Annotated in this window: 50 protein-coding genes and 3 tRNA genes (2 of these 53 running past the window's edge); 23 read left to right on the forward strand and 30 right to left on the reverse strand. The window is 50.1% G+C overall.

Going from position 1 to position 57,671, the window contains the following annotated elements:
- Positions 1-304, forward strand: the end of a protein-coding gene (locus BZG77_RS04465; RefSeq protein ID WP_077646352.1) for a Tim44 domain-containing protein. It extends 566 nt beyond the left edge of the window; the window shows 304 of its 870 coding nt (coding positions 567-870); its start codon lies off the left edge, out of view; its stop codon occupies positions 302-304.
- 97 nt (positions 305-401) lie between these two features.
- Here BZG77_RS04465 and BZG77_RS04470 read toward each other — a convergent pair whose 3' ends face one another.
- A complete protein-coding gene (locus BZG77_RS04470) occupies positions 402-668 on the reverse strand; it encodes a YkgJ family cysteine cluster protein (protein WP_077646353.1) in 267 nt (88 codons plus the stop codon).
- Positions 669-832: 164 nt separating this feature from the next.
- On the opposite strand from BZG77_RS04470, the gene BZG77_RS04475 reads away from it, so the two are divergent.
- The 8 genes from BZG77_RS04475 (at position 833) to BZG77_RS04510 (ending at position 7,369) form a co-directional block, all read left to right on the forward strand.
- Complete coding sequence (locus BZG77_RS04475; protein WP_077646354.1) at positions 833-1,273, forward strand: YcgN family cysteine cluster protein; 441 nt, start codon at positions 833-835, stop codon at positions 1,271-1,273.
- A gap of 101 nt (positions 1,274-1,374) precedes the next feature.
- Positions 1,375-1,734 carry a hypothetical protein gene (locus BZG77_RS04480; protein WP_077646355.1) on the forward strand — a complete coding sequence of 120 codons (360 nt, stop codon included), beginning with the start codon at positions 1,375-1,377 and terminating at the stop codon, positions 1,732-1,734.
- Between the two features lie 49 nt (positions 1,735-1,783).
- Complete coding sequence (locus tag BZG77_RS04485; protein ID WP_108743941.1) at positions 1,784-3,907, forward strand: protein-disulfide reductase DsbD family protein; 2,124 nt, start codon at positions 1,784-1,786, stop codon at positions 3,905-3,907.
- A gap of 11 nt (positions 3,908-3,918) precedes the next feature.
- Positions 3,919-4,422, forward strand: coding sequence for a protein disulfide oxidoreductase (locus tag BZG77_RS04490; RefSeq protein WP_158011414.1), 504 nt, complete (start codon positions 3,919-3,921; stop codon positions 4,420-4,422).
- 29 nt (positions 4,423-4,451) lie between these two features.
- The gene (locus BZG77_RS04495; RefSeq protein ID WP_158011415.1) at positions 4,452-5,183 is read left to right on the forward strand and encodes a DsbA family protein; all 732 of its coding nucleotides are present in this window, start codon (positions 4,452-4,454) and stop codon (positions 5,181-5,183) included.
- Between the two features lie 119 nt (positions 5,184-5,302).
- Entirely contained in the window at positions 5,303-6,283 is a 981-nt protein-coding gene (dusC, locus tag BZG77_RS04500; protein WP_021022274.1) for a tRNA dihydrouridine(16) synthase DusC, read from the forward strand.
- Positions 6,284-6,291: 8 nt separating this feature from the next.
- Positions 6,292-6,927, forward strand: a complete 636-nt coding sequence (locus BZG77_RS04505; protein WP_077646358.1) for a YecA family protein — start codon at positions 6,292-6,294, stop codon at positions 6,925-6,927.
- Between the two features lie 4 nt (positions 6,928-6,931).
- Positions 6,932-7,369: a (deoxy)nucleoside triphosphate pyrophosphohydrolase gene (locus BZG77_RS04510; protein WP_077646359.1), complete on the forward strand. Its 438-nt coding sequence runs from the start codon at positions 6,932-6,934 to the stop codon at positions 7,367-7,369.
- 86 nt (positions 7,370-7,455) lie between these two features.
- Here the strand turns inward: BZG77_RS04510 and dsbB are convergent, their stop codons facing one another.
- Entirely contained in the window at positions 7,456-7,995 is a 540-nt protein-coding gene (gene dsbB, locus BZG77_RS04515; protein ID WP_077646360.1) for a disulfide bond formation protein DsbB, read from the reverse strand.
- 88 nt (positions 7,996-8,083) lie between these two features.
- The gene (nhaB, locus tag BZG77_RS04520; RefSeq protein WP_077646361.1) at positions 8,084-9,676 is read right to left on the reverse strand and encodes a Na(+)/H(+) antiporter NhaB; all 1,593 of its coding nucleotides are present in this window, start codon (positions 9,674-9,676) and stop codon (positions 8,084-8,086) included.
- 391 nt (positions 9,677-10,067) lie between these two features.
- Between nhaB and fadR the strand changes: the two genes are divergently transcribed.
- Positions 10,068-10,919 carry a fatty acid metabolism transcriptional regulator FadR gene (gene fadR / locus BZG77_RS04525; protein WP_077646362.1) on the forward strand — a complete coding sequence of 284 codons (852 nt, stop codon included), beginning with the start codon at positions 10,068-10,070 and terminating at the stop codon, positions 10,917-10,919.
- Between the two features lie 136 nt (positions 10,920-11,055).
- On the opposite strand, the gene BZG77_RS04530 is transcribed toward fadR, so the two are convergent.
- Genes BZG77_RS04530 through BZG77_RS04540 form a run of 3 tightly spaced genes read right to left on the reverse strand, consistent with a single transcriptional unit; the run spans position 11,056 to position 15,884 of the window.
- Positions 11,056-12,603 carry a SpoVR family protein gene (locus BZG77_RS04530; RefSeq protein ID WP_077646363.1) on the reverse strand — a complete coding sequence of 516 codons (1,548 nt, stop codon included), beginning with the start codon at positions 12,601-12,603 and terminating at the stop codon, positions 11,056-11,058.
- 41 nt (positions 12,604-12,644) lie between these two features.
- Positions 12,645-13,916, reverse strand: coding sequence for a YeaH/YhbH family protein (locus BZG77_RS04535; protein ID WP_077646364.1), 1,272 nt, complete (start codon positions 13,914-13,916; stop codon positions 12,645-12,647).
- A 33-nt stretch (positions 13,917-13,949) separates the two neighbouring features.
- Positions 13,950-15,884 (reverse strand): PrkA family serine protein kinase, encoded by a 1,935-nt coding sequence (locus BZG77_RS04540; RefSeq protein WP_077646365.1) that lies wholly within the window; start codon positions 15,882-15,884, stop codon positions 13,950-13,952.
- Positions 15,885-16,163: 279 nt separating this feature from the next.
- Between BZG77_RS04540 and BZG77_RS04545 the strand changes: the two genes are divergently transcribed.
- Positions 16,164-16,922, forward strand: a complete 759-nt coding sequence (locus tag BZG77_RS04545) for a MipA/OmpV family protein (protein WP_158011416.1) — start codon at positions 16,164-16,166, stop codon at positions 16,920-16,922.
- Positions 16,923-17,021: 99 nt separating this feature from the next.
- Here BZG77_RS04545 and BZG77_RS04550 read toward each other — a convergent pair whose 3' ends face one another.
- Both BZG77_RS04550 and gap read right to left on the reverse strand, forming a co-directional pair.
- Positions 17,022-17,903 (reverse strand): D-hexose-6-phosphate mutarotase, encoded by an 882-nt coding sequence (locus tag BZG77_RS04550; RefSeq protein ID WP_077646367.1) that lies wholly within the window; start codon positions 17,901-17,903, stop codon positions 17,022-17,024.
- 113 nt (positions 17,904-18,016) lie between these two features.
- Positions 18,017-19,012, reverse strand: a complete 996-nt coding sequence (gap, locus tag BZG77_RS04555; RefSeq protein ID WP_077646368.1) for a type I glyceraldehyde-3-phosphate dehydrogenase — start codon at positions 19,010-19,012, stop codon at positions 18,017-18,019.
- Positions 19,013-19,218: 206 nt separating this feature from the next.
- Between gap and BZG77_RS15125 the strand changes: the two genes are divergently transcribed.
- The gene (locus BZG77_RS15125) at positions 19,219-19,353 is read left to right on the forward strand and encodes a hypothetical protein (RefSeq protein ID WP_274532594.1); all 135 of its coding nucleotides are present in this window, start codon (positions 19,219-19,221) and stop codon (positions 19,351-19,353) included.
- On the opposite strand, the gene BZG77_RS04560 is transcribed toward BZG77_RS15125, so the two are convergent.
- Positions 19,347-20,195, reverse strand: coding sequence for a DUF2989 domain-containing protein (locus BZG77_RS04560; RefSeq protein ID WP_077646369.1), 849 nt, complete (start codon positions 20,193-20,195; stop codon positions 19,347-19,349). The genes BZG77_RS15125 and BZG77_RS04560 overlap by 7 nt on opposite strands.
- A 153-nt stretch (positions 20,196-20,348) precedes the next feature.
- Here BZG77_RS04560 and BZG77_RS04565 point away from each other — a divergent pair, with 153 nt between their 5' ends.
- Positions 20,349-20,630 (forward strand): YeaC family protein, encoded by a 282-nt coding sequence (locus tag BZG77_RS04565; protein ID WP_077646370.1) that lies wholly within the window; start codon positions 20,349-20,351, stop codon positions 20,628-20,630.
- Positions 20,631-20,791: 161 nt separating this feature from the next.
- Here BZG77_RS04565 and ansA read toward each other — a convergent pair whose 3' ends face one another.
- Complete coding sequence (gene ansA, locus BZG77_RS04570; RefSeq protein WP_077646426.1) at positions 20,792-21,805, reverse strand: asparaginase; 1,014 nt, start codon at positions 21,803-21,805, stop codon at positions 20,792-20,794.
- 132 nt (positions 21,806-21,937) lie between these two features.
- Entirely contained in the window at positions 21,938-23,824 is a 1,887-nt protein-coding gene (gene sppA / locus BZG77_RS04575; protein ID WP_077646371.1) for a signal peptide peptidase SppA, read from the reverse strand.
- Between the two features lie 215 nt (positions 23,825-24,039).
- On the opposite strand from sppA, the gene BZG77_RS04580 reads away from it, so the two are divergent.
- From BZG77_RS04580 to BZG77_RS04590, 3 genes are all read left to right on the forward strand, one after another.
- Positions 24,040-26,052, forward strand: a complete 2,013-nt coding sequence (locus BZG77_RS04580; protein WP_077646372.1) for an NADPH-dependent 2,4-dienoyl-CoA reductase — start codon at positions 24,040-24,042, stop codon at positions 26,050-26,052.
- Between the two features lie 71 nt (positions 26,053-26,123).
- A complete protein-coding gene (locus tag BZG77_RS04585; protein ID WP_077646373.1) occupies positions 26,124-26,672 on the forward strand; it encodes an NAD(P)H nitroreductase in 549 nt (182 codons plus the stop codon).
- 115 nt (positions 26,673-26,787) lie between these two features.
- The gene (locus BZG77_RS04590; RefSeq protein ID WP_077646374.1) at positions 26,788-28,740 is read left to right on the forward strand and encodes a DNA topoisomerase III; all 1,953 of its coding nucleotides are present in this window, start codon (positions 26,788-26,790) and stop codon (positions 28,738-28,740) included.
- A gap of 59 nt (positions 28,741-28,799) precedes the next feature.
- On the opposite strand, the gene BZG77_RS04595 is transcribed toward BZG77_RS04590, so the two are convergent.
- Positions 28,800-29,558, reverse strand: coding sequence for a sulfite exporter TauE/SafE family protein (locus BZG77_RS04595; RefSeq protein ID WP_077646375.1), 759 nt, complete (start codon positions 29,556-29,558; stop codon positions 28,800-28,802).
- Between the two features lie 232 nt (positions 29,559-29,790).
- Here BZG77_RS04595 and BZG77_RS04600 point away from each other — a divergent pair, with 232 nt between their 5' ends.
- Together BZG77_RS04600 and BZG77_RS04605 are read left to right on the forward strand one after the other, a co-directional pair.
- Positions 29,791-32,751: a bifunctional diguanylate cyclase/phosphodiesterase gene (locus BZG77_RS04600; protein WP_077646376.1), complete on the forward strand. Its 2,961-nt coding sequence runs from the start codon at positions 29,791-29,793 to the stop codon at positions 32,749-32,751.
- 111 nt (positions 32,752-32,862) lie between these two features.
- Positions 32,863-34,941: an alpha-amylase gene (locus tag BZG77_RS04605; protein ID WP_077646377.1), complete on the forward strand. Its 2,079-nt coding sequence runs from the start codon at positions 32,863-32,865 to the stop codon at positions 34,939-34,941.
- 87 nt (positions 34,942-35,028) lie between these two features.
- Here BZG77_RS04605 and BZG77_RS04610 read toward each other — a convergent pair.
- From BZG77_RS04610 to BZG77_RS04620, 3 genes are all read right to left on the reverse strand, one after another.
- Positions 35,029-35,105, reverse strand: a tRNA-Pro gene (locus tag BZG77_RS04610).
- A 104-nt stretch (positions 35,106-35,209) separates the two neighbouring features.
- Entirely contained in the window at positions 35,210-37,090 is a 1,881-nt protein-coding gene (locus tag BZG77_RS04615; protein ID WP_077646378.1) for a DUF3413 domain-containing protein, read from the reverse strand.
- 39 nt (positions 37,091-37,129) lie between these two features.
- Entirely contained in the window at positions 37,130-37,348 is a 219-nt protein-coding gene (locus BZG77_RS04620; protein ID WP_021022298.1) for a YejL family protein, read from the reverse strand.
- 77 nt (positions 37,349-37,425) lie between these two features.
- Here BZG77_RS04620 and yejK point away from each other — a divergent pair, with 77 nt between their 5' ends.
- Positions 37,426-38,445 carry a nucleoid-associated protein YejK gene (gene yejK, locus BZG77_RS04625; RefSeq protein WP_077646379.1) on the forward strand — a complete coding sequence of 340 codons (1,020 nt, stop codon included), beginning with the start codon at positions 37,426-37,428 and terminating at the stop codon, positions 38,443-38,445.
- A gap of 56 nt (positions 38,446-38,501) precedes the next feature.
- Here the strand turns inward: yejK and nhaC are convergent, their stop codons facing one another.
- A complete protein-coding gene (gene nhaC / locus BZG77_RS04630; RefSeq protein ID WP_077646380.1) occupies positions 38,502-39,944 on the reverse strand; it encodes a Na+/H+ antiporter NhaC in 1,443 nt (480 codons plus the stop codon).
- A 563-nt stretch (positions 39,945-40,507) separates the two neighbouring features.
- Between nhaC and asd the strand changes: the two genes are divergently transcribed.
- Entirely contained in the window at positions 40,508-41,632 is a 1,125-nt protein-coding gene (asd, locus tag BZG77_RS04635; protein WP_077646381.1) for an aspartate-semialdehyde dehydrogenase, read from the forward strand.
- Between the two features lie 228 nt (positions 41,633-41,860).
- Here the strand turns inward: asd and sodB are convergent, their stop codons facing one another.
- Positions 41,861-42,445: a superoxide dismutase [Fe] gene (sodB, locus tag BZG77_RS04640; protein WP_021022302.1), complete on the reverse strand. Its 585-nt coding sequence runs from the start codon at positions 42,443-42,445 to the stop codon at positions 41,861-41,863.
- Between the two features lie 302 nt (positions 42,446-42,747).
- On the opposite strand from sodB, the gene grxD reads away from it, so the two are divergent.
- Positions 42,748-43,086 (forward strand): Grx4 family monothiol glutaredoxin, encoded by a 339-nt coding sequence (gene grxD, locus BZG77_RS04645; RefSeq protein ID WP_021022303.1) that lies wholly within the window; start codon positions 42,748-42,750, stop codon positions 43,084-43,086.
- 127 nt (positions 43,087-43,213) lie between these two features.
- On the opposite strand, the gene BZG77_RS04650 is transcribed toward grxD, so the two are convergent.
- The 3 genes from BZG77_RS04650 to rnt form a co-directional block, all read right to left on the reverse strand.
- Positions 43,214-44,536, reverse strand: coding sequence for a Na+/H+ antiporter family protein (locus BZG77_RS04650; protein ID WP_077646382.1), 1,323 nt, complete (start codon positions 44,534-44,536; stop codon positions 43,214-43,216).
- A gap of 417 nt (positions 44,537-44,953) precedes the next feature.
- Positions 44,954-46,267, reverse strand: coding sequence for an outer membrane protein transport protein (locus BZG77_RS04655; RefSeq protein WP_077646383.1), 1,314 nt, complete (start codon positions 46,265-46,267; stop codon positions 44,954-44,956).
- Positions 46,268-46,703: 436 nt separating this feature from the next.
- Positions 46,704-47,372 carry a ribonuclease T gene (rnt, locus tag BZG77_RS04660; RefSeq protein ID WP_077646384.1) on the reverse strand — a complete coding sequence of 223 codons (669 nt, stop codon included), beginning with the start codon at positions 47,370-47,372 and terminating at the stop codon, positions 46,704-46,706.
- 213 nt (positions 47,373-47,585) lie between these two features.
- Here rnt and motY point away from each other — a divergent pair, with 213 nt between their 5' ends.
- Positions 47,586-48,497: a flagellar protein MotY gene (motY, locus tag BZG77_RS04665; protein ID WP_077646385.1), complete on the forward strand. Its 912-nt coding sequence runs from the start codon at positions 47,586-47,588 to the stop codon at positions 48,495-48,497.
- 190 nt (positions 48,498-48,687) lie between these two features.
- Here motY and gloA read toward each other — a convergent pair whose 3' ends face one another.
- The 10 genes from gloA to BZG77_RS04710 form a co-directional block, all read right to left on the reverse strand.
- Positions 48,688-49,104: a lactoylglutathione lyase gene (gloA, locus tag BZG77_RS04670; protein WP_021022308.1), complete on the reverse strand. Its 417-nt coding sequence runs from the start codon at positions 49,102-49,104 to the stop codon at positions 48,688-48,690.
- 44 nt (positions 49,105-49,148) lie between these two features.
- Positions 49,149-49,790 carry an endonuclease III gene (gene nth / locus BZG77_RS14900; RefSeq protein WP_175993387.1) on the reverse strand — a complete coding sequence of 214 codons (642 nt, stop codon included), beginning with the start codon at positions 49,788-49,790 and terminating at the stop codon, positions 49,149-49,151.
- Between the two features lie 12 nt (positions 49,791-49,802).
- Positions 49,803-50,501, reverse strand: a complete 699-nt coding sequence (locus BZG77_RS14905) for an electron transport complex subunit E (RefSeq protein ID WP_274532595.1) — start codon at positions 50,499-50,501, stop codon at positions 49,803-49,805.
- Positions 50,498-51,136 carry an electron transport complex subunit RsxG gene (gene rsxG / locus BZG77_RS04680; protein WP_077646386.1) on the reverse strand — a complete coding sequence of 213 codons (639 nt, stop codon included), beginning with the start codon at positions 51,134-51,136 and terminating at the stop codon, positions 50,498-50,500. Before rsxG ends, BZG77_RS14905 begins: the two co-directional genes overlap by 4 nt.
- Positions 51,133-52,212 (reverse strand): electron transport complex subunit RsxD, encoded by a 1,080-nt coding sequence (rsxD, locus tag BZG77_RS04685; RefSeq protein WP_077646387.1) that lies wholly within the window; start codon positions 52,210-52,212, stop codon positions 51,133-51,135. Before rsxD ends, rsxG begins: the two co-directional genes overlap by 4 nt.
- Positions 52,213-52,217: 5 nt before the next feature.
- Positions 52,218-54,815, reverse strand: coding sequence for an electron transport complex subunit RsxC (gene rsxC / locus BZG77_RS04690; protein ID WP_077646388.1), 2,598 nt, complete (start codon positions 54,813-54,815; stop codon positions 52,218-52,220).
- A complete protein-coding gene (gene rsxB / locus BZG77_RS04695; protein ID WP_077646389.1) occupies positions 54,815-55,390 on the reverse strand; it encodes an electron transport complex subunit RsxB in 576 nt (191 codons plus the stop codon). Before rsxB ends, rsxC begins: the two co-directional genes overlap by 1 nt.
- Positions 55,387-55,971, reverse strand: coding sequence for an electron transport complex subunit RsxA (gene rsxA, locus BZG77_RS04700; RefSeq protein WP_077646390.1), 585 nt, complete (start codon positions 55,969-55,971; stop codon positions 55,387-55,389). The genes rsxB and rsxA overlap by 4 nt, the downstream gene beginning before the upstream one ends.
- Before the next feature lie 319 nt (positions 55,972-56,290).
- Positions 56,291-56,366, reverse strand: a tRNA-Asn gene (locus tag BZG77_RS04705).
- Positions 56,367-56,402: 36 nt separating this feature from the next.
- Positions 56,403-56,478: transfer RNA gene (locus tag BZG77_RS04710), tRNA-Asn, on the reverse strand.
- Between the two features lie 646 nt (positions 56,479-57,124).
- On the opposite strand from BZG77_RS04710, the gene uvrB reads away from it, so the two are divergent.
- On the forward strand, positions 57,125-57,671 hold the 5' end (the start) of the coding sequence (gene uvrB / locus BZG77_RS04715; RefSeq protein ID WP_077646391.1) for an excinuclease ABC subunit UvrB. 1,481 nt of this gene lie beyond the right edge of the window; the window shows 547 of its 2,028 coding nt (coding positions 1-547); its start codon is at positions 57,125-57,127; its stop codon lies beyond the right edge, outside the window.

Raw genomic sequence — 57,671 nt, forward strand, 5'->3', positions numbered from 1 at the left:
AGGTGCATGGAACCACAATGAATTAGAAAAGATCCAAGAATACGTCACGCCTGAGCTATACAACGACTTAGCGGCAGAACGCGCGCGCTTAGGTACTGAGCAACATACCGAAGTGATGTACGTCGATGCAGAGATTGTCCGTGCTGATCACGACAGCCATCGCGCACAGTTAAGCTTAAAATTCACCGGCCGTTATTGTGACCGTGTGGAGGGTGTTGAAGAGGATATTACCGATATCTGGCATCTTGAGCGTGACTTGTCCCAAGCCAATGCGCCTTGGCTGATTGTGGGTATCCAAAGCTAATTCTGCAGAAAAGCGCCAATAATACAGAAAGGCTAGTACTACGGTAAAAACAAGCCAATATGATGAAAGCGCTAGCTTGTAGTGAGGTAGCGCTTTTTTATGTCGCCGCTTCCAGATATATCAAGTTGTCGAGCGCTTGTTGGTAATGATCGCCACAGACATCCGGGTCGGCGTCAAATGCGGCGCAAACGCCTGGGCGGTCGGGCGTACCGAAAAGCTGGCATAAATTGTTGTCATCGAGCTGCACACAGCGAGTGCCTGCAGGTTTACCATGAGGCATACCCGGAATAGGAGATGAAATACTAGGCGCGATGCAGCAGGCGCCACAGCCTAGACGGCACGAAAATGTCGATGCAGTGGGCATATTGTCGGCTTCCTCAATGTGCAGGGGCGGGCACTTTATCATTCGGCTGCACACTCTCCAACCCATCCCAATGTCTGCTTGCACTTTATCGCTATGATGGTTATAACAGCGGCGCAATGTCTTGCCGCTCCGCGCGGTTTTATTATAAAAAGAGAGCCAGCATCATGAGCACGCCCTTTTGGCAACAAAAAACCTTAGCGCAAATGAGCGATAAGGAGTGGGAGTCGTTATGCGACGGTTGTGGCCGTTGTTGTTTGCATAAGTTGATCGATGAAGAAACTGACGAACTCTACTATACCAACGTTGCCTGCAGTTTGTTGGATGATAAAACCTGCTCATGCAAAGACTATCCTAATCGTTTCTCGTATGAAGAGTCCTGTTTGAAGCTTACCCGCGACAAAATCGACGAGTTTTACTGGCTGCCAGAAACTTGTGCCTATCGTTTGTTGGCAGAAGATAAACCGCTACCTGATTGGCACCCGCTGATCACCGGATCAAAAGCGGCAATGCACAAAGCGGGGATTTCGGTCAAAGACAGCGTGGTGTATGAAATTGATGTGATTGACTGGGAAGATCATATTCAGCTCACCACGCGGCCAAGATAGGGATGCGAACCGTTAGCCTCCCGTTTGCCTGGCATAAAGGCTAATCCATTGTTTATTTTCGAGCGTGGGGCATAATGAGTGCCAACTCGACAGGAGGTGGAATGCAAAGGTACACGTGTCGTTCTAAAGCTGGCTGGGCCCTCGCAATAGCGTTATGGGTTCTGGCAGTGTGTGCCTTGCAAAATCAGCTTAGCCTGCAATCAGGGGCGCAAGCTGCCTGCCAAGTTGGCAACTTGGGAGAGCATGGTGATGAGGTCAATACAGTGGGCAAGAAATGTTCTCTGTCTGAGCAATTGATGCATCCTTCTGTACTGACCCTAGATTGGCTGCCTTCTCCACTTTGGTGGTTGATTGTGTTGCTTGCCGTTATGGCAACCGTCAGCCTCGCGGTGGTATTACCCACGCATGACCCACCCACGTATCGACGGCGGCATCTTTGCTTTTGTGTGTTCCGAGAATAAAGCGCCTTTTCTTTCCATGGCGTATTTATTTTCAACAAGGAACAGATTTATGACTCGAATCAATCACTATTGGCGCAGCGTAACACCAAGTAGCGTATGGCAAGCTTTGGTCTTACTACCGCTTTTGTCTTTATATTTACTGTTACTCAGCCCTTCTGTACTGGCAAATACGCCCGATACAGGTTGGCTGTCTAACCCTGATCACCCCCCCGTTGAGGCACGTTTGGCGCTCACTGGTCAAGGTAATCCAGAGACTCACCACCTCGATGGCTTGCTTTCCGTCCGTTTACAAGGCGATTGGAAAACCTATTGGCGCTCGCCAGGCGAGGGCGGGGTCGCCCCAGAGCTTATTATTAACGATAGCCAAAACTTGGATGATATTATCTGGCATTGGCCGGCACCTGAGCGCCATGAGTTACTTGGCTTGACCATGTTGGGCTACAAAGGGCAAGTGACTTTCCCACTGACCTTCAAGGTTGATACATGGCAACAGCCGGTGTCGCTCGATGCCACCTTGCGCTTGTCCTCGTGCACCAGTGTGTGCGTGATTACTGACTACCCCATCTCGCTCGACGTGACGCCCAGCGCACTGAAGGCTGATGGTGAGCGGATGTATCAGTTCAACCAAGCGATGAGTCAGGTGCCTAAGCCGCTACCCAGTGTGCAGGTTGAGTCTGCGGTCTGGGATGCTAACAAGCAGCAGCTCGCCGTCACTGTCACTGCTAACCAAGCTTGGCAACAGCCAGATATGCTGGTGGATGGCGAGGCGGTTATTGATGACACCTTTGGTGTACCCAGTCTCCACCGTGATGGCGACACCCTGACCGCGACCTTTGATGTCACCAATTGGATAGAAACCCCCAAGCTGACCGATAAACCGATTCAAGTCACTGTTATTGATGAGCAGCTTCTGGCTGAGCATAGCACCACAGTGCGTGCCGGAAGTGTCGCGTCGCAAGCCGGATTATCTGTTTGGGTGATTGGTGGCATTGCCCTCTTGGGGGGGCTGATTTTGAACGTGATGCCCTGTGTGCTCCCTGTACTTGGACTCAAACTTAACAGCATTGTCGCTAACCCGAATGCCACCCGTCGGGCGGTTCGTAGCCAGTTCCTGGCCTCTGCTGCCGGTATTCTGGTGTCGTTTTGGGCGATAGCTGGGCTGCTGATGACATTAAAGCTAACGGGGCAAGCCGTGGGTTGGGGTGTCCAGTTTCAAAGTCCAATCTTTATCGGCGTCATGACGCTGGTCATTTGGCTATTCGCGCTGAGCTTGTTTGATGTGCTGCGTATTGATTTGCCATCAAGCTGGCAAACTTGGCTTGCGACACGCGGTGGCCACACAACAAGCGGCCACTTTGTCCAAGGGGTATTTGCCACCTTACTGGCCACGCCATGCTCGGCACCTTTTTTAGGTACAGCAGTGGCATATGCATTGGGGGGATCCTTGACCGCGCTCTGGCTGATTTTTACCGCGCTGGCGGTCGGGATGGCGCTGCCGTGGTTGCTTGTGGCGGTTTTCCCTGGATTAACTCGCACGCTGCCTAAACCGGGTCCGTGGATGAATCACGTGAAACGGGTATTTGCGCTCTTGCTGGTTGCTACCACGGTGTGGCTATTCTGGCTGTGGATGCCTTATCTGGGCGGTGTTGGCGCTATCGCAGTGGGGGCACTGTTGCTTGCTACCAGTGTGTGGCTGACATATCGTACCCTTGGTAAGCTTGCCGCGATTAAAGGCGCAGCTGGACTATTGGCCGTTATGGTATTAGCGATTGTTGGCGCCTCCTTAACGGCAGACCGTTGGGCAACGCCGATGAACTCGGATCCGGATTGGGTGGCGCTGGATGAAGCTGCGATCGCTCAAGCGGTGGACCAGGGCAAGCTGGTGTTTGTCGATGTCACCGCGGATTGGTGTATTACCTGTCATGCCAACAAAGTGGGTGTGATATTGCAATCGCCCGTTTATGATGCCATTACCGCGTCTAATGTGGTAGCAATGCAAGGTGACTGGACCCGGCCCAGTGAACGTGTGACGCAATATTTACAAAAGTACCAGCGCTATGGTGTGCCGTTTAATATTGTTTATGGTCCGGGGGCACCAAACGGCATTGCACTGCCGGTTATTTTGACCGATAAGGCCGTCATGAGCGCGCTTGAGCAGGCAAAAACACCATGACGAGCAGTAAAATGAAACGATCGTGGCGTGAGCGGGTCAAACGTGGTGCGCGTGACGTGTGCTGGCTCATTGTGTTTGTGCTGATATCTAGCACTGCCGTCGATTGGTGGCGAAGCCGTGATATCGACACCAGTCAGTTTCCTGTGGACACGGTCCGCTTGCTGGATGGCCGCCAACAGGATTTGCTCGCCATGTCGCAGCACGAACCCGTGCTTATTTATGTGTGGGCGAGTTGGTGCAGTGTGTGCCGTTTTGTGACTCCCTCGGTAGACTGGTTGAGTGATCATGCGCAGGTGGTCTCGATCGCGTTACGCTCGGGCTCAACGAAAAAAGTAAATGGATACCTTGCTCATCATGGTTACGATTTTTCGGTCGTCAATGATCCAGATGGACAACTCTCACGTCGATTGTCAGTGAAAGTGACGCCGACGGTAATGGTGGTTGAGCAAGGAAAAATTACCGCGATAACAACAGGTTTTACCTCACCGGTAGGCCTATGGTTAAGAATGTTGTGATGACGATAAACGTTAAAAAAGGAAACCGAATGTCCCTATCTCGTTTTTTTGCACCTTGGCTGGTGCTTCTTATGCTGGCTTTTCCGGTGAGTGCTAATACGCTATCTGATACGGAGCAAACACAGCTGGATGAAATCGTCGATTTGCTCGAAGCGAATCCTGCGCTGATTGCGAATCTTAACCAAAGCTTGCAAAAATATGTTGAGCAGCAAAAGACATTAAAACAAAACCTCGCCGCGCGCCGAGACTGGTTTGAGTCTGAGACTCATAGCTGGATTGGCGCGGAGGATCCGACGGTCACCGTCATTAACTTTATGGACTACAACTGTCCATACTGTAAAAAGCTTGAAGACGAGCTACAGAAACTGGTTGCCGCCCACGACGATGTGAAGGTGATTAATATTGCCGTGCCGCTAAAACAGCAGAATATCGAATCGCTTGATACCAACTCTGCCGTGTATGCGATGAATGTGTGGCTGGAAAAACCTGAGGCCTTTGCGCAGGTTCATGAATTATTGATGAAAAAGCGCGGTATGCATGATGCTCGTTCTTTAGAGAAAATAGCGCAAAAAACCGATACCGAATCACTGCTTGCGGGCAAAGAGCGAACCGGAGAAGCGGTAGCTGACAACTACCGCGCCTTCATGGAGCTTGGGTTGCGTGGTACACCAGCGATGATTATTGGCGATCAAGTTGCACCTGGCTATCTACCCTATTCACAGCTAGAAGCCATGGTTAAGGCGGCCAAACAAGAAGGCTAAGCGTGAGTGATACTCGCTAACCATATGAAAGCCAGTCAAAAGATGACTGGCTTTTTTTGTGTGCTGCGATTTGGAGGAAAAGCTGGCAAAATAGCGCGCCTTAACGGTAAAGGTACGGCATGAGTCAAACAAATTATCAATCACCACGCATTGTATTAGGCCCCATGGAAGGCGTACTTGATCCCTTAATGCGCAAGCTACTGACTGAGATTAATCACTATGATCTCTGCGTGACCGAGTTTGTGCGTGTGGTGGATCAGCGTTTACCGGAAAAAGTCTTTTATCGTTTCTGCCCTGAGTTACATCAAGGTGGCTTTACCGATGCGGGGACGCCGGTTAGGGTCCAACTACTGGGGCAAGATGTTGATGCGATGGCCAGTAACGCGCAGCACGCGATTCAGTTAGGGTCGCAAGGGATCGACATTAACTTTGGTTGCCCCTCTAAAACGGTGAATGGCAACCGCGGCGGCGCAGCGTTATTAAAGACGCCTGAGCATATCTACGAGGTGGTGAAAGCGGTGCGTGAAAGCGTCGCACCTGAACATACGGTGAGTGCAAAAGTGCGTTTAGGATTCAATGATCTGGATGACTATTTAGACATTGCCCAAGCGGTTAATGATGCGGGAGCCGACGAGCTGGTGGTCCATGGCCGTACCAAGCGCGACGGTTACAAGGCAGGGACGATTCGTTGGGATTTAATTGCGGAGATTAACCAACAGTTTGCGATCCCTGTAACGGCAAACGGTGATATTTGGGGACGGGATGACGCGCTTAAGTGCCAAGCACTCACAGGCTGTGACACATTAATGGTCTGCCGTGGCGCGCTAAATATGCCCAACTTGGGTCAACATATTCGTGACAATGTTGAGCCCATGGATTGGCCTGCGGTGTTGGCCTTGTTAGTGCGCTATAGCGCACAGGAGCGCCAAGGAGACAAGGCGGTGTATTTCCCTAACCGTATTAAGCAATGGTTTAAGTATTTGCGTCAGTATTATCCGCAGGCTGACGCGTGCTTTAAGGTTATTCGCGTCCTTAATCGCGCTGATGAGATAGCCAGAGCGCTCGATAACGCGCGTGCGCAAACAGAATTCATAAAATAGGAAACCTTATGTCAACACTTATGACACTCTCTGATGACTGGGACGGCATGCCGGCCAGTTTTGTTGAAGGGGCGCTGCTGGCTGCCAACATTTGTCCTGTGCCGATGGACCCAGATACTTGGTTGTCGGTGTTAGTGACTGCCGGGGTTGAAGACGATGAAGTCGTGGCGCTTAATGACAAGGACAAGCAGGCCATACTCGCGCACCTGGAGCAGCAATATCATGCGTTGATGCGTAATGATTACACCTTGCCTGGCGCGTTAATGATTGCGATGCGCGGCGAGCTCGCACAAGCCTTTTCAGAAGGGTTTCTTGCCGTATGGCCCCATATTGAGCCGCATTGGCATGATGTCACACTCAATGATGGTAGCCGCCGCATGCTTTCCGCATTAGTGACCACTATGCTGCTACTGCATGACGAGGCCGGTACCTTAGCGCAAATGAAAGAGGTAGGGATTGATGTTGAGCCTGGCCAATATGTTGAGCAATTAGATCTTATGATCCAAGAAGTCGCGAAAGCGGCCGATGAAGCACAACAAGGAACGCACGGCGCGCATCAGGTGAATCCGTTTAAATCGGTTGGCCGTAATGATGCCTGCCCGTGCGGTAGTGGCGCTAAGTTTAAAAAATGCTGCGGGCGTTAATCGGATGATATCAGCAGCGCAGACGACTGCAATTCGGGTAGTGGCCGGTGTGGCCACGCACAGTCACCACGTGTTAGTGGCGCAACGACAGCCAGATTCGCAGTTTATCAGCTGGTGGGAATTTCCTGGCGGCAAAGTCGAGCAAGGCGAGACCGACCAGCAGGCACTTAAGCGTGAGTGGCTTGAAGAGTTCGGCGTTGAAATCAACGTCGGCGCACCCATCGTCGAAACCGAATACGATTATGGTGACAAGGTGATTTTACTGTGCAGCTATTGGTGCGAGATCCTGGATACGCCATTAACGTTGAAACAGCATCAGGCCGTGTACTGGAGCGACCCCCAGCGGCTTGACCCCGGGGTATTTAGCGCCGCAGATCGGCCGTTAATACGTCAGTTGTGTCATTCAGTAAGCGACCATCAACTCATGCAAAGCGCCGAGTAAATCGGCGTTTTCTTTTTTTATCCGGTTATCTTGGTGCCTAGTGCCTAGTGCCTAGTGCCTAGTGCTTAGCGCATAGCCGCGTGTTATTAAGAAAAAATCCGACGCGGTGGGCGACCGATAAACTGGGCGATAACCACCAGCCCCCAGATCACGAGCATAGCCGAGAAGATGCCCACCAGCCATTGTGGCATGGACCAACCTAACCATTGCCAGACCACTTTACTGCAATCTCCAGACGCTTCAAACACCTGAGGCAGCCACTGGTTTAAAGGGGCCCAAGAAGGGAAGTTTACCGCCACATCACAGGTCGGGCCAAAGAGTTGGTTAGGATCGGGGAATTGATAACTGACATGCTCTAATGAAAGCTTTAGTCCCCAAGCGGCGGTGATGCCATAGGCCAGCAACCCTAGGGTGCGCCAAAAGGGCTCATCGGGAGCAATCAGTCCGAGTAACGCTGCCGTGCCCACACCAAATAAGGCGACACGTTCATAAATACACATCACACAGGGCGCAAGTCCTTGGCCATGTTGGAAATACAGCGCGGTTGCTTCGAGGCCAACCACACAGAGAAGCAACAACAGCCAGGACGCTCGGCTGCGAGAAAATTGATTTAAGGCGCGCCACATAACTCACTCCTGATAAAAAACAAGGCTCTACACTGAGAGCCTTGCTATTCAATCGTTTGTTGAGCCTCAGGTCAATGGTAGAAGTGCGTTAGTGCGCACTCGGTAAGGCTTGTTGGGTCATATGGATGGTTTCAGATATCCAGCCTTGGTGTAGCATCCACTCGGTTGCCGGCACCAAAAAGAACTCGATACCCATCACGCCTAATAAGCCCATCACAATGGTATAGGGCAGCGCCATATACACCATGCGCCCGTATGACAGGCGTAGCAAGGGAGCCAGCGTCGAAGTAAGCAAGAACAAAAACGCAGCTTGACCATTAGGGGTCGCAACGGACGGCAAGTTAGTCCCTGTATTGATAGCGACCGCCAACATATCAAACTGCTCGCGATCAATGACCCCATTGAGGAGCGCTGTTTTCACCTCATTGATGTAGACGGTCCCCACAAAGACATTATCAGACACCATGGACAGCAAGCCGTTTGCTACATAAAACATGGTAAGTTGCAAATGGCCTTCCAATGACAGCACCAGATCAATCACCGGTGCAAACAAGTGCTGGTCAATAATCACTGCGACTATTGAGAAAAAGACCGCCAATAGCGCAGTGAAAGGGAGTGCCTCTTCAAACGCTTTGCCGATATGGTGTTCATCGATTACCCCGGTAAACGAGGTTGCCAAAATGATAATACTGAGACCAATCAAGCCGACTGCGGCTAAGTGAAGGGCAAGGGCGGCAATCAACCAAACGGCGATCAACGCTTGAACCACGAGTTTGGCCACATCTTGTGGCGTGCGTTTTGCGCGTTGTACTTTATCGTACTCGACCAATATGTTTAGCACGTTATTCGGCAATTTTGCCCCGTATCCAAACCAGCCAAACTTTTCAACGATTATACAGGTTAACAAACCAGCAAAGAAAACGGGCAGGGTCACCGGTGCCATGCGTAGGATAAATTCACCAAAATGCCAGCCAGCTTGATCGGCAATAATCAGGTTTTGCGGCTCACCGACCATCGTCATCACGCCCCCGAGTGCAGTGCCCACCCCGGCATGCATCAATAGACTGCGTAAGAAGGCACGATAATTCTCCAGATCGTTGCGGCTAAGCTCATCACTTAAGCTGTCATCTGAGGTGTGGTCATGGGCGGCACCAAGCTCCTTCCCCGAGGCAACGCGGTGATAAATAGAGTAAAAGCCGACGGCGACACTGATCACCACCGCGATCACGGTTAAGGCATCAAGAAAAGCCGAAAGGGCCGCTGCCGCGCTGCAAAATGCTAATGAAAGGGCAATTTTAGAGCGAATGCCCAATAGTATTTTGGTGAAAATAAAAAGCAATAACTGCTTCATGAAGTAAATGCCGGCGACCATAAAAACGAGCAGCAGCAGAACTTCTACGTTGGCTACCAGCTCGTGTTTGACTTGATCTGGGCTGGTCATCCCTATCGCGACCGCTTCAATCGCCAATAGCCCGCCAGGCTGAAGTGGGTAGCATTTTAACGCCATGGCCAAAGTAAAAATAAACTCGACCACCAGTAGCCAACCGGCAATGAAAGGGTTAACCGAGAAAACGATCGGATTAATAATTAAAAAGCCAACAATGGCCAGCTTGTACCAATCAGGGGCTTTGCCGAGAAAGTTCTTTAAAAACGCGGTGCTGAGCGTAATGGTCTTAGCCATAATGATAGTCTCATTGTTATCTTGTCTCTTAACGCGCACGGATGGGCGAGTTACGTGCTACATCGCTTAGTGTGGTGAACCCATAAGCTCGCACGCGAGAGGGTGACAGTTAAAAGTGACGGTACGGCTACCGGTATGAGTTACCCGTTCAGAGCAACGAAGGATAGCCTTGTTAGACAGTAAGTGTGCGCCAGTTTGCCTTAGACATATTTTGTTACATCTTGTATGGCGTAGTTTTGCGACTTATGCCCAAATTTTCATTGATCTGGTACAAAAAGATAGCAGATGTCACGTGATTGGTGGCGATATCACAGAGCTGTTTCTGCAGCTCATGACTAGTGGTATGATGACTTATTAATCAGAGCAAGAAGCAAATTGGAATTTAGATTCAATGGTTATAAAGGCGGATAGCCCAGCAACATTTGCTGAAAAATATATAATTGAAAGTATTTGGAACAATCACTTCCCAAAGGGCTCTATTTTACCCGCAGAGCGTGAATTGTCTGAACTCATTGGCGTGACGCGCACCACGTTACGGGAGGTGCTTCAGCGCCTCGCCCGCGATGGTTGGTTAACCATTCAACATGGCAAACCTACTCGGGTCAATGATTACATGCGAACGTCGGGGCTCAGTATTCTTGATACGCTGGTGACTCTGGAAGGGCAGGACGTGCATGGGGTTCTCGAGGATTTACTTGCGGCGCGGACAGACATTAGCGGTGTCTATATGCGTTATGCGGCTAAAAATCGCCCGCAAGACTGCTTGGACCTAATTGATTTGGTTATTAAGCGCTGCCAACAAGTGCTTGGGTGCGAGCGTTTTGAACAGTTCTTAGATCTGATTGATGAGAAAAGCGAAGTTCTGAAAGACGTCAAAAAAATCCAGGACAAATACGGTAAGCAGGATCCTGAGCTGTGTGAGCGTATTTGTATGGGCCGCGCGTTTAATCATTTCGATTATCGCTTGTTCCAAGGCATGGCGCACTTCTCTGGCAATAAAGTCTATGTGTTGACGATTAATGGTATGCGCCAAATTTATTCACGCGTGGGGGGGTATTACTTTATGGACCGCCGTGCCTGTGAAAATGCGCTGAGCTTTTATAGTGATCTACGCCAAATGGTGGCCAATAACCAACATCCAGCCATCGGTGACCGGGTAAAACAATACGGACGTGAGTGCGGAGGCTTATGGTTTAGTAATCGTGAGACCATTGCTTCTCACATGGCTGAAGAAGAAGCATAGAGCTTGGCGTAAAGGCATATAAACCTGAGCGTAAAGACGCACAAACCTGAGCGAACATAACAAAAGCCGCCGTGATGAAAGCATCAGGGCGGCTTTTTTAATGGCGGTGGATGTCCCCTCAGGGTGAGGGCTGTTCCTAATGGCTACCCATTAACATATCAGGATCAAACTGGGGACGCTTGGGACAACTACTAAGAATTTTTCCACGTCCTTCGCTGGTTTCTTCTTCCAAAACCACTTCAAACCCCCAGAGTCGGTGAACATGCTTCAACACTTCTTCATGAGAGTTGGCAAGCGGAATACGGTTATGCGGCACATACCTCAGTGTGAGTGAGCGATTACCGCGCAAATCGACATCAAAGACTTGAATGTTTGGCTCGCGATTACTCAGGTTATATTGTGCTGATAAGTCTTCGCGTAGCTGACGATACCCTTGTTCATTATGAATGCTGGTGACTTCAATATAACTTTGCCGATCGTCGTCATTGACGGCGAAAAACTTCATATCCCGCATCACTTTGGGCGATAGAAACTGGCTGATGAAACTTTCATCTTTAAAGTTCGCCATCGCAAAGTGTACGGTTTCGAGCCAGTCTTTGCCGGCAATGTCAGGGAACCAGTATTTATCCTCATCGGTTGGCGCTTCGCACATGCGGCGAATGTCCTGAAACATCGCAAACCCGAGCGCGTAGGGATTAATGCCGGAATAAAACTGACTATTGTAGGGCGGCTGCGCGACCACATTGGTATGGCTATGTAAAAACTCCATAATAAAGCTATCCGTGACCAAACCTTCATCATAAAGGTGGTTAAGAATAGTGTAATGCCAGAAGGTCGCCCAACCTTCGTTCATCACTTGCGTTTGTTTTTGCGGATAAAAATATTGGCTCACTTTACGGACGATCCGCACAATCTCACGCTGCCAAGGCTCTAGGAGTGGGGAATGTTTCTCAAAAAAGTACAGCAGGTTTTCTTGTGGCTCTGATGGAAAACGGCGCGTTTCTGCCTCCTGCTCTTTTTTCCCGCCTGGGATGGTCCGCCACAGTTCGTTAACTTGGGTTTGCAGATAATCTTCTCGTGCTTTCTGGCGTGCTTTTTCCTCGGCAAGTGAGATCTTTTGCGGACGTTTATACCTGTCGACGCCATAGTTCATCAGCGCGTGGCAGGAGTCGATCAGGTTTTCGACTTCCGCGAGGCCGTACTTTTCTTCACACTCGCTAATGTAGTGTTTGGCGAACAGCAGGTAATCAATGATCGAGCCGGCATCGGTCCAGGTTTGGAACAGATAGTTGCCTTTAAAGAAAGAGTTATGACCATAACAGGCATGCGCCATGACTAGCGCTTGCATGGTGATGGTGTTTTCTTCCATAAGGTAGGCAATACACGGGTCCGAGTTGATCACAATCTCGTACGCCAACCCCATGTACCCATGCTTATAGTTGCGCTCGGTTTCAATAAATTTTTTGCCGAATGACCAGTGGTTATAGTTGATGGGCATTCCCACACTGGAGTAAGCATCCATCATCTGCTCGGCGGCGATGATTTCGATTTGATTGGGATAGGTGTCGAGCTTATAGTGTTCGGCAACCCGTTTAATTTCCTTGTGATACTGCTCAAGCAGGTCAAAGGTCCAATCCGGCCCATCGTGGAGTGGAGTCTTGTGTTTACCTTTGGTGACAGCCATACCATGCCTCCCTGATAAAATGCGTCTATGCCGGTATGGCGTCAGGCTTCGACCTGACGCTTAAACAATTCGCGAAATACGGGGAAAATCTCTTCCGCGGAGCGAATGTTCTGCATAGCAAAATTGTCATGGCTTTCGGCGAGTGACTGATACTCACGCCACAGTGTTTGGTGCGCACGACGTGTTATTTCAATATAGGCGTAATAGCGGCTCACCGGTAACAGCGTTTTTTGCAACAACTCGCGACAGCCCGGTGAGTCGTCAGCCCAGTTATCGCCATCTGAGGCTTGAGCGGCGTAAATATTCCATTCTGTCGGGTTGTACCTGTCTTTGATGATGTCATCCATCAGTCGCAGGGCGCTAGACACAATGGTGCCGCCGGTTTCTTGCGAATAAAAGAACTCATGTTCGTCGACTTCTTTCGCCTGTGTGTGATGGCGAATAAATACCACCTCGACATTTTTATAAGTCCGTGAGAGAAACAGATACAGCAGAATATAAAAACGCTTAGCAATATCTTTGGTGGCTTGGTCCATCGAACCAGACACATCCATTAAGCAAAACATCACCGCCCGACTATTTGGCTGAGGTCGCTTCTCGTAGTTTTTGTAGCGTAAATCGAAGGTGTCGATAAACGGCACGGCAGCAAGTTTGTTTTTGAGTGCCGCGATTTCTTCCTCGAGGCGTTTTTCCTCTAACGGTTGAGCAGGCTCAGCACGTTGAATCTGTCCGAGTGCTTGTTCAAGTTCAGCGAGCTCGCGGCGTTTTCCGGCTGACATCGCCGTTCGTCTCGCAAGCGAATTTTGTAAAGAACGGACGATAGCGATATTGGAAGGCACGCCGTTTGAGGTATACCCAGAGCGGTGTGTTTTGTACTCCACCATTTTCGCCATCTGGTTCTTTTTTAGATTCGGTAGTTCGAGATCTTCGAACAACAGATCCAAATATTCGTCTTTCGAAATTTGGAAAACAAACTCGTCTTGTCCCTCACCATCAGGACTGGCTTGCCCTTCACCGGCACCGCCGCCTTCGCCACCCTGTGGGCGAGCGATACGATCGCCAGGACTAAATTGGTCATTACCCGGGTGGACAGCCTCCCGCTGTCCCCCTTTGCCTTGGTGAAACGTGGGTTCACGGATGTCGCGTGATGGAATCGAAATGTCCTCACCACTTTCGATATCGGTGATCGAGCGATTGTTGACGGCGTCGGCAATGGACTCTTTTATCTGCCGCTTGTGGCGGCGTAGAAAGCGCTGCCGGTTGACAGTGCTTTTGTTTTTGCCATTGAGACGACGATCAATAAAATGCGCCATAACTTTCTCCCGTCATCTGCGTCAACCCGTAGGCTACGACGATTTACGCACGCGCAAATACCATTCGGCGAGCAAGCGAACTTGCTTGCGGGTATAGCCTTTTTCCATCATTCGGGCGACAAATTCGTCGTGTTTTTTCTGCTCGTCGCTTGAGGTCTTAGTATTGAACGAAATCACCGGCAGCAGATCTTCCGTATTGGAGAACATCTTTTTCTCAATCACGGTTTTCAGCTTCTCATAACTGGTCCACGCCGGATTCTTGCCTTCATTATTCGCTCGGGCACGGAGCACAAAGTTAACGATTTCGTTACGGAAATCTTTCGGGTTACTGATACCCGCTGGCTTTTCGATTTTCTCCAACTCGCCATTAAGCGCTGAACGATCAAACAGCTGACCAGTATCTGGGTCGCGGAATTCTTGATCTTGAATCCAGAAATCGGCATACGTGACATAGCGGTCAAAAATATTCTGGCCGTACTCAGAGTAAGACTCGAGATAGGCGGTTTGGATCTCTTTGCCAATAAACTCGATATATTTAGGAATTAGGTAGCCCTTCAAGTGCTCTAAATAGCGCTCGGCGACCTCTTGTGGGAATTGCTCCCGCTCGATTTGCTGCTCCAGGACATAGAACAAATGCACTGGGTTAGCCGCGACCTCGGCGTGATCAAAGTTGAAAACACGTGACAAAATCTTGAAGGCAAAACGGGTTGATAGTCCATCCATACCCTCATCGACCCCAGCAAAATCTCGGTATTCTTGGTAAGACTTGGCTTTTGGATCGGTATCTTTGAGTGTTTCCCCATCATACACACGCATCTTCGAATAAATGCTTGAGTTTTCAGGATCTTTCAAGCGCGACAATACCGTAAAGCGCGCCAGAATATCGAGTGTGCTTGGCGAGCAAGGCGCATGGCGTAATTCACTGGTCGCCAACAATTTGTCGTAAATATGGATTTCATCCGAAATTCGCAAACAATAGGGTACTTTGACAATGTAAACCCGGTCGAGGAAGGCCTCGTTATTTTTGTTATTGCGGAATGACTGCCATTCGGATTCATTTGAGTGGGCCAAAATGATGCCGTCAAATGGCAATGCCGAAAGCCCTTCCGTACCGTTGTAGTTACCTTCTTGCGTTGCCGTGAGTAGGGGATGAAGCACTTTAATCGGTGCTTTAAACATCTCGACAAACTCCATCATGCCTTGGTTAGCCCGGCAAAGCGCACCGGAGTAGGAATAGGCATCAGGATCATCTTGTGAATAATGTTCAAGTTGGCGAATATCCACTTTACCAACCAAGGCAGAGATATCCTGGTTGTTTTCATCGCCTGGCTCCGTTTTGGCAACACCAACTTGATTGAGAATAGAGGGACGGAGCTTAACCACTTTAAATTGGCTGATATCGCCGCCAAATTCTTTTAATCGCTTAGCGGCCCAAGGCGACATAATATGTTGAACGTAGCGTTGTGGAATGCCATATTCTTGTTCGAGTAGGTGGCCATCTTCAGCCGCATCAAACAGGCAAAATGGGTGATCATTCACTGGGCTACGTTCGCCATTGGCGGTTAATACATAAATCGGCATCTGCTGCATCAAGCTTTTTAGCTTCTCGGCCAATGACGATTTCCCCCCACCGACAGGGCCCAGTAAGTAAAGAATTTGTTTGCGCTCTTCTAAGCCTTGAGCGGCATGTTTAAGGTATGAGACGATTTGCTCGATCGAATCTTCCATACCATAAAAGTCTTTGAACGTTGGGTAACGTGAAATGACACGGTTAGAGAAAAGTCGGCTGAGCCGAGGGTCGAGCGAAGTATCAACCTTTTCCGGTTCGCCAATCGCCATCAGCAAACGTTCGGCGGCATTGGCATACGCGCCGCGATCATCTCGGCATAGATCCAAGAATGCTTGAAGGCTCATTTCTTCGTCTTTCGCTTCTTCGTAGCGCTGACGATAGTGATCAAAAATAGTCATGGTCTTGCCCCCTAAATCGTCTGATAACTCGAAAAGAAAAGGCGCAAAGTTGGCTGGATGTTCCCTTTCCTTTTTATAAGGTTAGACCGTATTGCTCGATCTTGCGTGAAAGAATTGTTTGTTTTTTCGATAATTTTTGTTGAGTGATTTGTATGCCTGTCTTGCCAATATATTGACAGCGGGTGTTCAAGCTAGTGAGATATGCTGGTGGTGATCATTTTGCCAGCTAGGGGGACTGGGCTTACATTGGCCAGCCGTTAAACAATAAAGGAAAGGATGATGAATATAGCAAGAGAAACGGCTTGGGTAGTGTGTGCGTTGGCACTGACTGCCGGCAATGTTTATGCAGACACGCGGGTATCAGCAGGGGTGATCGGCGCGTTTTCCCCCCAAGTGTACAAAGACACGGATACCGACCCACTTGTGGTACCGACAGTCAACCTTGATACCGACCACTTTTACTTTCGCGGTCTCACTGCCGGCGCACGTCTGGCACCAAAAGACTCGACACACAATCTCGTCGTATCAGCGACCTATGACCCTCGTCGTTTCGATCCTGCAGATACCGACGATCCGCAATTGAGCCAGCTCGACAAGCGCGATGCATCGATTGTGGCAGCGCTGGCCTACCAATACCATTCACCTATTGGACGTTTTCAGGCGGCTGTTGGCGAAGGCGTGACCCAGGATAGGGACGGGGTATACGGCGAAGTGAGTTGGAAATATGGATTTAATCACCCGCGTTGGGGCGTCTCTCCGGAAGTAGGGTATGCCTACAATAGTCATGAATTAAATAAGCACCTTTATGGGGTCAGCGCCACTGAAGCATCGCGTGTTTCAGGCATTGAGGCGTATGAGCCAGGCTCTGCGGGCCATTACTTTGTGGGCGCCAGTGGCTACCTGATGCTGACCGAGCGCATCCAACTGCTTGGTGGTGTGCGCTATACCAACCTCGATGATGAAATAGCGAACAGCCCGATGGTAGATCAATCTACCGCCGCTTCCGGCTATCTCGGTGTCAACTATGTTTTTATCTAGCACAATCTTTATATAGCAACGCCTTTATGTAACCAACCTTTTATGTCACCAAGTTTTTATATAACAAAGCGGCCACCTGACACCAGGTGGCCGCTTTTTTTAGCATCGCGCTTTTTCATCGCATAGCGTTGTAGCCAGGGTGTAGGTTTGCCCTGGTGATACGACAGTGTCAGGGGTTTCAAGCGCAGCCTCAATGCAAACAAAATGTTGATAGCCATCGTCATCCATGTCTGCCATTTGTACTGAGGCAGCTTGTCCAGGATTCCATATCACCGCGCTGGTCGCGCCTTGGTTGGTGACATAAACGCGACGGTTACCGGCCGGATCAGTGAGTGACAGTGTATCGCGCGCCCCGGTATAAATGCGATCAACAGGGCTTTCAAACGTGACCTTTCCCGGAGCGGGTTGAGCCGCACCGGCACTGAAATTATCGAGGTACTGATTACCAACCCCGTCTACATAAGCCTGCTCGCTGTCCGCGACGGTCAGATAGCTGTGTAACGCGCCGCCCATCGTCCAATCATGCTGATCGGTATTGGTGACGGCGAGGGAAATCGTGGCTTTTTGTGTCAGGGTGAAAGTGACGGTTGCTTCAAAACGATGGGGCCAGAGTGCCATTGACTGGGCAGATTCAGACAGCTTCAGTTGCACAATCACGCCATCCGGTTGCTCGTCAACCTGCGCCAATTGCCACATCTGTCGACGCGCAAAGCCATGCGAAGGAGAGCCCGATTGTCCAAACCAAGGCCAACAAATAGGGACGCCGCCTCGTAATGGTGTTTGCGCATCGTAGACGGCGTTGCGACTCATCCAAACCAGTGAGGATTCACCTGTAGGCGCAAAGGAGAGTAAGTGGCCGCCGAAAAGACTGATGGTGGCGGCGCACGATGGGTGACTCACGCGAAGAATCGGGACCGATTGCCGATAGCATAAATCGACCGAGGCGGAGAGTTGACGTTCAAAAAGCAAAGACATGGACATAGCTTAAACCTCTTCGGGGAGTGTCTACGAACAAAAACCGGCTCATTGGATAGGCGCCAGATACACAAAAGGCGGCTCTGGGCCGCCTTTATCGATACTATTGTAATTGCTACTTACTTAGAGATGTGTGCAACTAGGTCAAGTACTTTGTTTGAGTAGCCGATTTCGTTGTCGTACCAAGAAACCACTTTCACGAAGTTGTCAGTCAGCGCGATACCTGCTTTAGCATCGAATACTGAAGTTTGTACTTCGCCGATGAAGTCTTGAGAAACAACTGCATCTTCAGTGTAACCCAGTACGCCTTTCAGCTCGCCTTCAGACGCTTCTTTCATTGCCGCACAGATTTGGTCATAAGACGCTGCTTTTTCAAGGTTAACAGTCAAGTCAACCACTGAAACGTTGGCAGTTGGCACGCGGAACGCCATACCAGTCAGTTTACCATTAAGCTCTGGCAGTACTTTACCAACCGCTTTGGCTGCACCTGTTGAAGATGGGATGATGTTCTGAGATGCACCACGGCCGCCGCGCCAGTCTTTCGCAGAAGGACCGTCAACGGTTTTCTGAGTCGCAGTGGTTGCGTGAACAGTGGTCATCAGGCCAGATACGATACCGAACTTGTCGTTCAGTACTTTCGCGACAGGCGCTAGGCAGTTAGTGGTGCAAGATGCGTTAGAAACGATATCTTGACCCGCGTAATCGCTGTGGTTAACACCCATAACGAACATTGGCGTTGCGTCTTTTGATGGACCAGTTAGAACAACTTTCTTCGCACCCGCTTGGATGTGTTGACGCGCTGTTTCGTCAGTTAGGAAGATACCGGTCGCTTCAGCAACAACGTCAACACCCACTTCATCCCACTTAAGGTCTGTTGGGTTACGTTCTGCTGTTACGCGTACGGTTTTGCCGTTAACGATCAGGTTACCACCTTCAACTTCAACGGTGCCGTTGAAACGGCCGTGAGTTGAATCGTATTTCAGCATATAAGCCATGTATTCAACGTCGATAAGATCGTTGATTGCTACCACGTCGATGTCGTTACGTTCTACTGCCGCACGAAATACGAAACGGCCGATACGGCCAAAACCGTTAATACCTACTTTGATAGTCATTATGTTGCTCCACAACTTAATTTCTAGTGAGATTAAACTGGTAGTAAAATTACAGAATAGAACCCCGCCATGCAAGGGTAATCGCCGCCAAAATTGTTTAAAATCAAAAAAAAGTACGGATTTTTTTTACATCGCCTAAACATTTGGCGTCCTTACGGCCATGCCTGTGTTGTCTTTGATCAACCGTAGATAAAGAACAATCAGACATGGCGCAACAACTGGTACTTGATAGCGTAGAAGCAGAAAGGCAATTGCGAAAGGCAAACTGGTACGACAAGTTTGACGTGACCGGTTTACCTTTGATTGAGCGTTGCCTTTTACTGGGTGGTTACCTTTACTGAGTAATGGGTGCGAGTAATGACGCTTGAAAATTGCCATCGTCGATCGCGGCTGATATTTCAAATGCCAATCGCTGCAGTGACGTCTCCTGTTGTTCGCTCAGTGTATAAAGTAGAGACAAACGATCACTGTTGGCAATGGGAAGATTGTAACTTTGCCCCACTTTCGCCCACAAATACGCATGTTCAAAGCGTTTAAGCGCGTGGTTGGTAGTGGCGAGTGATTTAATCACCTCTGGAATCACGTCTTGCTTTACGGTGAGATCGCGGCCGTCGTACAGCTCCAACGCGTGCAATAAAATCTCTACGGTTTTAGCTTTATCCCGTGAGACATAATAGGTCGCCAGACCAAGTTGTAACTGGGGCGTTTCCAGGTGGGGAGTGCCTTCAAGCTTTAAAAACTGCGGTAGGGCGCCGTTGTCACCCTGAGACCAACGGTAGTAAATAACCGGTGGTTGATAAGAGGCTTCCAGTTCATCTTCCAAACGAGCAATCGCATCATAAGCATGGTAGACCGCCTCCGTACGCTTGGTTTTGCGTTGTTTGAGTGTGGTAGGCTCAATTTCAGCTACCAGCTCCATACAGCGCAAGTAAGCCTTTGTTTGCTTGAGCTCAGTGAGTTTATTGAGATCGGTTGGTTTTTGGTCAACCGCCAAACGATCGAAAATCAGGTCCGAGCGCTCAAATCGGCATTGTCCGTCGCCAATGTTTAGCCCTTCGCATAATTCGGGGTGCGTTTCACACACTTGATTGGTGGTCGGTTGTCCATCGCAGCCGACGAGTAGCAGTAAACTCGTGACAAGACCGAGACGATAAACGTAGCGAGTAAGTAATCGTAAATTCATTATTTGTCGTATTCTGAGTCAACTACGTCGAGTATACGTTATCTTTGAGTGTAGTTGATGCGTAAAAGCGTGATAAAGCGCACTGTGCTAAACATGCCGTCTACCGACCAAGATCAGGCATAATAGTCGGACCCGGACCACACAGAGGTAATCATGGAGATAGAACAAATCTTAAAAGTAATGACGCCTGAAATATACGATCGTTTGTGTTACGCGGTAGAAACCGGTAAATGGCCTGATGGTACCAGCCTTAATCAAGCACAACGCGATCAAGCCTTGCAAGCCGTTATGCTTTACCAATCACGTCATAACAGCCAGCCTCAACATATGACGGTCGCGAAAGGGGGTCAGGTGACTTGGAAATCAAAAGCCGAGCTCAAGCGTGAATTTGCTGGTCAAGATGGGCAGCGCATCGATATTGAGACCAAGCACTAGTGCTAACCCAATCAGCCCCAATGCTGATCGAATAGAGAATAGATTGGGCGGCACGCCTTGTGGGATATGGTTTGCTGAACGTGTCCTCGCTAAAGCGTAAACGCCGGCGTTCGGCCGGCGTAATCGTCACAATAGCGCTCACTGTCACTTCTGTTCACACGCTAATAATAGCTGAGCTCACCACGTAAATCTTTTTGCACCCAAGTTCGCAAGGTTTCAAAGGGTAATGACTGACTGAGCAAGAAGTGAAGCTTGGCTAACGCCGCTTCGGGTGTCATGTCATAGCCACTCAGTACGCCCGCATCGGCCAGCGCACAGCCGGTCGCATAGCCACCCATATTGACCCGTCCTGCCAAGCATTGAGTGAGATTCAACACCAGCACACCGCGATCCGTAGCCTGTTTGAGTAAATCGAGTAACTCGGGATTTTGTGGTGCGTTGCCGACCCCAAAGGTTAATAAGATCATCGCATTGACGGGCTGTTTAAGCGCATTTCTGACAACGTCTGGCGAAATGCCCGGATACATCATGATCACGGCAACCGGTTGATCGCTAATAGTATGGACCTTAAACGGCCCTTGCGAAGGTTGATTGAGCTTGTCCGCTTTTACCTCAATATGAATCCCAGCTTCAAGTAACGCTGGCAAGTTGGGTGAGGTGAACGCGTTAAACCCGTCAGCATGCGACTTAGTGCTCCGGTTGCCGCGCAGAAGTTGGTTGTTAAAAAACAGCGTCACTTCGTTCACCGGATAATTCGATGCAATATGCAGTGCGTTGAGCAGGTTGGCTTGCCCGTCGGAACGCAACTCAGCAATCGGGATCTGTGAGCCGGTGACAATGACCGGCTTTTCTAAATTTTCTAACATAAATGACAGCGCCGATGCTGTGTATGCCATGGTATCTGTGCCATGCAATATCACAAAGCCGTCATATGCGTGGTAATTTTCGCCAATATCGTCCGCAATCCGTTGCCAATCCGTTGGCGTCATGTCCGATGAATCAATGAGTGGTTCGTACTCATGGATAGTAAAAAGCGGCATTTCTGGACGATGGAATTCAGGCATGTTTTCCAACTGTTGCTGGAGAAAGCCGGACACTGGGATATAACCATGATCAGATTTTTGCATCCCGATCGTGCCACCAGTGTAAGCAATATAAATATGTTTACGTTCCATCATGTCAAATCTGCATTTAATGAGCGTGAGCACAGTATACATGTAACGATTACATCGGTAATACCGAGCAACACACAGAATAGAAGAAAAACAGAGAAGAGGCCCTGACCGAACGGCCAGGGCGAGTGGTTCCTACTGATACTCACAGTTTAAGCAGAATAAGTAACGACCTTGCGGATCGTTAAACTTTTCCAGCAAGGTTAACGACTGCCACTGGGGCGATGCCGTCAACTGGCGCGCAATCGATGGCATTGTCGCTTGCACCGTTTCACCGAGCACGTTGGCGCTTTGCCCCAGCACTTCGTTGATAAATTGCTCAAACGGCGTCAGTGGCTGTTGCATCCAATCTAGTTGATAGTTTTCGAGGTTAGCCAGTTCAGCGGCGGCAGACACGGCGTCGTCAAAGTCACCCAAGCTGTCAACTAATCCCAAACTCAAGGCATCTTGTCCCGTCCATACCCGACCTTGAGCGACTTGGTTTGCCTTTTCCATCGACATATCGCGATGGTTGCTGACCAATGATAAGAAGCGATGGTAACCATGCTCAATGCCTAACTGCATGATATCTCCTACCTCGTCTGGCAGTGCCCGCGTCACGCCAACCCCTGCAAACGGTGTGGTGCCGACACCATCAGACTGCACGCCGAGATCACCCAGCGTGTTCTCAAAGGTGGTGAACAAGCTAAAAATACCGATTGACCCGGTAATCGTGGTGGGCTGAGCGATAATACGATCGGCGCTGGCAGATAACCAATAACCGCCAGAGGCGGCGACACTCGACATCGAGACCACCACAGGTTTACCCGCTTCGCGTAGCGCATCCACTTCATTACGGATAATTTCAGAGGCGAATGCACTGCCCCCTGGACTATCGACGCGAAGCACGACCGCTTTCACACTGCTGTCAAGGCGGGCATCGCGCAGCATCGCGGCAGTGGTATCGCCACCCACGGTCCCTGGGCGCTGACGTCCATCCATGATCGGACCACTGGCGACCACGACGGCGATATTATCACTGCCTGGCAGGCTAAAGCCGCTTTGTATTTTTGGCAGATAATCGTAATAGCCGGTGTATTCGAAGCTGTCTTCACCGTCACTGCCAAATTTATCGGCCAAATAGCGACGAATTTGCTGACGCGTCATGCGCTTATCGACAATGCCAAGATGCTCAGAGAGGGCGGCAAAATCGCCATCAAAGTCACGCAATGAGGCCAGTAATTGCTTCGCGCTCGGGGACAGTACACTCGGCTCGATGCCACGATTGTTCGCCACATCGCTGACATAGGCATCCCACAGCTGAGATAACCAAGCTTGATTGGCTTCGCGGGCAGCGTCTGACATATTGTTGCGTGTGTATGGCTCCACAAATGACTTATAAGTACCGACTCGGAACACGTGTGTGCTCACATCGAGCTTATCGAGTAGGTCCTTCCAATATAAGTTGTAACTGCCGTAACCTTGCAGCATCACCATACCATCGGGTGACATCAGGACTTCATCGGCATAACTGGCCAAGTAATACTGGCTTTGACTGTAGGTGCCGCCAATTGCAATCACAGGTTTACCGCTGTTTTTGAAGTCTTCTATGGCTTTGGCGATGTATCGTAGCTTGGTCAGACTGGTGGAAGGCATATCGCCTAGGCTTAATACTAAGCCATTAATCTGTTCATCCGTCGCGGCATGGCGCACGGTATCAACAATATCAAACAACACGTTCTCGGTTTCTACCGGTTGTCCGAGCGCATTGCGAGATAAGGTATCAACAGGACTTAAGCGCTGTTGTTGTTCAACAATAGGGCCGTCAATATTGAGTAGGAGCGCCCGTGGCTCTGGCTCACTTTGCGCCACTTTTGCGGTAGCGGGGTCCTTTGAGGTCAGCGGCGTATCGGCAGTAAACGCAAAGTAGATTGCCACGATCACGCCTATGAAAAGGACGTTTAAAAAAAGTTGGCGAGCGAAACTGAGAATACGCCACAACCATCGGAATAGGGATGCAATAAAACGAAACAGTTTTTTCATACGTGAGTCCATCGGTGCATGTCGCTGGTATCCTAGCTGATCAGAGCTCAGATCGATAGGCTATCAACCGCGTCACTGTTCTGTAATACCGAGCGAAAGTCCTACCCAGATCAATAATTCACGATTTTATGTTGCCAGCTTGTAAACGAATGTTTGAAATCACGTGTCCGTCAGCGCTATAGTCTGGTCAGACCACAACAATAAGTGAGCAAGCGATGGAACAGCACCCTTATCCCCACATGCTAGCCCCGCTCGATCTTGGGTTTACTACCCTGAAAAATCGTGTCTTGATGGGCTCGATGCATACCGGGCTTGAAGAAGCAAACGATGGTTTTAAAAAATTGGCGGCCTTTTATGCTGAGCGAGCCAAAGGTGAGGTGGGGCTCATTGTAACTGGTGGATTTTCGCCTAATTTTCGTGGCCGTCTGACCCCATTTAGTGCCCAGTTTAGCTCTGGACGCGCGGCGCGTGCACACCGCGCAATCACCGAAGCTGTTCATGAAAATGGCGGCAAAATCGCGCTGCAATTACTTCATGCCGGTCGCTATGCGTTTCATCCGTTCGCCCAAAGTGCGTCAGCGATTCGCGCGCCAATCAGTAAGTTCACCCCGTTTGAAATGAGCGAGCGGGCGATTTGGCGTACGATTAAAGCCTTTGGCCACAGTGCCGCGCTTGCTCGCGAAGCTGGCTATGACGGGGTCGAGATCATGGGCTCTGAAGGCTACCTGATCAATCAGTTTTTCTGCCACCGCGCCAACCGTCGTTATGACCAATGGGGCGGGCCAGTCGACAATCGTATGCGGTTTGCGGTTGAAGTGATGCGAGCGGTGCGTCAAGCCGCCGGTGATGACTTTATTGTTATTTTTCGTCTATCGATGCTGGATTTGGTCGAGCAAGGCAATACCTTTGAAGACGTAGTCACGCTCGCGAAAGGCCTAGAAAAAGCAGGCGTTACTATTATTAACACCGGTATTGGCTGGCATGAAGCGCGAGTGCCTACTATCGCGACCCAGGTGCCACGAGGCGCGTTTAGCTGGGTCACTGAAAAACTAAAAGGCGAGGTATCGGTGCCGTTAGTCACCTGTAACCGTATTAACACCCCAGAGGTTGCCGAATCGATTCTCTCCAAGGGGCAAGCGGATATGGTCTCCATGGCGCGCCCATTCTTAGCCGATGCTGAATTTGTTGCGAAGGCCAAAGCCGACCAGTCGAATGACATTAATACGTGTATTGCCTGCAACCAAGCCTGTCTGGACCATGTCTTTAAAGGCAAGCGTGCCAGTTGTTTGGTTAACCCTAAAGCCTGTTATGAAACCGAGCTCGTGGCAACACCCGTACGCCAAGTGAAACAAGTGGCGGTAATTGGTGGCGGAATGGCCGGGATAAGCTGTGCCACTGAAGCGGCTGAACGCGGACATGACGTGACCTTGTTCGAAAAAGCGGATCGGCTCGGCGGCCAGTTTAATTTAGCGATGACGATTCCGGGAAAAGAAGAATTTAAAGAAACCATTCGCTACTACCTTAGACGATTGGAAAAAGCAGGCGTGACGGTCAAGCTTAATCAAGCCACTGATGTCGATACATTGCGTGCGTTTGACGATATTGTTGTCGCCACGGGTGTGAAGCCACGCCGTCCCGCCATTGAAGGCATTGATCACCCGAGCGTCATTGATTATCAAACCTTTATTCGTGAACAGCCTGAGCTGGGGAGCCATGTCGCCATTATCGGTGCCGGGGGGATCGGCGTTGATGTCGCGACCATGATTACCGAACCGAAAAATCAAAATTTGGACGCTTGGCTCAATGAGTGGGGTATCGATAAGACCATTACCCACGAAGGCGGACTCTACCCTGGACACGATACGCTTAGCAACAAGCAGGTGTGGGTATTGCAGCGTCGCGAAGGACGGGTCGGAAAAGGTCCGGGCAAAACTACCGGTTGGATCCATCGAAAAACGTTACAAAAGCGTGGTGTGAATCTTGTCGGTGGCGTGAGCTACCATAAAATTGACGATGAAGGTCTGCATATCAGTGTTAAAGGAGAAGCACACCTGATCCCTGCTACCCAGATCATCTTGTGTGCGGGGCAAGAATCGGTGAATATATTGGCCGAGCAGCTTGATGATGCCAGTGTCTCTTACCATTTAATTGGTGGTGCCGAGCATGCGGGAGAGCTCGATGCGAAGCGAGCCATTCGCCAGGGGATTGAGACAGCCTTGGCGCTTTAGCGGCGGGAGTCTGTGCTAATATGCTGATATCGCTCATGCAGTGAGCACTAAACGGTTAAAAAGGATAAACCATGGACGCACTTGATTTGCTATTAAAGCGCCGCTCTGTGCCACGATTAGCAGCGCCAGCGCCAAGCGGTGAGGCACTAGAAAACATTATTCAAGCAGGATTACGTGCCCCTGACCATGGCGCACTAACGCCGTGGCAGTTTGTGATTTGCGAGGGCGATGGGCTGACGCGGCTTTCAACCATTTTAGCCGAGGCAGCACAGGCCAACGGCGCGGATGAAACGGCAGTGAAAAATGCCAAAAACGCACCTTTTCGGGCCCCGATGGTGGTGGCCGTGATTGCGCGTACACGTGTGCATGACAAAGTACCGACCATTGAGCAGCATATTTCAGCGGGATGTGCGACGCATGCGATGCAAATGGCAGCGGTCGCACAAGGGTATCAGGGCTTTTGGCGCACCGGCGCATTTGCATACCACGCTGCTGTGAGAGAGGCGTTATCCGTTGAAGGCGATGATCATATCGTGGGTTTTTTGTACTTAGGAACGCCTGATTGTGCGGTGGCTAATGCGCCTAAACGCGATACTAGCCAGTTTGTCTCTTATCTCTAAGCCACGAGAAGGGCTTGGTTAATCGAGAAAACCTGTGCATATGTACAGGTTTTTTATTGCGCCTCGWTCGTGCTTTGCATACCATGCGGACAGTGACTGATAAAGAGACTCTGTCATGGCACGATTATTTATTGCGGAAAAACCGAGTTTAGGGCGCGCAATTGCCGCAGGCCTGCCTAAGCCTCATAAAAATCAGAAAGGATACATTGAAACAGGGCAGGGAGATGTGGTCACCTGGTGTATTGGCCACTTACTCGAACAAGTCGAGCCCGAGGCTTATGACAGCCGCTATAAAAAATGGCATCTGGCTGACCTTCCTATTGTGCCTCAACAATGGCAATTGCGCCCGCGCAAAGCCGCCTCGGGCCAGCTGTCCGTGGTAAAAAAACTGATTAAGCAATTTGATCAGCTGGTTCATGCCGGCGACCCAGACCGCGAAGGGCAGCTGCTGGTGGATGAAGTGATTGACTATGCGAAGGTCAGCAAGAGCAAAAAAGCCAATATAAAACGCCTTTTGATCAGTGATTTAAACCTCTCTGCGGTGAAAAAATCGCTCAGCAACATGCAAGACAATAAGGGTTATATACCCTTATCTGTTTCCGCGTTAGCTCGGTCACGTGCCGATTGGGTCTATGGGATGAACCTGACGCGTGCTTATACCCTGCTAGGGCAACAGGCCGGTTATCAAGGCGTATTGTCGGTCGGGCGGGTACAAACGCCGGTGCTTGGCCTGGTGGTGCGGCGCGATCAAGCAATCAAACATTTTATTCCCCATCCGTATTATCAGCTCGACGCCATCATTGCTCATCAAGGGAGTGAAATACGCGCGCGATGGCAGCCCAGTGACGCCTGCGCCAAATGGCAAGACGAGCAAGGGCGCGTGCTTTCTCGGTCACTCGCCGACAATGTCGCCAATCGAATTACGGGGCAGCCAGCCACGGTCACTGACGCGGAACGTCAGCAGCGAAAGCAAGCGGCGCCACTGCCTTATAACTTGTCAGCCTTGCAAATAGACGCATCAAAGCGATTTGGTTTTAGCGCCCAAAAAGCCCTGGATGTGTGCCAACAACTGTATGAGCGCCACAAGATCATTACCTATCCGCGATCGGATTGTCGTTACTTACCTAAAGGGCACTTCGCTGAGGCGCCCAAGGTGTTGGCAGCGATTAAAAAGGGGTGTCAGACACTGATCCAGGCTTGTGACAATGCGGATCCAAAACGCAAAGGCAAAGCATGGAACGATGCCAAAGTTGGTGCGCACCATGCGATTATTCCAACCGCGAAAGCGGCGCCTGCGAGCTTGTCAGGCGATGAAGCGAAAATTTATCAGCTGGTAGCGCGCCAATATGTGATGCAGTTTTATCCGCCTGCCGAGTATGCAGAAGGAAAACTGGTGTTTGATATTGCCGGTGGCTGTTTTATTGCCAAAGGCAAGGTGCTCACTCAAGCGGGCTGGCGCGCGCTATTGCCCTCCACGCAAACCGCAGWCAGTGACGCCACGCCTTTGCCCTTAATGGAGAAAGGTGAGCAAGCGCAGTGTGAGCGTGGCGACATTAAAGATTGCATGACCGAGCCACCGGCTGCGTTTACCGAATCCAGTTTGTTACAAGCGATGACCGGCATTGGCCGCTATGTGCAAAACAAAGCACTGAAAGAGATACTGCGAGAAACCGATGGGCTCGGGACCGAAGCCACTCGGGCTGGGATTATTGAGCTGTTGGTAAAACGTGGTCTTTTGAATCGACAAGGAAAAACACTTCACGCGACAGCCAGTGGAACGGGATTAATTGATGCCTTACCCGACAGTGCGACCTACCCGGATATGACCGCTGATTGGGAGCGGCAGCTGCAAGATATGGCGGACCGACAATGCGCGTATCAACCCTTTATGCAAGCGTTAACCGACAAGGTCGCAGGCTTGATTGACAGTATAAAAACCTCACCACCGCCTGCCTCTTTGCAAGGTTTACCGGCTGCGCCGGCAAAAACATTTAAACGTAAAACACGGCGCACCAGCAGTCGTCGTAAAGGAGCGGCGAAATCAACGAGTAAGACCGCGGCACAATAACCGCACCAGTATACGCGAGCAAAAAATGCAGTGATCGCCCGACAACAGACTCGCGGCCACTAAAATAAATAGGCGGCGAGACAACCAACCAACGTCATCACAAACAAAAAGAGTTTTAATAGCTTGGGATTCGCGGAGATAGCAAATCGTACCGCAATCCGTGCCCCGACCATGGTCCCTATCGCCAGGATCAGCCCTGGCGCCCAACGGACCAGATCATCAGCAATAAATACCAACAGTGAAAGAGAGGTGAAAGCTAAGGTGCATGCCAGTTTGAGCGCATTACCACGGACCAAGTCGTAGTGTAAGGTGCCACATAGCGCGGCGAGCAAAACAAATCCGACCCCTGCTTGTACGAATCCGCCATAAAAGCCTGCGAGCATAAGGCCAAACCATGCGGTGGGTGTATCAGCCACCTTTTTGACTGGCGTACCGGCAGGGGGGCCAAAAGTGGCTGGCTTAACCAGCATCACTACCGTCATGGTCAGCAAGGTACCGAGTAGCAAGGGTTTGACCCAACTGGTTGGCAACCATGCAGCGGCCAATGCGCCGCACAAGCCCCCGATTAAATTCGGTATCAATACCGGAATGATATCCTGAGTATCGAGCTTGTCATGCTGGCGAAACCCGCTCATCCCTGACGCACACTGTAGCCATACCGCCACCCGATTGGTGGCGTTGGCGACATCGGCAGGCATGCCCATCACCATCAATGCAGGTAATGTTAGGTTAGAGCCACCACCCGCGAGGGTATTGATAATCCCGGCGATCATGCCCAAAACCACCAAGATAAAACTGTATTCGAGGCTGATTGCCATACACGCTCCTTGTTTGCAATCTCTTGTGTTTTTTGGATAAAGGCGATTTGATTGTATCGCCAATATGTGTATGTAACCGTTTGAGCCTACGCATACAGAGCCTGTGTAATGCGGTGAAACTGACCGGTAACACTGGCGATTCTCTCTATGCCCTTTATAATCACATGCAACACCTGAGGTTTTTGGTTAATGTTCGCTCCATAAGCAGGGCGAGATAAGGTTGTACCAGGTCATGCAGCAAGCTGTTCCATCGGCACTTGATAAAGTCGCCCGCCGCTCGGCGCGAGTCGGATTCATTTATAATGTGGTTATCTCCGTGATGGTCTTCATGTTTGCGGTGGTTTCCGTGGAGTTTTGGCTATATCAACAAGCCCATGACCAAGAAGTAAAAGACGTTCGTAACGCCTTGTTGGCCTACCGATCCCGGATTGAGCTTAAAGTGACGCAGAATGTCGATTTAAGTCATGGACTGACCACCTATATCAGCTTAAATCCAGATCTGACGCAAGACCAATTTTCTCGCTTTGCCAGCCAGTTAAAAGCCAAATCTCCTCATATCCTCAATTTTGGTGCCGCGCGTAATTGGGTGATCAGCCATGTGTATCCTGAGAACCTAAAATCATCGTTAGTCGGGACGCGTTACCATGATGTGCCTGAGCAATTAGCCCATGTGCGAGCGGCGTATGCCTCCAGTAAGCCCGTGATTTCAGGGCCGGTCGATCTTCTTCAAGGTGGAACCGCCTTAATTGCACGTCAATCGATAATCAATCAAAACACAGGGTTACCCTGGGGCGTGTTATCCACGGTGCTCGATATGGATAGCCTTTTCTCCGCAAGCTTTGCCGAAGGCGAGGCGTATCCAGTGCGTGTGGTGTTGCAAGAAAAATCGACCGCCGAGGGGAGGTTTACCCCCATTTACGGTGATGCCTCGATCTTAGCGCAGTCCCCTGAGTCCGTCGCAGTGAGCTTGCCCTCCGGCCACTGGCGCTTGTTGGGCACCCCGCAAGACGGTTGGAAAAGTTTGCACCCTCACCCCATGGTATGGGGGGGTGGCTTGATTATCCTAGGGTTTTGGCTCGGCGGATTATATGCTCGACTAAATGCTGGACGCAGCTTTGCGCAGTCGATTGGCCGTATGGTTGATGATAGCTACCGCTTTAGGAGTATCTTTAAACGCCATGATGCGGTGATGATGTTACTGGATGCCAAAAGTGGCGAAATTTTAGATGCTAATGACAGTGCCCAACGTTTTTATGGCTATGACCATGCAACGCTTACCGCGATGCGTATCAGTGAGATTAATACACAAGTCGACAGCACCCTCAAACAAAGCCTTTCACAGGCGAGACAGCGCGAGAAAAACTGCTTTATTTTTGAACATCGGCTAAAAAACGGTGAGAGTCGTCAGGTCGAGGTTCATTCATCCCCGATCACCGTTGGTAACGCCCGTCTGCTGTTCTCGGTTATCCACGATGTATCTGAACGGTTAGAGGTTGAACGTAAGTTGATGCTCAATGCGAAAATCTTTGAGCAATCGAGCGAAGGGGTGCTGATCACGGATGCCCAAGGTGCTATCGTCGCCGTCAATGGTGGCTTCAGTGCGATCACCGGGTATCAAGAAGAAGATGTCGTCGGCGCAATGCCATCCATCCTGAATTCGGGCCGTCATGACGCACATTTTTTCGCCGAAATGTGGCAGCAGATACATCAAGAGGGACATTGGAAAGGCGAAATCTGGAATCGCCGTAAAGATGGTATCGTGTATCCACAGCTTCTCTCGATCAGTGTGGTAAAAGATGACGCCGGTGACGTGGTGAATTATATCGGTGTTTTCTCTGATATCACCCAGCTTAAAGACTCAGAAAAAAAACTGATTGATTTGGCCCACTATGACTCGCTAACCGGATTACCGAATCGCCTGCTGCTCACGTCGCGCATTCGTCAAGCGATGAATAGGCAATCGGTCCAGCGTAACCAGCTGGCGTTGATGTTTCTCGACCTTGACCAGTTTAAGTTCGTCAATGATAGCCATGGCCATACCGTCGGTGATGAGCTCCTTAAATTAGTCAGCCAGCGCTTAGAGGGCCTGTTAGAGGAGGGCGATACCTTAGCCCGCCTCGGTGGCGATGAATTTGTGATCTTACGGGTGATTCATGCTGATGATAATGCCTGTATTCGCTTATCTGAAGATGTGATCCATGCCATGAATCGCCTGTTTATGCTCAAAGGTGGGATCGACGCTCAAATCGGTGTCAGTATCGGCATTGCCCAATATCCAGAGAATACCGCGAGTACCGATGATCTGCTGACCTTTGCCGATTCGGCGATGTATCACGCGAAAAAATCGGGGCGAAACACCTATGCGTTTTACAATGATGCGTTGACGGTAGCAGCGAATCACAAGTTACGTTTGGCGGTCGAGCTACGTCAGTGTGTGCAAAATGAAGAGTTAGAATTATATTACCAACCCCAGGTCGATCTGGTGACCGGCGATATTATTGGCGTCGAGGCGTTATTGCGTTGGCATCACCCAGAGCGGGGGCTGTTATCACCGTTTCACTTTATTGATGTCGCCGAAGAGCGCTCGATTATCCACGATATCACGCAGTGGGTGGTTGAGACTGGATGTCAGCAATTAAAAGCCTGGCAGGATGCGGGCGTCAACGTGTCTATGGCGGTGAATATCTCGCCGCGCAACCTTGCCGACGTGGCCTTTACGCAAGTGGTGTTTGAGGCCTTGGACCGCACCGGCGCCGATCCGCGCTTTTTAGAGCTAGAAATTACCGAAAATACCTTGATAGAAAATCAAGCCAACGCGTTAAAAGTGCTGGAGCAATTACGTGATAAAGGGGTTGGGATTGCGATCGACGATTTCGGCACTGGCTATTCATCGATGGCTTATCTCAAGCGCTACCCCATTTCAAAATTAAAAATTGATCGTCATTTCATTAAAGACATACAAAGCCAATCACCCGACGAACAAGAAGTGGCAATTGTATCGGCTATGATTGCCATGGCCGATAGCCTTGGGATAGGGGTCGTTGCAGAGGGCATTGAGACCTTGCATCAAAAGGCGATTTTGCATGAATTGGGCTGCACCTTTGGTCAAGGGTTTCTCTATCGCCGTCCTATTCCCGCCGTGGAGATGAGCGAATTGTTAGGCCTGGATCCGGAGGGAGAGTGCGGCGCGTAATCGGCTCCTCCTCTAACTGTCATCGCTCACAGTTTTAGGGCGCAGAGGCAGGAATGATGTCAATGCCTTGCTGTTTTTTTACCCTGATAGAAAATGGCAAGGAGCATAATCATGACTTTTTTCTTTCCTCGACAGCGGCTGGCCATCGCGGTAGCGGCCTCGTTGACTATGGCAGCGTCGTTTTCCACTGCGGCGGCCCCGCATATCACGGTAACCACAGCAACGACACAGTCTGACCGACCGCTTGATCCCAACGCCCCAGCGGTCTTCTCGTTAGGTAAGAACACCTACCAAATCAGTGTGGAAGGGATAGCAGGTGACTGTCAGGCCGCGTCTCCCGAGAACGCGAAATTTAATACGCCTATTCCGCTTTCTTGCCAAGATCAGACAAACTTTGAACTTACCGTGCGTTTTGCTGGGGATTATGGGTTTTATTATCAGCCAGAGACGCAAACAATCCGCGTTAAACGTGAACCGAAAAAGACCGCATCAAGGTTTAAACGCCCGTTGCCCGATGTCCAGTGTCACCGCTATCAAGGTGGGCCGATCACCCTCTCTTTGGGAGAGAGTTTTGCCGATGGCACGCAATTAAAAGAGGCGCTCAGTGGGCAGGTTGTCACGGTGAAAAATCACAGCGTGACGCTCACCCCAGCCTCTGAGAGTGGCGGGTTGGTGTTGCTCGCCCCGGTTACAGCACCAGAGCCAGATTTTACCTATCGCAATGCAAACATTTATTTTGTCATGGTGGACCGATTCAGCAATGGCGATCCGAGTAACGATCACAGCTATGGGCGGCGTCAGGATAAAGCGCAAAACATTGGCACTTTTCATGGCGGAGATCTACAAGGCGTGATCGACAAATTGGATTATATCCAAGCGCTCGGCACCGATGTGATCTGGTTATCGCCGATCGTAGAGCAGGTTCACGGGTTTGTCGGTGGTGGCAGCCAAGGGGACTTTCCGTTTTATGCCTACCACGGCTATTGGTCGCGTGACTTTACCCAAGTAGACAACAACTTTGGTGATGATGCCACACTAAAAAAATTGGTCGACGAAGCGCATCAACGCGGACTAAAGGTGTTTCTGGACGCAGTCGTCAATCACCCAGGTTACGCAACACTCGCGGATTTACAGCAAGACGGGATTGAGGTAGTCAATGACACTGAATTACCGGCGCAATGGCAAAATTGGCAGCCCGGTGACGGACAAAGCTGGCATGACTTTCATGATGCGATTGATTATAAGAGCACGAATTGGCAGCAGTGGTGGGGAAAAGACTGGGTACGCGCAGGATTACCGGGATACGATGAGCCTGGCAGCAGTGATAAAACGCTGACCTTAGCCGGATTGCCTGACTTTAAAACTGAATCTTCGCAACCGGTGACCCCGCCACAATGGTTGCTCAACAATCCCGGCACGCGGGTAAAGGTGCGAGACAATTACACAGTGAGTGATTACTTACTTGAATGGCAAACCCAGTGGGTTGCGCGTTTTGGTATTGATGGTTTTCGTGTTGATACCGTCAAGCATGTTGATGGTGAGGTTTGGCGAGCGTTAAAAGCACACGCCTCGGAAGCATTGAAAAGCTGGCGCGCCGCTAATAATCAAACGGGCGAGCCCTTTTGGATGATGGGAGAAGTATGGGGGCACAATGCCTACCGGAGCCCTTATTTTGACCAAGGCTTTGATGCACTGATTAACTTTGATCTGCAAAAGCGGATGGACAAAGGGGCGTATTGTTTAAGTGAAATGGAAACCACGTATCACGCGTACGCTGAGACCATGCAAACAGAAGCGGATTTCATTCCGGTTAGCTATATGTCGTCTCATGATACCGCGCTCTTTTTCAGCCGTTTTAAAGATGCCAGCATGCAACGCGGTGCTGCCAACGCATTACTTCTGGCGCCCGGTGCGGTGCAAGTCTATTACGGCGATGAAGTTGGACGTGATTTAGGCCCTTACGGCGATGACTTTCACCAAGGAACACGCTCAGATATGGTGTGGCAGCGTAACGCCATGCAGGCGGGGTTATTAAACCATTGGCGAAAAGTGGGGCAGTTTAGGCAACGCCACCCTGCGGTAGGCGCGGGCGCGCACCAAGTGATCCCTCAACCAGGTGCGTATGTCTTTTCYCGGCAATATGGAGAAGACACCATTGTTGCTGCGTTTGTCGGGCGTCAAGCCGAATAAGTGTCCGCCGCGAACAGGATGTTTATCCTTATTGAACGTACCATACGAAAAAGCCCGTCACTCATTGAGTGACGGGCTTATATGTATTGGTCGGTCTGACTGGATTTGAACCAGCGACCCCTGACACCCCATGACAGTGCGCTACCAGGCTGCGCTACAGACCGACTAAGCGCTATATTACGAATCGATCTAATGGCTGTCAATTGCTAAACGCGGTTGTTTCCCCGTTTTTCAATTGTTTGGCTACTTATGCGCCACTTATTGGCCATTATTGCGGCTCATGATCCTCAGGATAATAGAAACGCTTTAATTCGTGCATCACTTGCATCAATAGTGACAACTGGGGCTTACCTTCGGGCAGTGGGGTATAGTAGCGATCATAGACTTTATAATTGCCAAATTTATCCACCACCGTGGTTTTTTGTGGCTGTATCACCACAATGTCGCGACTGTCACCGGCCAACACCCATTTGCGTGATTGGCTCTCGAGTTCAAACAGATTCACACCGCTACTGTAACTATTGGCGGGTGAGCTCACTGATAGCATCGACTCCATCAATGTCGGTGCCACATCAAGGTGGCTACTGTAATGATTGATCTGCTCGGCCGGTTGATTAGGCCAGTGCATCACCATCGGTACTTGAAGCTGATAACGGCTGTAGTTTGAGTTCGACCCCCAACTATTCATCCCGGTTTCATTAAATTCCATGCCGTGGTTTGCTGTAATCATCACTACGGTATTGGCTAGCTTTCCCGAAGCCTCGAGCTGTTGAATCAGTTCACCCAATTGCTTATCCAGATAGTGAGCGGCATTGTTATAGCTATTTTTGAGGACTAAGCCTGTTTGCTGGTCGACACCGGCCATTCCACTGTCAAGCGCTGGTTGGAAGGGTTGCGCATAGTCGCCGCCTTGCTCATAGTCATTCACCGTGGCGAGCTCTAAATAACCAAACCAAGGTGTATTTGCTTGGCGCGCTTGTAGCCAGCTTTGCATCGAGGTGATCGCACTGGCATCGGCCTGCCAAGCCGGCGCCTCTGACTGTGTATCACGGTCGAGTGCGCGACTAAAAATACTTTGATAGTAAATGGGGTTAGAAAAGTTATCGCCACTGAACAGCCCGAGTTGATAGCGACGTTGATTGAGCGTATCCATCAATACAGGACGCAAACCCTCAGTTCGTGCGCTTTGCGCATAGCTGCCCGGCAGTCCATAAAAGAAACCAAACAAACCGGCCATATCATCGTTGCTGCTACTGAAGTGATTCTTAAACCACAGATTATCGGTAGCGAAACGATGCAGGTGAGGCATAGTGACTGGGTTAAGCATATCGGCACGCAACCCTTCAACCATCACCACCAATAAGTTTGGGCGGTATTTGTTGGCATCTGACGCAAATGACAGTGGCTCCAACGGATAACGAATCACCTCGCTGGTTTCTTGGCCGCGCTGCTCGCGTAGGCGTTGATACTCTTGTCGATCGAGCAAGCCATACTTTTCCATAAAGGTTTTTGCTGTCATCGGATACGAGACAGGAAAGGTCGAACGCTGCGCCGTGACTGGGCTATAAATGAACGCATCGGCCCAGATATGGATTAAATGGCTGGCAATAAAGCAAAGAGCAAACACGCTGGCAACCGGAACACCAACGCGTTTACGGGTTAATTTACGCAGCTTACGCCACACCCACTCGGCCATGACCAGCTCTAAGATAAAGATCACCGGCCCAGCAATAAATAAATACTGCCAGTGGGCATTCATATCGGTTTTTTCGCCGCTTAAAAGCAGCTCCCACACCAAGGGGTTAAGATGTAGGTGTAAGGTTTGATAGGCGTAAATATCTAGCAGCAGTAGCATCATTCCGACAGTCGCGACTATTACCGCAAAAAGCCGCATAAGACGCTGAGACGGGATGATAAAACTGGCTGGAAAAATGATCAGAATATAAAGCGCAAAAACCAGGAAGCCGAAGTGGCCGACCCAGTTAAAGATCAAGTAGCTTTGCCCTAATAGGGTGTCTGGCCACCCAGATTGGCTGATATAGCGGGTGCCCAGCAACATAGCGGCAATGATGTTGAAAAAGCTAAACCAATGCCCCCAACTGATCAGCTGGGATACTTTATCGCGATACGATGTTCCGCTATCAACCATACAAATTTATTCTTCTCTGATTGGATACTGCTGCAAGCGTTATTGGTTATCGATGGATGCCATTAATGCTTGGGCGAACTTCTCGGCAAATGCCTGACGTTGTGCGGCAGGAATATTGTGGTTAAGGATATTGGTGGCGACATTCCCAATCACCATCAGTGATAAATCCGTCGATGCATCGTGTTGCTCTAACACATTGACAACATCACTGATAATACGTTCCACTTGCTTATCATCATATTTTGAGGTTACAGGCATAAAATCGTCTTGTCTTCTTAAAACCAAAGCAGCGTATAATAACCCATACCTTAGTCTTACTGAAAATCTTTTCAATCATGACCCTCACGCTTTCTAACGTAATATTACATCAAATTGTCAAACAAGCTGATGATTCGCTTAATGTTCAGCTTCGCGACGGACCATTACCGCTCAACGAACAAACCGAAAATCTGATGGCCGATGTACATCGGGTTTATCATGCAAAAGCAGGCAAAGGGTTTGCGTTGTTCGACACCGAGAGTGAATTCCAGCAATGGTTAAAGGCTTACCGCGCTGACGAACTGGACTTTCGAGCCTTTTCTGAACGCGCCGTTGAACGTCTGCGCGCTGAGCTCGCGAAATACCCATTTGCCGATAGTGGCACCTTGGTGATGGCGCATTACCGTGCCTTAGCGACTGACTACGTATTTATTGGTGTGGTGGAATCAAAGCACAGTTTACGCGTCACGGACGAGCTTGACGTTAACGCCACCGAATACCTAGATGTCAGCAAAATGGATATCGCGGCACGGATTGATTTGTCTACCTGGGAGACGGATCCGGCATCAAATCGTTACTTATCGTTTATCAAAGGGCGAGTTGGGCGCAAAGTTGCAGACTTCTTCCTTGATTTTTTGCAAGCGGAAGTGGGCATGGACAGCAAACAGCAAAACCAAGTGCTGATGCAGGCGGTTGAGGATTACTGTGATGATGCCCGTTTGGATAAAGAAGAGAAGAACAACTACCGCAAGCAGGTGTATGACTACTGTAACGATCAGCTTAAAGCGGGTGATGAAGTGGTGGTCAAAGAGCTCGCGGAGGAATTGCCAGCGACCCCCGAAGGAACGGACTTTTATCAATACACCAACCAGCAAGGCTATGAACTGGAAGCGCAATTTCCTGCCGACCGCACCACCATGCGCAAGTTAACTAAATTTGTCGGATCGGGGGGTGGCTTATCGGTCAACTTTGATGCCATGTTGATGGGGGAGCGCGTGTTCTACGATCCAGACACAGACACCCTCACCATAAAAGGGACGCCCCCAAATTTGCGTGACCAACTACAACGCCGTTTATCCAGTCGAGACGATAAATAAAAAAAGCGGGACACGGCTAGCGTGTCCCGCTTTATTTTAAGCGATTTTATTGCTCGTTAGGCACGCTCTGGCGCAGACGTTATGGCGGTTGTATCTTCTTGCGCTTGCGCGGCCTGGTTTGGCTCAACCTTATCGACAAACCAACCGAAGTAGCTGGTCACGATGGTGACGGCAATACACACAAAGCTTAACCACATGAAGGGTGCATAAGACAAGGTGGCGACGCCAAGAATACTGGCCATATAAATACCGTTATCACTCCATGGCACCATGCCTGAGGTTAACGTGCCACCAAATTCAGCGTTACGAGACAAGTTTTTACGTTGATAACCCAGTCTGTCGTAGTTTTTAGCACAGATTTTAGGGGTTAAGATCAGCGACACATACATGGCCGAGCCGAATACGTTCCCCATAAAGGCGGTGCCGATGGTGGAGGTTGCCAAGCTACCTGCACTGTTAACGCGACGCTCAAACAAGCTGGCAATGGTATGCAAGACCCCGACTTTTTCGAGCAAGCCACCAAAACCCAGACCAAACACAATCACAGCCACGGAACCGAGCATAGAAGACATGCCACCGCGGTTGAGAATGGCATCGATAAAGTCGACACCCGATGAGATAGAAAACGGCGCCCACGCGGTATTAATGGCGTTCACGGGGGTCATATCTTGCAGCATGACAGCCCAAACCACACCCAGTAATGAACCAAAACTAATGACCGGGAAAGACGGTAATCGCATTGCCAGCAGCGCGAGGACAATCAGCACCGGCACAAAGGATAGGGGTGAAATCACAAACTGATCCTGCATCGCTTGCTTCACCATCTCTACTTGGCTCATATCCACATTGCCTGCGTAGTGCCAGCCAATCAGAGTAAACAGAATACCGGTAATGATGTAACTGATCAGTGCAATCGGCAGCATGCCTTTAATGTGCTCAACGATTTCGACGCCAGACATTGACGAGGCAAGGATCACTGAATCAGACAATGGCGACATTTTATCACCAAAGTAGCACCCTGAAAGAACGGCACCTGCCGTCATTGGGGCAGGGATCCCAAGGCCTTGACCAATCCCCATCATGGCAATACCCGCGGTTCCGGCAGCCCCCCAAGAGGTGCCCGTCGCTAAAGCGGTTAACGAGCAAATCAACATGGTCGCTAAAAGGAAGATAGAAGGGTGGATAGCTTTAAGACCATAGTAAATAATAGTGGGGACGATCCCCCCTGCAATCCAGGTGCCTACCAATGCGCCAACCGATAGGAGTATTAAAACGGCGCCTAAGCCGTTAGAAATCCCTTTCGTGGCAGCACTTTCAAGATCTTTGTATTGATGGCCAAGTTTTAACCCTAATCCCATAATCACAAACCAGCCGATAAATAAGGCCAGTTGAATGGGGAGGTCTAATTTGGCGGTAAACGAAAACGCGAGCGCCAAAAAGGCGCCAAGTGCCAATACCACCTGAATGATGGAGGGTAATCGAGCTTGCTGTGTTGTCATAACTTAACCTTCTTCACGTCGCTTGCTGGGTAACCGGTCGCTTGGGGGTTACCGATAGCGTTGAGCGAGTCAATATCATTATCGGAAGGTGGATCGTCTGTGATTGCGCGACTACTCCCTGCGCGATTTAGCGATGCCTTAAGCAACAACCAAACTCACATCACTGTCCTTGTTTCAGTATCCTTTGTTCCATTTGTGAGGGGCCCTACTCTAGCTAACAGAGTAAAGTGATGGGAAACATTTTTGTCGCTTATGTGAGTCGCGCGCGAATTAAGTTACATCCCGACATAATTAGTTAATATATAGTTATCGTAAGGGTGTTTAAATGTTTCAATATTTTGTTTTGTCTGTTTTTTTCAGTTTGTTTTTTAGACGCCTGTACGTTAAATCAAGTTAGACATAGGTGACGGAAACTTAAAAATGAGGTCATTTAATAAGCAGGCAGAGGCGTTAACCTGACGACCGTGATAAGACGTGTTAGTATCAAAAACGTTTTTTCACTGACTGTCAGGCAACCATATGCTGTTGTTAACGGCGGTCACACAACATGGAGTGTGAAAATTATGATGCGAGTAGGTTTAGTTGGCTGGCGCGGCATGGTGGGATCGGTGCTGATGCAGCGCATGGTAGAAGAAAAAGACTTCGACCATATCGAACCTGTGTTTTTTAGCACCTCACAAGTTGGGATTGCAGCGCCGAATTACGGCAAAGATGCAGGCATGTTACACGATGCCTATGACATTGAAACGCTCAAAACCCTCGATGCTATTATCACCTGCCAAGGCGGTGATTACACCAACGATGTTTACGCAAAACTGCGTGAATTAGGTTGGAAAGGCTATTGGATTGATGCAGCGTCATCACTACGAATGGCAGATGATAGTATCATCACCTTGGATCCGATTAACTTCAAACACATCCAAGCGGGGATCCATAACGACACGCGCACGTTCGTCGGCGGTAACTGTACGGTTAGCTTGATGCTGATGGGCTTAGGCGGTTTGTATCAAAACGGTCTGGTTGAGTGGATGACCGCGCAAACGTACCAAGCGGCGTCTGGCTCAGGCGCAAAACACATGCGCGAGCTGATCAGCCAAATGGGTGTCATCAATGATTCAGTGAACACTGACTTGGCAAGCCCTGCAACATCTATTCTAGATATTGACCGCAAAGTGGCTCAAACCCTCCGCTCGAGTGATTTTCCTAGCGAGCAGTTTGGTGCGCCACTCGCAGGCTCATTGATCCCTTGGATTGACGTCAAGCGTGACAACGGCCAAAGTAAGGAAGAGTGGAAAGCTTCGGTTGAAACCAACAAGATCCTAGGGTTACAAAACAATCCGATTCCTATCGACGGGACTTGTGTCCGTGTGGGAGCCATGCGCTGTCACAGCCAGGCGCTGACCATCAAGCTGAAAAAAGCGGTGCCGATGGATGAGATTGAAGACATGATTGCGTCGCACAATGACTGGGTCAGCGTGGTGCCTAACGAGCGTGACGTGACCATGACGGATCTGAGCCCAGCGAAAGTGACAGGCACCATGTCTGTGCCAGTGGGTCGTCTCCGTAAGCTGGCGATGGGGGATGATTTCCTCAATGCCTTTACTGTGGGTGATCAGCTGTTATGGGGAGCGGCAGAACCGCTACGCCGCACGCTGCGGATTATCTTGTCGGAAAAAGAACAAGATTAATTCTCTTGGACTTATCAAGTTCCGTTAAGCCGTCAACCTAGTTGGCGGTTTTTTTTGCCTAAAATGCGAGTTTGCAAAGCGTATCAGGCATAAAAAAAGGAGGCGATAAACGCCTCCTAGTGATTGGTAAGCCTGGGTTTACAAGCGCCTAGGTATACAAGAACCTAGGTTTGCAAGAGCCAGGGCTTGCAACAGACCTTTTTCGCGCTCGGTCTGTTGGCGATGGGTTTAGCCTGCGAAGTTTTTCGCGACGAAGTCCCAGTTAACCAGTTTCCAGAATGCAGCGAGGTAATCTGGACGCACGTTACGATAATCGATGTAGTATGCGTGTTCCCAAACGTCGACAGTCAACAATGGCGTTTCACCATCGTGAGTCACGGGCGTTTCGGCATTCGAGGTGTTGACGATTGCAACCGACCCGTCTGCTTTTTTCACCAACCAAGTCCAGCCTGAGCCGAAGTTAGTCACAGCAGCATTGGTGAACTGAGTTTTAAACTCGTCAAACGAACCAAATGCTTTGGTGATCGCGTCTGCAACGTCACCTGTTGGCTCACCGCCGCCATTTGGGCTTAGGCAGTGCCAGTAGAAGGTGTGGTTCCACACTTGGGCCGCATTATTGAACACGCCACCTGACGAGGTCTTGATAATGTCTTCGAGTGATTTACCTTCGAAATCTGTGCCTTCGATCAAACCGTTCAACTTCACCACATAAGTGTTGTGGTGCTTGTCGTAGTGGTAGTCGAGTGTTTCTTTTGAGATATGTGGTTCTAGTGCGTCTTTTGCGAAAGGTAATTCAGGTAGTTGGAATGACATTGCTATATATCTCCGTTTTTATCGTGAGAGTGCTTCCTGTAGTCGATCACTGACAATGCAGGGGCAAATACGAATGACTGACAACGGATGATCACTGACTACCCATTGCCGTTATCGCCACCTAACCATCGAGTGTGACTACTATTTTCGTTCTGCTAAGTCTAGTTTAGCAAGTTTTTACTTTATTAAAAGGATCGCAGCAAAATTTTTACGCTTAATCCCACAAAACATTTAGGCATTTTTTTCCAGCCTGTTAACCAGTAGAATCAAAATAAGATTCACAGACAGTGTTCGAGGAAGCAATGGAAACAATGGACAAAATTAAGCAGCAAATCGAAGAAAATGCGATTCTGCTATACATGAAAGGCTCGCCGAAACTACCAAGCTGTGGTTTTTCGTCACAAGCCTCTCAAGCGCTGATGTCGTGTGGCGAGAAGTTTGCTTACGTGGACGTGTTGCAAAACCCAGAGATCCGCGCAGAGCTACCTGTTTACGCACAGTGGCCAACATTCCCACAGCTGTGGGTTGACGGAGAGCTGGTTGGCGGGTGTGACATCATCTTGGAAATGTTCCAAAAAGGTGAGTTACAGCCACTGGTCAAAGAAGCGGCCGCGCGTCGTGATGCGAGTGAAAACGAGTAATTGTTCGCGTTTATCCGGCTCTCGCCGTATCACTGGAACGAGCCGTATCAGGTAAAAAGCCACGTTGTAAAACGTGGCTTTTTTTCTTGTCTATACCGCCTTTTTACTCACATAGCGCGTTTACGCCCTAGAGCATCATCGCGGCTAACCAGCCGAAGGCAATTAATGGCAGGTTATAGTGGATAAAGGTGGGGACCACGGTATCCCAAATGTGTTCATGTTGGCCATCGGCGTTCAGGCCCGACGTTGGACCTAAAGTAGAGTCCGAAGCGGGTGAGCCAGCATCGCCCAGGGCGGCGGCCGTTCCCACCAAGGCAATGGTTGCCATCGGCGAGAAGCCAAACGCCAGTGAGAGTGGCACATAAATGGTAGCGATAATGGGAATGGTCGAGAACGACGAGCCGATCCCCATGGTCACTAGCAAACCGACAATCAACATCAAAAACGCCGCGAGCGGTTTGTTATCGCCAATCGAGCCTGACAAAGAAGCGACTAAGGACTCCACACCACCCGTTGCTTTCATTACCGCGGCAAACCCAGCGGCGGTGATCATAATAAAGCCGATCATCGCCATCATGTGTACCCCTTTGGTAAACACATCCTGGGTGTCTTTCCAACGGATTACGCCGCCAAAGGTAAACACCATAAAGCCGGCCAATGCGCCGACAATCATCGACCCTGCCATCAGCTGCACGCTTAACGCCGCGACAATCGCAATGCCTGCAACCCACAGGTTACGGGGGCTAATGGCGTGGTTTTCCGGCTCAGCAGTGAGGACGTCCCCTTCACTGTATTGGCGTGGCTGGCGATAGCTGATAAAGGTTGCGATCAGTAAGCCGACTACCATCCCCGCCGCAGGCAATAGCATCGCGGTGGGGACTTGGCTGGCGACCACGTTTAGGCCATTGTCATTGAGGTTTTTCAGCAAAATATTATTCAAAAAGATGCCGCCAAAGCCGACCGGCAACACCATATACGGCATGATCAAACCAAAGGTCAGCACACAGGCGACCAGGCGACGATCGAGCTTTAAGCGTTGGAACACATGCAATAAAGGTGGGATCACAATAGGAATAAAAGCGATGTGGACCGGAATCGCGTTTTGCGACGAAATAGCCAAAAGGCCTAATAAGACCAAGACCACATATTTAAAGGTGGCGGTATTGGCATCGGTTGGGCGCGCGTTAAGCTTGCGGATCACCGAGTGCGCGAGAACATCGGTGATCCCTGAACGGCTAATGGCGACCGCAAAGGTACCGAGCATCGCATAACTGAGCGCAATAGTGGCACCACCGCCAAGGCCGCCTTCAAAGGCACTGATGGTCTCGGAAATACTGAGCCCACCGACCAGGCCACCAAGGACAGCACTAAAGGTGAGTGCGACGACGACATTGACGCGCAAAAGGGCCAGTGCCAGCATGACACAGACTGAAATGACTACCGGGTTCATGGAAACGTTCCTGTTATAGGGGTTATCACTGCAGCGTTGCCGCAGGGGTTATCTATGATTTTGTAATTAAGCTACCCAGTTTGCGCAAAATTTTGTCTGTGTCGAGGGGAAATCGCTTTTTTTTGGTTACTTTCTTTCATGCTTGTCGGTCTTTCTGAAAGCCGCGATAAGTAAAGTAGGCAAATAGGGGCGTTGGAAATGCTAGTGGTGTGAAAAGCACTGGTGTGGGGGGGAGCAATTGCAGGCCACTCGCAGGCACACCGTGAACCCATCCCTGGGGGCTCCGCCGCGCCTTCCTTGGCGCGGAGGGCCTGCTTAGTGGTCAGCAATCGCTTTTAATGTCATCCAGGGCGGAACATATAAAAAAGAGCCGGCCTTAATAGGCCGGCTCCTTGGGTTTAGGTTAAGCTGCAGGGCTTAGAACAAGTAGTTCAGCTGCAAACCGTAGATGTAAGCATCGCCACCGGCTGAGAACGCAAATCCGTCTTCGGTGCCTTCAACTTGGTCGCCGTCGAGGTAGGCAAAACCCGCGTCCACAGAGAGATTTTCGTTTGCTGTGTAGGTCGTTCCTAGACTCCACCAATGACGGTCAGAATCTGGAATGCTCAATGTGCGATCTTTAGCATCCACCGGGCTTTCGTCATAGGCATAACCGGCGCGGAACGCCCAGTGGTCGTCCATGGTATAAGTCGCACCTAATGCATAACGCCAGCTATCATTCCAGTTTTCGTCTTTTTGTAGACACTGACCTGCTGTACCATCGTTACAGTTAGTCGCTGCACTCGTTGCTTTTAGCTCCTTAAAACTATCCCAACCGACATACATGGCACTGTAGTGCATTGCAATTTGTTGATTGAGTTGATGGAAGCCTGAAAATTCAATAATCTCCGGTAGGCTTAGCTCAAGTTCCCCTGAAACTGACTGTCCAGGCTTTCCGACGGCTATGGTTGATGTACCTTCATAGTCACCATCTAGCGTGATATCTGATTGGGAACGATAAGAAAGACCAAATCGGTTATCCTCGTCGATTTCCCAGAGCGTTCCCAGGTTCCAGCCAAAGCCCCATCCGTCGCCTTTTAGGTGAGAAATCCGACTTGTTGCTGTAAAGGATGTACCCAACATTCCATTGATAGTTGATGCGGCAGCACCCGCAAAGCGGTTCAGCTCAGCATCGGCGTAAATGGCACTGATACCCGCACCAATACTCCACTGGTCATTCAATTTATATGCAATATTGGGATTAAAGTTCATGGTGACCAGCGCCGTATCACCTGCGCCAACGCCTGCGGCAAAGTCTTTGGAGTATTCCGTAGATAGACCGAAGTTAGAGAAGGCTGAAAAGCCAACGGCGAGCCGATCATCAATCGGTTGGATCAAATGAAAGTTCGGGACATATTCAGTAGGGGCTAAGTCTTTTTCTTCCGTCGACAGCCCATTAGCTTCTAAGGCTGCCTTTGGGACAGTGCCGTTATTGGCACTTTTAACATCTGCATGCACATCGGGATCAATAATGGTCAAGCCGCCCGAGAATGCGGTGGTGTTAAAACGGGTGAGGGCAGCGGCATTGCGTGCACCCACTGCAGCATTGTCTGCGACAGCGGCTTCACCGGCAAAAGCACGCCCCAAACCGGATACCGAGGTTTCTGATACTTGGAAGCCGGCACTGTGTGCTTGTACGGCTAACAAAGATAAACTGGTTGCCACTAGCGATTTCTTAAATAGTGATGACATAACGCGCCTCACTCCTATGTTAATTAAGCTTCTTGTTCTTTGGGGCCGCCGCTTCAAAGCCCATCTTACGTGGGCGAGAGAAGTGGTCGGATGTTCTACAGGTTCAATACTGGCACCAATTTCGCGTTTGTTAAAGGTTGGTTTCAAAACGGATGCCGCACGATGTCACCTGGTTGGGCTGATAATGTTTCTATCGATTGTTTTAAGTAAACACTCTAAAGCGTCTACTACTCATCTCAGCCCGTGTTTGGCGTAATATGGATAAATTAATTCTGTCGCTCACTCCTTATGTGCCTGTTTAATCGTGGTTAATATGCTGGCTAAATAGAGGCCAAAATAAGATCATAAAAATGTGACAACAAACAAGTTGTTAACAATTAAAGCATACATTTATTGCTGCAACGGATAACCGTGGATTGGCTCACGCGCTGGGGTTTTATTCGGGCGTCTCTTCCTGCGCGTCAGGCGCAGAGGGCAAAGGCCAGCCGCCTAGGCGCTTCCAACGATTAACAATTTCACAAAATAGCTCGGCCGTACGCTCGGTATCGTAAAGGGCGCTATGGGCTTCTTTGTTATCAAAAGCAATATCAGCGGTTTTACAGGCTTTAGCCAGCACGGTTTGCCCGAGAGCCAAGCCGCTTAAAGCCGCCGTATCAAAGGTGGCAAAAGGGTGGAAGGGGTTACGCTTTAGCTTCGCGCGCTCGGCGGCGGCCATCACAAAGCTGTGATCAAAATTGGCATTGTGGGCGACCATAATGGTGCGCTGACAATCTGCCGCTTTTTGCTCTTTACGGATCAGCTTAAAAATCTCTTTTAAGGCCTCGCCTTCATCAACCGCGCCGCGCAAGGGGCTGTAGGGATCACGAATGCCGGTAAATTCAAGGGCCGCTGGCTCTAAGTTGGCGCCTTCAAAAGGCGTGACATTAAAATGCAATGTTTTATCCGGCGCGAGCCAGCCTTGCTCATCCATTTTTAAGGTTACCGCGCAAATTTCGAGTAATGCATCGGTGTTGGCGTTAAACCCGGCTGTCTCCACATCAACAACAACGGGAAAGTAACCACGGAATCGGGCCTTAAGGCTGTTCAGATCGCTTTCTTGGCTCATGCAATGTCACTTTACTTACAATAATCATAGCATGATTATCGCAAATCCGGACGATAAGCTAAAGTCACCATCTTGCCGGTCGATATCTTTATCGTTACTCTTGTTGGTTAAACCGTCTCTCACTGCTGGGTGCATCCTCTTTAGGTGTGCAAATATGCCACTCCAAGGATCATAAAGCCTGTGCAGAGCCTCATGCGAAGTTCGGAGTCCAGAATGGCGTCTCGCCTTTTTAAGCCATGCCTGATTAATAATGTGTTGCCGGGCGCGCTGGCCCTCACCGTGGGTCTATTGAGTGCGGGTAATGTTTATGCAAACAAGCAATATGTCGCATCGCTTGGCGAGTCGAACTGGGCGGTGACCATAGATACACCGATCGAGTGCCGCCTGCAGCATAATATCCCTGGATACGGGCTCGCGTCGTTTACCTCGCGCGCCAGCAAAGATATGAATGTAGATTTCGAGTTGGAGATGCAGCGTCCTATGGGTGAGACAGCGCCGGTATCTTTGCTATCCATGCCGGCCGATTGGATGCCCGGTGAACCGGCCCGATATATGGACCAGCTTAAGTTTTTCCAACAGTTTGATGGTTATGTCGGCGGCCAAACGGCCTGGTCGATGTTGAGCGAATTGGAAGAAGGTCGCTTTCCTACCTTTAGTTTTCAAGATTGGCGGCGCCAACAGCGTCAAATCGATGTTGCCCTCTCTGCGGTGGCGTTTGGGGCACCGTACCAAGAATTTAGCCAATGCTTAAATACCTTATTGCCTTACGCGTTTGAGGACATTTCCTTTACCGTATTGCGCTATCAAGAAAACAGCGATGAACTCACCAAAGCGAGCCGCCAACGCTTAACCCAAATTGCCGAATTTGTCCGCTATAGCAATGATATTGATTTGGTTTTGGTCGCCACTTATTCCGATGCACGAGGCACACGCGCCGCCAATCAACAAATGTCGGAGCGGCGGGCGAAGAAATTACGTGACTACTTTACCTCTTTGGGCTTGCCTGAAGACAGGATCACCGTTGAGGCCTATGGCGAGCGCCGGCCGGTCGCCGATAACGAGGATCCCATTGGCCGAAGTAAAAACCGTCGTGTGGTGATCTCTCTGGGAAGGACCTTGTTATAAGGCACAGTCAACGTTCAGCGAGTAGGCGGACGTTCAGCCGAGGTGGGATGACAAACCAAAAGCGAACCTTAGTTCCGAGCGACAGAAATAACAAAGCCCTGCGGTTAAAGCAGGGCTTTGTTGTCTTGGCTATGTCGCTATCACCAAGGCTCACACTGTTAAGCGGGTGACCTTCATGAGCAGGTGTCAGTTAACCGTTTAGGCCAGCAGACGCGCTCTTGTTTTGAATAAGCTCGAGCTTATAACCATCAGGGTCGGTGACAAAAGCGATTTCAGTGCTGCCACCTTTTACTGGGCCTGGCTCGCGAGTGATATTGCCGCCGGCTTGGCGAATTTGATCACAGGTGGCGTAAACATCGTCGACACCGATCGCAATATGACCAAAGGCGTTGCCGTGATCGTATTCCGATTCGCCCCAGTTATAGGTCAATTCGATCACCGCACCGTCAGACTCATCGCTGTAACCGACAAACGCCAAGCTATATTTATACTGCTCGTTTTCATTGGTGCGTAACAAACGCATACCCATTACGTCGGTGTAAAATTTTACTGCGCGATCGAGATCACCGACGCGGATCATGGTGTGTAGAATTCTGCCGTTAGACATGACGTTGCTCCTTTATTACTTGCCAGTGCTCGCCTGAAATAGCGTTAGCTGTCTGGATAGACTTTATCTTTATACTCACATAAATCTTCAATGATGCAACTGCCACAGCGGGGTTTGCGTGCCAGGCAGGTATAGCGTCCGTGCAAAATAAGCCAATGGTGCACATCGACCTTAAACGCTTTGGGCACCACCTTGTTCAGTTTCTCTTCCACGTCATTGACGTTTTTACCCATCGCAAACTTGGTGCGATTAGAGACCCGAAAAATATGGGTGTCGACCGCAATAGTGGGCCAACCAAATGCGGTATTGAGCACGACATTGGCTGTTTTTCGCCCGACACCGGGTAAGGCCTCCAGCGCTTCGCGGCTTTCTGGCACCTCACCACCGTGCTGTTCGATCAGCGCACGACAGGTCTTAATCACGTTCTCGGCTTTGGAATTAAACAGGCCGATGTTTTTGATATAGGACTTCACCCCATCCACACCTAGTGCCAATAAGCCCTCTGGAGTGTTGGCCACCGGATAGAGTTTATCGGTCGCTTTATTGACACTTACATCGGTAGCTTGGGCAGACAGTAACACTGCAATCAACAACTCGAAAGGGGTAGACCAATGCAGCTCTGTTTGCGGTGTTGGGTTGTTGTCCCGCAGCCGCTCCAAAATCTGTTGTCGTTTTTCTTTATTCATTTCCCTATCCCGTCACTGATTGCCGGTGATCCGCGCACGTTCAATCACTGGTTTCTGCTCGGATTCTGTCTTACTGGCAAGACGGGTATCAATGATGTTTTTCAGAGCGATCAAAAAGCCCACCGCTAAAAATGCACCGGGTGGCAATATCGCCAATAAGAATTTGGTATCGAATTGGAAAATTTCAATCCGTAGTACCGAGGCCCAATCACCGAGTAACAGATCGGCGCCATCAAACAAGGTGCCGTTACCAATAATCTCTCGAATCGCGCCGAGTATCACCAGCGCTGCGGTCATGCCCGTTCCCATCCAAAAACCAYCACTAACCGATAAGCCAACCGGGTTTTTTGAGGCAAAGGCTTCAGCGCGGCCGATAATAATGCAGTTGGTGACAATCAAGGGGATAAAGATCCCGAGTGACTGATAAAGGCCGTAAGCATAGGCATTCATCACCAATTGCACACAGGTGACCAACGAGGCGATTACCATCACGAAAATTGGGATACGCACTTCTTTAGGCACCCATTCTCGGATCACCGACACGATTAAGTTGGAACCCACTAGCACAGCCAGTGTTGCAATGCCGAGGCCCAGCGCATTGGTGACGGTGGCAGAGACTGCCAGCAGTGGACACAACCCCAGCAGCTGCACAAAGGCCGGGTTGTTGCTCCATAAGCCATTTTTCATCAGCGCTTTGTGGTCACTGTTCACGACGCACCTCCGCAATTGACAGGTTGGTTAAGCAAGGTAGCTTGTTGCTGGCTGACAAACCAAGCCGCTTTTTTTACCGCGGTAACCACCGCCCGGGGGGTAATGGTCGCACCGGTAAACTGATCGAACTGACCGCCATCTTTTTTGACCGCCCAGCGTTTATCGTCTTCACTGATCACTGTCTTGCCGCTAAAGCTCTGTACCCAGTCCGACACACGTAAGCTCACTTTGTCTCCCAGGCCTGGGGTTTCATTGTGCTCGAGGACCCGTACGCCCAAGACTTGATGACTGGTCGCATCCATCCCGATCAGCACTTTTATCGCGCCATTGTAGCCATTGGGGGCGATGGTTTGAATGGCAACCGTGGTCACCTCATCGTTCAAGGTGCCAACATAAAAAGGTTGCGCTTCGTCAGTGCCGAGTGCGTCCGAGTTTGTCACCAAGCGGCAGCTTTGGTGAAGCGAATTATCATGGCGCGCCTTTGGGATCACTTGATTGAGCGCTTTGGATAACTGAATTTGTTGTTGCTCTTTTATCGTGTCTTCAGTCAGCGCATTGGTAACCGCCACTAATGCGGTGGATAAGAGGGCTGCGATCGCCAAGATGCCCCCATGTTTTCGTATTGTTTCAATCATGACTGTGACTTCTTCTCTGCCCGCTTATTCGCATGGCCGTAAGTTCTCGGTTTGGTGTAGTAATCAATCAAAGGCACGCATAAGTTAGCGATAATCACTGCAAACGCGACACCGTCGGGATAGCCACCCCAAGTACGGATCAAGTACACCAACACCCCAATGAGGCCGCCGAACCACAAGCGCCCTTTGTCCGTCGTGGATGCGGAGACCGGATCGGTGGCGATGAAAAATGCCCCCAGCATGGTCGCACCAGACAGCAAATGAATCAGCGGCGACGCTAACTGGTCGGGCGCAATCAAGTGGCCCAACAGTGAGCTTGTTAATAAGGCGGTGAGTACCGCAACCGGAATATGCCAGTTGATCACACCGCGTTGAATCAATACCAAACCACCGAGCAGATACAGCGTATTCACCCAGGCCCAGCCTTTGCCACCAACGGCAGAAAATATAGGCTGTTGCAAGGCCTCACTGACGGTTTGTCCGCCGGCTAATGCGGTTTTTATGGTGTCCAGTGGCGTGGCCATAGTTGCACCATCGACGGTCATACGGAGTTGGTTAACACTAAAACCGTCCAACGTATAGCCACTGAAAATAGCGGCTAGGGTATCACCGAACGTTAACGCATGGGTGGCAAGGCTTTCGGGCGGTAGCCAGGTGGTCATTTGTATTGGAAATGCGATCAACAGTACTACATAGCCAACCATGGCGGGATTAAACAGGTTTTGACCCAGCCCGCCATAAATATGCTTGGCAACGATGATAGAAAACGCGGTACCAATTACGATCACCCACCAAGGTGCCATCGGGGGGATCGCGACGGCCAAAAGAAATGCAGTGAGCAGCGCGCTATTGTCACGTAGATAGGCCATCACCGGGCGGCGACGTAACCGCATCACCAGTGCTTCTGTTGTCCAGGCGGTTAACACGGCGAGCGTTAGCTGGATTAATACCCCCCATCCAAAGAAATACCACTGTGCCGCGAGTCCTGGTAATGCGCACAGGAGAACGGTCAGCATAATATGGCTGGTGGAGCGCTTATTGTGGGCGTGTGGTGAACTTGCAATGAAAAACGCCACGTCGATTATTCCTTATTATCTTGTGTTTGTTGAGCGGCTTTACGGGCCTTAGCACGGGCAACGGCAGCGGCGACAGCGGCTTTTTTATCGCTGGCTTCGCCAGTGTCTGACGTTTTGTTGGCTGTTGCGGTTTGGCTTTCAGTTGAAGCCGATGAATCAGCGCTTGATTCGCCTTGTTGCGCCGCTTTACGGGCCTTAGCACGGGCAACGGCAGCGGCGACAGCGGCTTTTTTATCGCTGGCTTCGCCAGTGTCTGACGTTTTGTTGGCTGTTGCGGTTTGGCTTTCAGGTGAAGCCGATGAATCAGCGCTTGATTCGCCTTGTTGTGCCGCTTTGCGGGCCTTAGCACGGGCAACGGCAGCGGCGACAGCGGCTTTTTTATCGCTGGCTTCGCCAGTGTCTGACGTGTTGTGGGCTGTTGCGGTTTGGCTTTCAGTTGAAGCCGACGAATCAGCGCTTGATTCGCCTTGCTGAGCGGCTTTTCGGGCCTTGGCACGAGCAACAGCAGCGGCGACAGCGGCTTTTTTATCGCTGGCTTCGCCAGTGTCTGACGTGTTGTGGGCTGTTGCGGTTTGGCTTTCAGTTGAAGCCGATGTATCAGCGCTTGATTCGCCTTGTTGCGCCGCTTTACGGGCCTTAGCACGGGCAACGGCAGCGGCGACAGCGGCTTTTTTATCGCTGGCCTCGCCAGTGTCTGACGTKTTGTTGGCTGTTGCGGTTTGGCTTTCAGTTGAAGCCGAGGAATCAGTGCTTGATTCACTTTGCTGAGCGGCTTTTCGGGCCTTGGCGCGGGCAACGGCAGCCGCTACGGCGTCTTTTTTACCACCTTGGTTGTCAGTGTTTTCTGATCCTGCCTGCGACGCTATGGCTTGCGCGGGTTTTTGCGTCTCTTTCGCCGCCTTACGCGCTCGGGCTTGTCGTTTGCGCTCCTCGCGCAACTTCATCATTTCACTGTTATCTGGCTCATCACTGCCGGATTTCGCTGCCTCGGCTTGCTTGGCTTTTGCGCGTGCAATCGCAGCGGCGACTGCAGGTTTCACGTTGTTATCGGCCGATTGCGCCGCTTTTTTCGCCTTCACCCGTTCAACTGCAGCGTTTAAGGCATTGCCAGAGCCGGCATTTTGCTGTGCGGCTTGTTTGCGACGTTCCGCTGCTTGGCGGTGTTTTTCTTCTCGCTCTTGTTTTTCTCGTTCCATCCGCGCTTTTTTGGCTTCAAAGCGTTGGCGCGCCCGTTCGGCCGCCTCTTTTTCTGCTTCAATCTCGCGGATTTCGGCTTTGGCTTGGCGATAATATTGCACCAGCGGAATCTCACTAGGACAGACGTAGGCACACGCGCCACATTCAATACAATCAAATAGATCGTAGTCTTGGCATTTGTCATAGTCTTGATCTTTCGCGTACCACTGCAGCTGCTGCGGGAGAAGATGCGCGGGGCACACATCAGCACAGGCACTGCACCGAATACAGGCCATTTCTTGTTTGGCTGGTGCTATTTCTTTGCGGGTTGGCACCAACACACAGTTAGTCGTTTTGGTGATGGGCACCTTGGCGTGAGGCACCGTAAAGCCCATCATCGGGCCGCCAATAATCACCCGTGGCTGTTTTTTATCCGCTTTATAGCCGTGCTGAGCTAATAGTTCGCCAATCGGCGTGCCCAATAATGCCCAGCGGTTTTGCTGGGTTTTGAGCGTTTTCCCGGTCAGGGTTACCACGCGCTTGATAAGCGGCTCACCGTCTAGCACGGCGCGCTTAATCGCGTATGTGGTGCCAATATTTTGCATCAACACGCCGATGCTGGCCGGAAAGGCTTTGGCCGGTACCTCTTTTCCTGTGATCAGTTGGATGAGCTGTTTTTCACCCCCTGATGGGTATTTGGTCGGCACCACTTGAATGAGGATGTCGTCCTCAACCGCGTCGACAGCGGCATTTAACGCAGCAATCGCCTCGGGCTTGTTATCTTCAATACCAATCACCGCCAGTTTTGGCTTCACAATGTGGTTGAGAATTTGGATGCCCGCGACGATTTCATCGGCGCAATCTTGCATCAAGCGATCGTCGGCGGTGATATAAGGCTCACACTCGGCGGCGTTGATGATCAGTATCTCGGTTCGTGCGAGGCCGGTTTGTAGTTTACGGGCGGTAGGGAAACCCGCTCCCCCCATTCCCGCAATGCCCATTGCGCGAATATGATCAATCAGGCGCTCAGGTGTTTGGGTGTGATACTCAGCAAAAGCGGGTTTTGCGCCCCATGTATTGTTACCGTCCGGTTGAATTACAACACAGCGATCGGATAACCCAGAAGGGTGGGCGATGGTTCTATCTTCAATTGCAATCACGGTGCCTGAGGTTGGCGCATGCACCGGCACACATTGCTGAATGTCGGTTTCGGTGAGAGCTTGTCCTGCGAGGACCTGATCGCCTTGGCTAACGAGTAGTTTGCCTTTACTGCCAATATGTTGTTTTAACGGAATAACCAGTTCAGATGGCAGTATGTGCTCAAGAATCGCGTTTTGGTTAGATTGGGTTTTGTGCTCGGGTGGATGAATACCGCCGTGAAAATCCCAGATCTGACCGTGTTTAATTTGTTCAATGAGACTTTCCATCAGGCGCGTGCCCCCTGATTGTCGGTTATGTTTACTACCGGAATTTGGTCGAGCTGCCACTTCCAGGTTTCTGGTGTGTCCTGGACGGGGATCATTTCAATGCAATCGGTCGGACAGGGTGCTACACAGAGATCGCACCCAGTGCAATCTTGTTCAATCACGGTATGCATGGCTTTGGTGCTACCGACAATCGCATCAACAGGACACGCTTGAATACACTTAGTGCAGCCAATGCAGTCTTCTTCGTGGATAAAGGCAACGGTTTTGATGCTTTTTTCTTCATCATGCGCCAATTCTGTCGCTTCAACGCCCATCAGGTTGGCGAGGCTCTCGATGGTTTGTTGCCCGCCAGGGGGACATTTATTGATTTCATCGCCATTAGCAATCGCTTCGGCATAGGGTCGACAACCAGGATAACCACATTGGCCACATTGCGTTTGTGGCAGGATGGCATCAATTTGATCGACAAGGGGATCGGCCTCGACTTTAAAGCGGATCGAGGCAAAACCAAGAATTGCGCCGAAAATAGCGGCGAGGGCAGCGATAACAATCACTGCGATCACGATTCCACTCATGATAAGGTCACCAATCCAGTAAAGCCCATAAAGGCGAGCGACATCAGACCTGCGGTGATCATAGCAACAGACGCGCCCCGGAAGGGAGCCGGCACATCAGCCGCGGCAATACGCTCGCGCATTGCGGCAAATAGAATCAATACCAGCGAGAAACCACAAGCCGCACCAAAACCATAAATGATGGATTCAATAAAGCTGTGCTGCTGTTTTACGTTGAGCAAAGCAACACCCAATACCGCGCAGTTTGAGGTGATCAGTGGCAAGAAAACGCCCAATAACCGGTGTAACGTAGGGCTGGTTTTGTGTACCACCATCTCAGTGAACTGCACGACCACGGCAATGACCAGGATAAAGCTCAGTGTACGCAAGTAGCTAAGATCTAACGGAATGAGGATATAGGTTTCAACCAGGTACGAGCTCACCGATGCCAGGGTCAGCACAAAGGTTGTGGCTAAGCCCATGCCAATCGCTGTCTCTAGTTTTTTTGATACGCCCATAAATGGACACAGGCCCAAAAACTCCACCAGAACGAAGTTATTGACCAAGACAGTGCCCACTAATAGCAACAAATACTCAACCATGCTATTTAATCATTTAGTGTTTTTGTGATCTGCCTATTATCGACCTTTGAAGCGGCTATAACAACCGCCATCAAGCAGGGTTTTTGCCTGATCCGCTGTAAGCTATCAGTGACGCTTGATTTGCGACCGGCTTAGTACAGGGTAGTGGTAGAACAGAAGGGGCGATCAATATGAGAATGCTGTTTCGAGGGAGAGAATAGTCAAGTCTAAGCAGACAGCTCAGTCAACGTTGGTTAAATAGCGTTTGGTTGAATAGCGACATAATCTGCGAAGCAGATCAGACAGTGACTTGGAAAGAGTAGAATTAAAACGAAGGAAGTGGCTCCCCCTGCGGGACTCGAACCTGCGACATACGGATTAACAGTCCGCCGTTCTACCAACTGAACTAAGGGGGAATCGATTTACTGATGTATTCTTTTTGATTTCAAGGTTGGCTCCCCCAACTGGACTCGAACCAGTGACATACGGATTAACAGTCCGCCGTTCTACCAACTGAACTATGGGGGAATTGCCTTGAGAACGGGGCGAATCTTAGCGAGCCCCTGAAAAAGTGTCAACTCATCAACCCTAAGAAAATCCATCTTTTCAACTGACTGCTGAAAAGCTAGCCGTTGGCGTTGATAAAAGCACCACAATGGCGATCGATTAAGCATTGATGCGAACTTGGACTTGACTTTTATTCACCTCAGTAAGGCAAGGGCTTTCAGTGGTTACCCACAGATTCTGTGGATAACCATGTGTGTGAATCTTGATAAACTCGCTACATGATTGATTTTATGCAAAACATCGATAATCAAGAAATTGTTTTTTGTTTTTATGATTATGATTTTATTGATTTTTTATGGGTGAGAGTGCGCGAGTATGACGAAAGCGGAATGTCAATATTATGCACAGGTTGTTTTTTCGTCAGTCATTGAGTATCGGGGATAAATACAGTGATGATCATTGAATGTTGCGATTTTTTTGCGGGAAGGAGGGGTAAGGGTTCCAAAAGAGGACCGGTAGATTACCTAGGTCCGATTTTCAGATCAAGAACTCTACGCGAAAAAGATCGCATTTTACACGCAACCAGTAAGCAGTCAGAGTCGTTGACTCCGTCAGGTGAGTCAGGACAATAAGATGACTTGGTCAGACGACCCAACAGGACAGCCTCATGAGTAAAACGTTTTCGCTGCATTCTGCTTTTCAACCATCGGGCGATCAGCCTGAAGCCATTCACCGATTATGTGAGGGGCTCGATGCGGGGCTCGCGCATCAAACATTATTGGGGGTAACGGGCTCAGGTAAAACATTCACGATGGCCAATGTGATTGCGGAACTGAATCGACCCACGATGATACTGGCGCCCAATAAAACCCTAGCGGCTCAGTTATATGGTGAAATGCGTGAGTTTTTCCCGGATAACGCGGTGGAGTATTTCGTTTCTTACTACGACTACTATCAACCAGAGGCCTATGTGCCTTCAACCGACACCTTTATCGAAAAAGACGCGTCAATCAATGATCAGGTTGAACAAATGCGGCTTTCGGCAACTAAGGCCTTAATGGAGCGGCGTGATGTCGTCATTGTGGCGTCGGTATCGGCCATTTACGGCTTGGGGGATCCCGACGCGTATCTGAAAATGATGTTACATATCCGACGCGGTGATATTCTGGATCAGCGTACTGTTTTACAGCGTCTCGCGGAACTCCAATATACCC

Source organism: Salinivibrio sp. IB643, from assembly GCF_001996105.1.
GTDB classification, from domain to species: Bacteria; Pseudomonadota; Gammaproteobacteria; order Enterobacterales; family Vibrionaceae; genus Salinivibrio; species Salinivibrio costicola.

Coding starts and splice junctions, on each gene's coding strand:
- BZG77_RS04470 (WP_077646353.1), bottom strand. CDS start 668: ATGCCCACTGCATCGACATTTTCGTGCCGTCTAGGCTGTGGCGCCTGC.
- BZG77_RS04475 (WP_077646354.1), top strand. CDS start 833: ATGAGCACGCCCTTTTGGCAACAAAAAACCTTAGCGCAAATGAGCGAT.
- BZG77_RS04480 (WP_077646355.1), top strand. CDS start 1,375: ATGCAAAGGTACACGTGTCGTTCTAAAGCTGGCTGGGCCCTCGCAATA.
- BZG77_RS04485 (WP_108743941.1), top strand. CDS start 1,784: ATGACTCGAATCAATCACTATTGGCGCAGCGTAACACCAAGTAGCGTA.
- BZG77_RS04490 (WP_158011414.1), top strand. CDS start 3,919: ATGAAACGATCGTGGCGTGAGCGGGTCAAACGTGGTGCGCGTGACGTG.
- BZG77_RS04495 (WP_158011415.1), top strand. CDS start 4,452: ATGTCCCTATCTCGTTTTTTTGCACCTTGGCTGGTGCTTCTTATGCTG.
- dusC (WP_021022274.1), top strand. CDS start 5,303: ATGAGTCAAACAAATTATCAATCACCACGCATTGTATTAGGCCCCATG.
- BZG77_RS04505 (WP_077646358.1), top strand. CDS start 6,292: ATGTCAACACTTATGACACTCTCTGATGACTGGGACGGCATGCCGGCC.
- BZG77_RS04510 (WP_077646359.1), top strand. CDS start 6,932: ATGATATCAGCAGCGCAGACGACTGCAATTCGGGTAGTGGCCGGTGTG.
- dsbB (WP_077646360.1), bottom strand. CDS start 7,995: ATGTGGCGCGCCTTAAATCAATTTTCTCGCAGCCGAGCGTCCTGGCTG.
- nhaB (WP_077646361.1), bottom strand. CDS start 9,676: ATGGCTAAGACCATTACGCTCAGCACCGCGTTTTTAAAGAACTTTCTC.
- fadR (WP_077646362.1), top strand. CDS start 10,068: ATGGTTATAAAGGCGGATAGCCCAGCAACATTTGCTGAAAAATATATA.
- BZG77_RS04530 (WP_077646363.1), bottom strand. CDS start 12,603: ATGGCTGTCACCAAAGGTAAACACAAGACTCCACTCCACGATGGGCCG.
- BZG77_RS04535 (WP_077646364.1), bottom strand. CDS start 13,916: ATGGCGCATTTTATTGATCGTCGTCTCAATGGCAAAAACAAAAGCACT.
- BZG77_RS04540 (WP_077646365.1), bottom strand. CDS start 15,884: ATGACTATTTTTGATCACTATCGTCAGCGCTACGAAGAAGCGAAAGAC.
- BZG77_RS04545 (WP_158011416.1), top strand. CDS start 16,164: ATGAATATAGCAAGAGAAACGGCTTGGGTAGTGTGTGCGTTGGCACTG.
- BZG77_RS04550 (WP_077646367.1), bottom strand. CDS start 17,903: ATGTCCATGTCTTTGCTTTTTGAACGTCAACTCTCCGCCTCGGTCGAT.
- gap (WP_077646368.1), bottom strand. CDS start 19,012: ATGACTATCAAAGTAGGTATTAACGGTTTTGGCCGTATCGGCCGTTTC.
- BZG77_RS15125 (WP_274532594.1), top strand. CDS start 19,219: ATGGCGCAACAACTGGTACTTGATAGCGTAGAAGCAGAAAGGCAATTG.
- BZG77_RS04560 (WP_077646369.1), bottom strand. CDS start 20,195: ATGAATTTACGATTACTTACTCGCTACGTTTATCGTCTCGGTCTTGTC.
- BZG77_RS04565 (WP_077646370.1), top strand. CDS start 20,349: ATGGAGATAGAACAAATCTTAAAAGTAATGACGCCTGAAATATACGAT.
- ansA (WP_077646426.1), bottom strand. CDS start 21,805: ATGGAACGTAAACATATTTATATTGCTTACACTGGTGGCACGATCGGG.
- sppA (WP_077646371.1), bottom strand. CDS start 23,824: ATGAAAAAACTGTTTCGTTTTATTGCATCCCTATTCCGATGGTTGTGG.
- BZG77_RS04580 (WP_077646372.1), top strand. CDS start 24,040: ATGGAACAGCACCCTTATCCCCACATGCTAGCCCCGCTCGATCTTGGG.
- BZG77_RS04585 (WP_077646373.1), top strand. CDS start 26,124: ATGGACGCACTTGATTTGCTATTAAAGCGCCGCTCTGTGCCACGATTA.
- BZG77_RS04595 (WP_077646375.1), bottom strand. CDS start 29,558: ATGGCAATCAGCCTCGAATACAGTTTTATCTTGGTGGTTTTGGGCATG.
- BZG77_RS04600 (WP_077646376.1), top strand. CDS start 29,791: ATGCAGCAAGCTGTTCCATCGGCACTTGATAAAGTCGCCCGCCGCTCG.
- BZG77_RS04615 (WP_077646378.1), bottom strand. CDS start 37,090: ATGGTTGATAGCGGAACATCGTATCGCGATAAAGTATCCCAGCTGATC.
- BZG77_RS04620 (WP_021022298.1), bottom strand. CDS start 37,348: ATGCCTGTAACCTCAAAATATGATGATAAGCAAGTGGAACGTATTATC.
- yejK (WP_077646379.1), top strand. CDS start 37,426: ATGACCCTCACGCTTTCTAACGTAATATTACATCAAATTGTCAAACAA.
- nhaC (WP_077646380.1), bottom strand. CDS start 39,944: ATGACAACACAGCAAGCTCGATTACCCTCCATCATTCAGGTGGTATTG.
- asd (WP_077646381.1), top strand. CDS start 40,508: ATGATGCGAGTAGGTTTAGTTGGCTGGCGCGGCATGGTGGGATCGGTG.
- sodB (WP_021022302.1), bottom strand. CDS start 42,445: ATGTCATTCCAACTACCTGAATTACCTTTCGCAAAAGACGCACTAGAA.
- grxD (WP_021022303.1), top strand. CDS start 42,748: ATGGAAACAATGGACAAAATTAAGCAGCAAATCGAAGAAAATGCGATT.
- BZG77_RS04650 (WP_077646382.1), bottom strand. CDS start 44,536: ATGAACCCGGTAGTCATTTCAGTCTGTGTCATGCTGGCACTGGCCCTT.
- BZG77_RS04655 (WP_077646383.1), bottom strand. CDS start 46,267: ATGTCATCACTATTTAAGAAATCGCTAGTGGCAACCAGTTTATCTTTG.
- rnt (WP_077646384.1), bottom strand. CDS start 47,372: ATGAGCCAAGAAAGCGATCTGAACAGCCTTAAGGCCCGATTCCGTGGT.
- motY (WP_077646385.1), top strand. CDS start 47,586: ATGGCGTCTCGCCTTTTTAAGCCATGCCTGATTAATAATGTGTTGCCG.
- gloA (WP_021022308.1), bottom strand. CDS start 49,104: ATGTCTAACGGCAGAATTCTACACACCATGATCCGCGTCGGTGATCTC.
- nth (WP_175993387.1), bottom strand. CDS start 49,790: ATGAATAAAGAAAAACGACAACAGATTTTGGAGCGGCTGCGGGACAAC.
- rsxG (WP_077646386.1), bottom strand. CDS start 51,136: ATGATTGAAACAATACGAAAACATGGGGGCATCTTGGCGATCGCAGCC.
- rsxB (WP_077646389.1), bottom strand. CDS start 55,390: ATGAGTGGAATCGTGATCGCAGTGATTGTTATCGCTGCCCTCGCCGCT.
- rsxA (WP_077646390.1), bottom strand. CDS start 55,971: ATGGTTGAGTATTTGTTGCTATTAGTGGGCACTGTCTTGGTCAATAAC.